Origin of the sequence: Streptomyces sp. NPDC052052 (assembly GCF_040680455.1) — a bacterium.
Classification (GTDB): Bacteria; Actinomycetota; Actinomycetes; order Streptomycetales; family Streptomycetaceae; genus Streptomyces.
This window is the reverse complement of record NZ_JBFAWU010000020.1, coordinates 55,948-112,172: the sequence shown is the minus strand read 5'-3', so window position 1 is coordinate 112,172 and position 56,225 is coordinate 55,948. Positions and strand designations below refer to the sequence as shown.

The 56,225-nt window shown below is 69.1% G+C and carries 52 protein-coding genes, 5 pseudogenes and 1 riboswitch (1 of these 58 running past the window's edge); of the genes and pseudogenes, 28 read left to right on the top strand and 29 right to left on the bottom strand.

Annotated features, from left to right (window positions below):
* Positions 1–440: the 3' portion of a type 1 glutamine amidotransferase domain-containing protein gene (locus AB0L71_RS23645; RefSeq protein WP_365246387.1), read on the top strand. It extends 253 nt beyond the left edge of the window; only the last 440 of its 693 coding nucleotides appear in the window; the start codon falls outside the window, past its left edge; it ends in the stop codon at positions 438–440.
* Positions 441–679: 239 nt separating this feature from the next.
* Here the strand turns inward: AB0L71_RS23645 and AB0L71_RS23640 are convergent, their stop codons facing one another.
* Positions 680–1,531, bottom strand: coding sequence for an SDR family oxidoreductase (locus AB0L71_RS23640; RefSeq protein ID WP_365246482.1), 852 nt, complete (start codon positions 1,529–1,531; stop codon positions 680–682).
* A 355-nt stretch (positions 1,532–1,886) separates the two neighbouring features.
* Here AB0L71_RS23640 and AB0L71_RS23635 point away from each other — a divergent pair, with 355 nt between their 5' ends.
* From AB0L71_RS23635 to AB0L71_RS23620, 4 genes and pseudogenes are all read left to right on the top strand, one after another.
* Positions 1,887–2,036 carry a hypothetical protein gene (locus tag AB0L71_RS23635; protein ID WP_365246491.1) on the top strand — a complete coding sequence of 50 codons (150 nt, stop codon included), beginning with the start codon at positions 1,887–1,889 and terminating at the stop codon, positions 2,034–2,036.
* A pseudogene (locus tag AB0L71_RS23630) lies at positions 1,991–2,176 on the top strand (histidine phosphatase family protein); the annotation flags it as partial. The gene AB0L71_RS23635 and the pseudogene AB0L71_RS23630, both read left to right, overlap by 46 nt.
* 728 nt (positions 2,177–2,904) lie before the next feature.
* A complete protein-coding gene (locus AB0L71_RS23625; RefSeq protein WP_365246384.1) occupies positions 2,905–3,930 on the top strand; it encodes an acetylxylan esterase in 1,026 nt (341 codons plus the stop codon).
* Positions 3,931–4,128: 198 nt separating this feature from the next.
* Positions 4,129–4,917 (top strand): IclR family transcriptional regulator, encoded by a 789-nt coding sequence (locus AB0L71_RS23620; protein ID WP_365246381.1) that lies wholly within the window; start codon positions 4,129–4,131, stop codon positions 4,915–4,917.
* Between the two features lie 63 nt (positions 4,918–4,980).
* On the opposite strand, the gene AB0L71_RS23615 is transcribed toward AB0L71_RS23620, so the two are convergent.
* Positions 4,981–7,269 (bottom strand): FAD-dependent oxidoreductase, encoded by a 2,289-nt coding sequence (locus tag AB0L71_RS23615; RefSeq protein ID WP_365246378.1) that lies wholly within the window; start codon positions 7,267–7,269, stop codon positions 4,981–4,983.
* A gap of 342 nt (positions 7,270–7,611) precedes the next feature.
* Between AB0L71_RS23615 and AB0L71_RS23610 the strand changes: the two genes are divergently transcribed.
* The 4 genes from AB0L71_RS23610 (at position 7,612) to AB0L71_RS23595 (ending at position 12,468) form a co-directional block, all read left to right on the top strand.
* Entirely contained in the window at positions 7,612–8,538 is a 927-nt protein-coding gene (locus AB0L71_RS23610; protein ID WP_365246375.1) for a sugar ABC transporter permease, read from the top strand.
* Positions 8,538–9,458 carry a carbohydrate ABC transporter permease gene (locus AB0L71_RS23605; RefSeq protein ID WP_365246372.1) on the top strand — a complete coding sequence of 307 codons (921 nt, stop codon included), beginning with the start codon at positions 8,538–8,540 and terminating at the stop codon, positions 9,456–9,458. The genes AB0L71_RS23610 and AB0L71_RS23605 overlap by 1 nt, the downstream gene beginning before the upstream one ends.
* Positions 9,459–9,522: 64 nt before the next feature.
* Positions 9,523–10,824, top strand: a complete 1,302-nt coding sequence (locus AB0L71_RS23600) for an ABC transporter substrate-binding protein (RefSeq protein ID WP_365246369.1) — start codon at positions 9,523–9,525, stop codon at positions 10,822–10,824.
* Positions 10,825–11,166: 342 nt separating this feature from the next.
* A complete protein-coding gene (locus AB0L71_RS23595; protein ID WP_365246366.1) occupies positions 11,167–12,468 on the top strand; it encodes a BNR-4 repeat-containing protein in 1,302 nt (433 codons plus the stop codon).
* Here the strand turns inward: AB0L71_RS23595 and AB0L71_RS23590 are convergent.
* Positions 12,453–13,020 (bottom strand): annotated as a pseudogene (locus AB0L71_RS23590) (AfsR/SARP family transcriptional regulator). The gene AB0L71_RS23595 and the pseudogene AB0L71_RS23590 overlap by 16 nt on opposite strands.
* Positions 13,021–13,084: 64 nt before the next feature.
* Here AB0L71_RS23590 and AB0L71_RS23585 point away from each other — a divergent pair.
* Positions 13,085–13,321 carry a hypothetical protein gene (locus tag AB0L71_RS23585; protein ID WP_365246363.1) on the top strand — a complete coding sequence of 79 codons (237 nt, stop codon included), beginning with the start codon at positions 13,085–13,087 and terminating at the stop codon, positions 13,319–13,321.
* Positions 13,322–13,342: 21 nt separating this feature from the next.
* Positions 13,343–14,544: pseudogene (locus AB0L71_RS23580) on the top strand (IS3 family transposase).
* Between the two features lie 20 nt (positions 14,545–14,564).
* Here AB0L71_RS23580 and AB0L71_RS23575 read toward each other — a convergent pair.
* The 15 genes from AB0L71_RS23575 to AB0L71_RS23505 all read right to left on the bottom strand — a co-directional run bounded on the left by AB0L71_RS23575 (position 14,565) and on the right by AB0L71_RS23505 (position 30,963).
* Entirely contained in the window at positions 14,565–14,696 is a 132-nt protein-coding gene (locus AB0L71_RS23575; RefSeq protein ID WP_365246360.1) for a hypothetical protein, read from the bottom strand.
* 168 nt (positions 14,697–14,864) lie between these two features.
* A complete protein-coding gene (locus tag AB0L71_RS23570; protein WP_365246357.1) occupies positions 14,865–16,262 on the bottom strand; it encodes a carboxyl transferase domain-containing protein in 1,398 nt (465 codons plus the stop codon).
* Complete coding sequence (locus tag AB0L71_RS23565) at positions 16,255–17,703, bottom strand: acyl-CoA synthetase (protein WP_365246354.1); 1,449 nt, start codon at positions 17,701–17,703, stop codon at positions 16,255–16,257. The genes AB0L71_RS23570 and AB0L71_RS23565 overlap by 8 nt, the downstream gene beginning before the upstream one ends.
* A 14-nt stretch (positions 17,704–17,717) precedes the next feature.
* Positions 17,718–18,800, bottom strand: coding sequence for a maleylacetate reductase (locus tag AB0L71_RS23560; RefSeq protein WP_365246351.1), 1,083 nt, complete (start codon positions 18,798–18,800; stop codon positions 17,718–17,720).
* Complete coding sequence (locus AB0L71_RS23555) at positions 18,797–19,696, bottom strand: dioxygenase (RefSeq protein WP_365246348.1); 900 nt, start codon at positions 19,694–19,696, stop codon at positions 18,797–18,799. The genes AB0L71_RS23560 and AB0L71_RS23555 overlap by 4 nt, the downstream gene beginning before the upstream one ends.
* A 105-nt stretch (positions 19,697–19,801) precedes the next feature.
* A complete protein-coding gene (locus AB0L71_RS23550; protein WP_365246345.1) occupies positions 19,802–20,743 on the bottom strand; it encodes a VOC family protein in 942 nt (313 codons plus the stop codon).
* A gap of 1 nt (position 20,744) precedes the next feature.
* Complete coding sequence (locus AB0L71_RS23545; protein WP_365246342.1) at positions 20,745–21,869, bottom strand: alpha/beta hydrolase; 1,125 nt, start codon at positions 21,867–21,869, stop codon at positions 20,745–20,747.
* Positions 21,859–23,670: a CocE/NonD family hydrolase gene (locus tag AB0L71_RS23540; protein ID WP_365246339.1), complete on the bottom strand. Its 1,812-nt coding sequence runs from the start codon at positions 23,668–23,670 to the stop codon at positions 21,859–21,861. Before AB0L71_RS23540 ends, AB0L71_RS23545 begins: the two co-directional genes overlap by 11 nt.
* The gene (locus AB0L71_RS23535) at positions 23,667–24,485 is read right to left on the bottom strand and encodes a cyclase family protein (RefSeq protein ID WP_365246336.1); all 819 of its coding nucleotides are present in this window, start codon (positions 24,483–24,485) and stop codon (positions 23,667–23,669) included. The genes AB0L71_RS23540 and AB0L71_RS23535 overlap by 4 nt, the downstream gene beginning before the upstream one ends.
* Positions 24,486–24,521: 36 nt before the next feature.
* The gene (locus tag AB0L71_RS23530; RefSeq protein WP_365246333.1) at positions 24,522–25,652 is read right to left on the bottom strand and encodes an FAD-dependent oxidoreductase; all 1,131 of its coding nucleotides are present in this window, start codon (positions 25,650–25,652) and stop codon (positions 24,522–24,524) included.
* A 251-nt stretch (positions 25,653–25,903) separates the two neighbouring features.
* Positions 25,904–26,929 (bottom strand): AraC family transcriptional regulator, encoded by a 1,026-nt coding sequence (locus AB0L71_RS23525; RefSeq protein WP_365246330.1) that lies wholly within the window; start codon positions 26,927–26,929, stop codon positions 25,904–25,906.
* Positions 26,930–27,233: 304 nt separating this feature from the next.
* Positions 27,234–28,502, bottom strand: coding sequence for an MFS transporter (locus AB0L71_RS23520; RefSeq protein ID WP_365246327.1), 1,269 nt, complete (start codon positions 28,500–28,502; stop codon positions 27,234–27,236).
* Between the two features lie 273 nt (positions 28,503–28,775).
* Positions 28,776–29,651, bottom strand: coding sequence for a hypothetical protein (locus AB0L71_RS23515; protein ID WP_365246324.1), 876 nt, complete (start codon positions 29,649–29,651; stop codon positions 28,776–28,778).
* Positions 29,636–30,055 carry a hypothetical protein gene (locus tag AB0L71_RS23510; protein WP_365246321.1) on the bottom strand — a complete coding sequence of 140 codons (420 nt, stop codon included), beginning with the start codon at positions 30,053–30,055 and terminating at the stop codon, positions 29,636–29,638. The genes AB0L71_RS23515 and AB0L71_RS23510 overlap by 16 nt, the downstream gene beginning before the upstream one ends.
* A 386-nt stretch (positions 30,056–30,441) precedes the next feature.
* Positions 30,442–30,963 (bottom strand): hypothetical protein, encoded by a 522-nt coding sequence (locus AB0L71_RS23505; protein ID WP_365246479.1) that lies wholly within the window; start codon positions 30,961–30,963, stop codon positions 30,442–30,444.
* On the opposite strand from AB0L71_RS23505, the pseudogene AB0L71_RS23500 reads away from it, so the two are divergent.
* Positions 30,865–31,494: pseudogene (locus AB0L71_RS23500) on the top strand (IS5 family transposase); the annotation flags it as partial. The gene AB0L71_RS23505 and the pseudogene AB0L71_RS23500 sit on opposite strands and share 99 nt — an antisense overlap.
* Before the next feature lie 526 nt (positions 31,495–32,020).
* Here AB0L71_RS23500 and AB0L71_RS23495 read toward each other — a convergent pair.
* Positions 32,021–32,986, bottom strand: coding sequence for a pirin family protein (locus AB0L71_RS23495; RefSeq protein ID WP_365246318.1), 966 nt, complete (start codon positions 32,984–32,986; stop codon positions 32,021–32,023).
* 167 nt (positions 32,987–33,153) lie between these two features.
* Between AB0L71_RS23495 and AB0L71_RS23490 the strand changes: the two genes are divergently transcribed.
* Positions 33,154–33,528 carry a tetratricopeptide repeat protein gene (locus tag AB0L71_RS23490; RefSeq protein ID WP_365246315.1) on the top strand — a complete coding sequence of 125 codons (375 nt, stop codon included), beginning with the start codon at positions 33,154–33,156 and terminating at the stop codon, positions 33,526–33,528.
* 272 nt (positions 33,529–33,800) lie between these two features.
* Positions 33,801–34,307 (top strand): GNAT family N-acetyltransferase, encoded by a 507-nt coding sequence (locus tag AB0L71_RS23485; protein ID WP_365246312.1) that lies wholly within the window; start codon positions 33,801–33,803, stop codon positions 34,305–34,307.
* A gap of 137 nt (positions 34,308–34,444) precedes the next feature.
* On the opposite strand, the gene AB0L71_RS23480 is transcribed toward AB0L71_RS23485, so the two are convergent.
* Positions 34,445–35,224: a CbtA family protein gene (locus AB0L71_RS23480; protein ID WP_365246309.1), complete on the bottom strand. Its 780-nt coding sequence runs from the start codon at positions 35,222–35,224 to the stop codon at positions 34,445–34,447.
* 28 nt (positions 35,225–35,252) lie between these two features.
* Positions 35,253–35,468, bottom strand: a complete 216-nt coding sequence (locus AB0L71_RS23475) for a CbtB-domain containing protein (RefSeq protein WP_365246306.1) — start codon at positions 35,466–35,468, stop codon at positions 35,253–35,255.
* A 3-nt stretch (positions 35,469–35,471) separates the two neighbouring features.
* Positions 35,472–35,621, bottom strand: a riboswitch (adenosylcobalamin (AdoCbl) riboswitch).
* A 110-nt stretch (positions 35,622–35,731) separates the two neighbouring features.
* Here AB0L71_RS23475 and AB0L71_RS23470 point away from each other — a divergent pair.
* Entirely contained in the window at positions 35,732–36,325 is a 594-nt protein-coding gene (locus AB0L71_RS23470) for a histidine phosphatase family protein (RefSeq protein ID WP_365246303.1), read from the top strand.
* Between the two features lie 87 nt (positions 36,326–36,412).
* On the opposite strand, the gene AB0L71_RS23465 is transcribed toward AB0L71_RS23470, so the two are convergent.
* A complete protein-coding gene (locus tag AB0L71_RS23465; protein ID WP_365246300.1) occupies positions 36,413–37,852 on the bottom strand; it encodes an NAD(P)/FAD-dependent oxidoreductase in 1,440 nt (479 codons plus the stop codon).
* 115 nt (positions 37,853–37,967) lie between these two features.
* On the opposite strand from AB0L71_RS23465, the gene trxA reads away from it, so the two are divergent.
* A complete protein-coding gene (trxA, locus tag AB0L71_RS23460; protein ID WP_365246297.1) occupies positions 37,968–38,339 on the top strand; it encodes a thioredoxin in 372 nt (123 codons plus the stop codon).
* Between the two features lie 95 nt (positions 38,340–38,434).
* Here the strand turns inward: trxA and AB0L71_RS23455 are convergent, their stop codons facing one another.
* Together AB0L71_RS23455 and AB0L71_RS23450 are read right to left on the bottom strand one after the other, a co-directional pair.
* The gene (locus AB0L71_RS23455) at positions 38,435–38,740 is read right to left on the bottom strand and encodes a hypothetical protein (RefSeq protein ID WP_365246294.1); all 306 of its coding nucleotides are present in this window, start codon (positions 38,738–38,740) and stop codon (positions 38,435–38,437) included.
* A gap of 70 nt (positions 38,741–38,810) precedes the next feature.
* Positions 38,811–39,833: a LacI family DNA-binding transcriptional regulator gene (locus AB0L71_RS23450; protein ID WP_365246291.1), complete on the bottom strand. Its 1,023-nt coding sequence runs from the start codon at positions 39,831–39,833 to the stop codon at positions 38,811–38,813.
* A gap of 182 nt (positions 39,834–40,015) precedes the next feature.
* On the opposite strand from AB0L71_RS23450, the gene AB0L71_RS23445 reads away from it, so the two are divergent.
* Positions 40,016–40,483 carry a type II toxin-antitoxin system PemK/MazF family toxin gene (locus AB0L71_RS23445; protein ID WP_365246288.1) on the top strand — a complete coding sequence of 156 codons (468 nt, stop codon included), beginning with the start codon at positions 40,016–40,018 and terminating at the stop codon, positions 40,481–40,483.
* Here AB0L71_RS23445 and AB0L71_RS23440 read toward each other — a convergent pair.
* Positions 40,468–41,304, bottom strand: coding sequence for a TIGR02452 family protein (locus AB0L71_RS23440; RefSeq protein WP_365246286.1), 837 nt, complete (start codon positions 41,302–41,304; stop codon positions 40,468–40,470). The genes AB0L71_RS23445 and AB0L71_RS23440 overlap by 16 nt on opposite strands.
* Positions 41,305–41,455: 151 nt before the next feature.
* Between AB0L71_RS23440 and egtA the strand changes: the two genes are divergently transcribed.
* Genes egtA through egtD form a run of 4 tightly spaced genes read left to right on the top strand, consistent with a single transcriptional unit; the run spans position 41,456 to position 45,847 of the window.
* Positions 41,456–42,775 (top strand): ergothioneine biosynthesis glutamate--cysteine ligase EgtA, encoded by a 1,320-nt coding sequence (gene egtA, locus AB0L71_RS23435; protein WP_365246284.1) that lies wholly within the window; start codon positions 41,456–41,458, stop codon positions 42,773–42,775.
* Entirely contained in the window at positions 42,772–44,133 is a 1,362-nt protein-coding gene (gene egtB, locus AB0L71_RS23430; RefSeq protein WP_365246281.1) for an ergothioneine biosynthesis protein EgtB, read from the top strand. The genes egtA and egtB overlap by 4 nt, the downstream gene beginning before the upstream one ends.
* A complete protein-coding gene (gene egtC, locus AB0L71_RS23425) occupies positions 44,133–44,888 on the top strand; it encodes an ergothioneine biosynthesis protein EgtC (RefSeq protein ID WP_365246278.1) in 756 nt (251 codons plus the stop codon). Before egtB ends, egtC begins: the two co-directional genes overlap by 1 nt.
* Positions 44,885–45,847 (top strand): L-histidine N(alpha)-methyltransferase, encoded by a 963-nt coding sequence (gene egtD / locus AB0L71_RS23420; RefSeq protein ID WP_365246275.1) that lies wholly within the window; start codon positions 44,885–44,887, stop codon positions 45,845–45,847. The genes egtC and egtD overlap by 4 nt, the downstream gene beginning before the upstream one ends.
* Before the next feature lie 91 nt (positions 45,848–45,938).
* On the opposite strand, the gene AB0L71_RS23415 is transcribed toward egtD, so the two are convergent.
* Complete coding sequence (locus AB0L71_RS23415) at positions 45,939–47,195, bottom strand: extracellular solute-binding protein (protein ID WP_365246272.1); 1,257 nt, start codon at positions 47,193–47,195, stop codon at positions 45,939–45,941.
* A gap of 203 nt (positions 47,196–47,398) precedes the next feature.
* On the opposite strand from AB0L71_RS23415, the gene AB0L71_RS23410 reads away from it, so the two are divergent.
* The 4 genes and pseudogenes from AB0L71_RS23410 to AB0L71_RS23395 all read left to right on the top strand — a co-directional run bounded on the left by AB0L71_RS23410 (position 47,399) and on the right by AB0L71_RS23395 (position 50,913).
* Positions 47,399–47,614, top strand: a complete 216-nt coding sequence (locus tag AB0L71_RS23410) for a dodecin (RefSeq protein WP_365246269.1) — start codon at positions 47,399–47,401, stop codon at positions 47,612–47,614.
* Positions 47,615–48,034: 420 nt separating this feature from the next.
* Complete coding sequence (locus AB0L71_RS23405; protein ID WP_365246266.1) at positions 48,035–49,426, top strand: polysaccharide pyruvyl transferase family protein; 1,392 nt, start codon at positions 48,035–48,037, stop codon at positions 49,424–49,426.
* Positions 49,427–49,463: 37 nt separating this feature from the next.
* Positions 49,464–50,349, top strand: a pseudogene (locus AB0L71_RS23400) (IS5 family transposase).
* 45 nt (positions 50,350–50,394) lie between these two features.
* On the top strand, positions 50,395–50,913 hold the full coding sequence (locus tag AB0L71_RS23395; RefSeq protein WP_365246263.1) for a hypothetical protein: 519 nt from the start codon (positions 50,395–50,397) through the stop codon (positions 50,911–50,913).
* Positions 50,914–51,131: 218 nt separating this feature from the next.
* Here the strand turns inward: AB0L71_RS23395 and AB0L71_RS23390 are convergent, their stop codons facing one another.
* The gene (locus AB0L71_RS23390) at positions 51,132–51,521 is read right to left on the bottom strand and encodes a hypothetical protein (RefSeq protein ID WP_365246260.1); all 390 of its coding nucleotides are present in this window, start codon (positions 51,519–51,521) and stop codon (positions 51,132–51,134) included.
* Between the two features lie 722 nt (positions 51,522–52,243).
* On the opposite strand from AB0L71_RS23390, the gene AB0L71_RS23385 reads away from it, so the two are divergent.
* Together AB0L71_RS23385 and AB0L71_RS23380 are read left to right on the top strand one after the other, a co-directional pair.
* Positions 52,244–52,513, top strand: coding sequence for a hypothetical protein (locus AB0L71_RS23385; protein ID WP_365246257.1), 270 nt, complete (start codon positions 52,244–52,246; stop codon positions 52,511–52,513).
* Positions 52,514–52,535: 22 nt separating this feature from the next.
* Entirely contained in the window at positions 52,536–52,760 is a 225-nt protein-coding gene (locus AB0L71_RS23380; protein ID WP_365246254.1) for a transposase, read from the top strand.
* 49 nt (positions 52,761–52,809) lie between these two features.
* Here the strand turns inward: AB0L71_RS23380 and AB0L71_RS23375 are convergent, their stop codons facing one another.
* Complete coding sequence (locus AB0L71_RS23375; RefSeq protein WP_365246251.1) at positions 52,810–53,010, bottom strand: hypothetical protein; 201 nt, start codon at positions 53,008–53,010, stop codon at positions 52,810–52,812.
* Positions 53,011–53,097: 87 nt separating this feature from the next.
* Entirely contained in the window at positions 53,098–54,012 is a 915-nt protein-coding gene (locus tag AB0L71_RS23370) for a hypothetical protein (RefSeq protein ID WP_365246249.1), read from the bottom strand.
* A 260-nt stretch (positions 54,013–54,272) separates the two neighbouring features.
* On the opposite strand from AB0L71_RS23370, the gene AB0L71_RS23365 reads away from it, so the two are divergent.
* On the top strand, positions 54,273–56,027 hold the full coding sequence (locus tag AB0L71_RS23365) for an NlpC/P60 family protein (protein WP_365246246.1): 1,755 nt from the start codon (positions 54,273–54,275) through the stop codon (positions 56,025–56,027).
* Positions 56,028–56,225: the final 198 nt, after the last annotated feature.

Here is a 56,225-nt window from a genome sequence, read left to right as displayed (position 1 = left end):
AGATCCGGCGGCCGATCCAGCTGTCCCACGCGCGCCTGGAGGACTACGACGCCGTCTACTTCCCGGGCGGCCACGGTCCCATGGAGGACCTGTGGCTCGACGCCGATGCGGGTCGGCTGCTGACCGCGGCGCTCCCCTCGGGCAAGCCGCTCGCGGTGGTTTGCCATGCGCCCGCCGCAATGTTGGCCACCAGGGTGCGCGGAGTCTCCCCATTTGCCGGCTACCAGGTCACAGCCTTCACCAATGACGAGGAGGACGCTGTCGGACTGGCCTCCAGGGCCCGATGGTTGCTGGAGGATGAGCTGAAGGAGCTCGGGGTACAGTTCGAACGCGGAGAGATCTGGAAGCCGTACACGGTAGCCGACCGCAATCTGTACACAGGGCAGAACCCAGCCTCTTCCGGCGTATTGGCGCAGCAACTGCTCAAGATTTTGAAGTAGGCGGCAGACTCCGGAAGTCCCCATGGCTTTGCGCTGGTCCCCCACAGGAACGACCCAGCGCCCAGGGGATCGTCAATGCGACGCCGAAGACGCTGTGGTAGCAGAGCTGCGCGCCGCATGTGACGAAAGCCGAGCGGAGCCACAAACCACACGAATGAAGGTTCCGCAGAGCCCGACAGCAAGCTGACCAGCCGAAAAACAAAGGTTCTCTGACGCAGCGCCATAAGGCGGGTCCGGCGTCAGCTAGCGACGGGAGTCTCAGGCTGCATCTCGAGGGAGTGCTGAATGGCCTGATGCCGGGTCCCGAGGCCATCCGTGACCTTGCGCTCCCAGGGAATCTGCTGGAGGTGCTTGGTCTCTTCGAGCATCGAAGCAGGCTCCAGATTACGGAAACGGTCGACCTCTCCGGCAGCGACGGCGGTCAACGTCGCATAGACCGCTTCAGGATCGAACTGCGCTCGAGGGAAGGCCAGCTTGGAATAGTCAAAGAGCCGCTGCGCGGGGTCGTCCTCCCAGCTCTCCCAGGTCTGGAACATGCGATCGTTGAAGCCGGTCAGGAACGGCCCCGGGTTGACCGTGGCGACCTCGACGTTGTACTCCTGCAGCTCGTAGGCCATGGTTTCGGCGATCGCCTCGATCGCGTGCTTGGAAGCGGAGTAAATACCGGTGAAGGGGTTGACGTTCAGGCCCTCCCTGGATGACACCCATACGATTCGGCCGGCGCCGCGCTTGACCATCTGCTTGGCGATCCCCTGAGTGAGGAGCAGCGGTCCGGTGACGTTGACTTCGAACTGGTGCCGGATGTTCGATGCGGGAATATCGACCGTTGATCCACCTTCGCCGACTCCTGCGTTATTCACCAGGACCTCCACACCCCAGTTCAGAGCCTTGCGACGATCACCGTCGTCGGTGACATCAAGTTTCTCGACCTGCAGGCTCACTCCCCGCTCCGCCGCTTGCCGCTTCAGCGTCTGGACCTGGGCATAGATCTCCACCGCGGCAATCACGTCGAAGCCCTTTTCCGCCAGACGCATAGCAGCCTCGTACCCGAAGCCGGTTGCAGCTCCCGTGACGAGCACCTTCTTCAGCACACGATTCGCCATGTTGGTCCACCCTTCGGCTCTTTCACCACAACGGCCAAACCCGGAGGGTCGAATTCATTTCACGTCCAGTAGGCCAAGGCACGCCGACACGCTGCCTTCACGGAAACACATTCCCTTCCGGCGACGTTGCCACGTCGGCTGAATTGGGCGGGATTATCTCCAGGGTTACTGAGGTTGAACTCAGGATGTCGTGCTGCTGTTCAGGCGGGTGGTTCGGGAGTACTGAAGGCGCCGGCGAGCCGGCCGCGCCGCAAGAGGGACCAGATGCCTTCGGCGGATTTCGGTCGGCGCCGATACAGCGAAGCCTCACTGCAAGCGGTAGAACTGAGGAGAGCCCACCTCCATGCACACTTCGGCCGCCGGGCACGACGGCGAGTCGTTGGTGGCGTTCTGCGCCCGGGCCGCCCGTTGGCTGGACTCCGTGGAGTCCTCGTACGGAGAGGACGGCGGCCGGTCCTGGCGGTGGTCGAACCGGCGGTGGTGCGGGCGGTGATCGTACGGGCGCTCACGCTGCCGGTGCAGGCGTTCTGGCGGCTCGACGTCGCCCCGCTGACGTCGACCGGGCTCAGCGGCCGGTCCGGGCGGTGGAATCTGCGCGGTGGGCAGCCACTGTCCCCCGCTGCGGAGAACTGACGGGCTCCGTGGTCCACGGCACGGCCGACCGACCGCCATCGTCCCGGCCGGTACCGCCGCGCTACGCGCCTCAGGCCGGGACATGCCGAGGCTGACAACCCCTGAGCAACCGGCTGCGAGCAGTCCGTTCACCGCAGACCCGGCGCCACGCGGAAGTAGCCCATGTGGGCCACTCACCGTCGGCGTGCCGGGGACGAAGAAGGGGGTCGCGTCAGGGGACGAAGGAAGTTCGCCCGGAGCACTGAGCCGCGACCTGTTGCAAGGCCCAGGTGAATCACCGTATGGTCTCGCGGGCGATGATGATCGCGACGGGGATTCAGCCGGCGGGCACGCGAGGTCCTCGGGCTGATGGTCTGCGACAGAGCTGGGCGAAACCGTTGTGCACCGAGTTCCTGCGTCGTCTGCGGGCCTGCGGCCCGGACCACGTCCAGCTGGTGGTCCGCTACTCGCGGAACGGCTAGGTGGCCGCCACCATCCGGCCTGGACCGGGAGATGAAACGACAAAGACGTCGTCCTGGTCTTCCCCCACGCCGCCGCCCCTGGACCGGCTCGCCGCCGCCGTCCTTGTCGCAACAGCCGCCGTGACCACACCGCCCAGGGGGACGTGACCGCATCGCCGCAGATCAAGCCCGTACCGGGGACACGGCGCCGGCAGGACAGGGGTGTCGTGTCGAGTGCTGTGCCGGAAGGGCGTGCTGGTCACTTCGCATACCGAACAAGGAGAGATCTTGCCCACCCATCCGCTCACCTCAGACGGCAGTCAACCCGGCTCGCTCCAGCATGATTTCCCCTTCGACCCCACCCACGGCTACGACCTGCCGCGCCTCCGTGCGGTGGAGGCTCCGCAAGGCCCGGACGACTTCGCCGACTTCTGGCAGGAGCGCTACGCGAGTGCGCTGCGCGTCGACCCGGCGCCTCGAATCGAGGGACCCTGGGCCACGGTGGACGGCGTACGGGTCGCCGACGTCTCGTACACATCGGCCGACGGCGTCCGTATCGGCGGGTGGCTGACCGTCCCTGTCGATGGCCGTGTCACGCAGGGCTGTGTGTCGGCACACGGATACGGAGGCCGGGCGGCCCCGGACCCCTGGCAGCCCCCGTCGGGAACTGCGACCATCTGGCCCTGCCTGCGCGGGCTCGGAACGCGGAGTCTGCTGCCCGGCGTTCCCTCGAATTCGGCGGGACACGTTCTGCACGGCATCGACGCCCGGGAGTCGTACCTCATCGGCGGGTGCGTGGCGGATGTCTGGTGTGCGGCCACCGCACTGCAGCGGCTGGTGCCGGAGACCGCCGGGCGACTGACGTACCTGGGCACGAGTTTCGGCGGCGGCATCGGAGCGTTGGCGCTCCCCTGGGACGACCGTTTCCAGGCCGCCGGCCTTACGGTGCCGACCTTCGGAAACCATCCGCTCCGGGTGACGCTGCCGTGCACGGGCAGCGGAGAGTCGGTGCGTACACGGCTCGCCGAGGAGCCCTCGGTGCTGGACGTCCTGGCGTACTTCGACGCCGCGACGGCGGCCCGGCATCTTCACATCCCCGTGCATGTGGGCGCCGCCCTGTTCGATCCGTCGGTACCCCCACCGGGGCAGTTCGCGGTGCACAACGCACTGGCCGGGCCACGCGAACTCTTCGTTCTGCGGGCGGGGCACTTCGACCACCCGGGCGAGCGCGCCGAAACGGCGGCCCTGGAAGAGGCCCAGCGACGCTTCCTGTCCGGGGCGGACCCGGTGGCGGTGTCGCGCCCCACCGCCTGACCGGCTCCCTCGCGGCTGGATCCGCCAGGTCGAGGCGCTCGGGGGTTCCTGCACGGTGCCCTGGTAGTTCCACGACGCCACCGACCGGCCCGCATGGCGTCGCGGAACTGCCACGGTCGCCGATTGCACGTACGGGCGTCGATCACGCGCGATATGCTGATGCAGATTGTGCAAGCGAATTGCAAAACAAGGAGGGTCATGGCTACGCGGGGGACTGATGTCGGGACGAACCAGAGTGTCGAACGAGCGGTCTCGGTGCTGCGCGCACTCGACTCCGGTCGACCCGAACTCCGTGTCTCCGACGTCGCCGAGCTCACCGGACTGGGCTCGTCGACCACGTCCCGCCTGCTGTCCACCCTGGAACGCCTCGACATGGTCGAACGCGATCCGGTCAGCAACCTCTACCGGCTCAGCCTCGGCCTCCTCCCCCTCGCCGCCACCGCCACCAACCGCCACCCCGTGCACCGGGCCGCCCGCATGGTGCTCCAGGGCCTTGCCACCCGCACCGGGCTCGGGGCCAACGTGGCTGTGCGCCGCGGTGGCGAGCTGATGTTCCTCTGCAATTTCGAGGGCACGCGCGCCCCCAAGTCCTACACGCAGGCCGGGCACACGGCCCCGCTGCATGCCACCAGCATCGGCAAGTGTCTGCTCACCGGCCTTGCCCCCAGAGAGCGCCGCAAGCTGCTGGGAGATCCGCTCGAGGCGCACACCGAGTACACGACCACCAGTCACGACCTCCTCGACACCGAGATCGACACCGTCCGGCGCACCGGTTACGCCGTCGAGGCCGAGGAGCGTGCCCTGGGCCGCGCGTCCCTGGCCGCACCCGTCCGCGACGCCTCGGGGGACGTCGTCGCCGCCATCTCCCTGTGGGGACCGACCTCGGTGCTCGGGGACCACTCCGACACCGGGGGGCAGCACCTCGCCCTCGTACGCGAGGTCATCGAGGCCGCCGACGCCATCAGTCAGGCACTCGGCGCTCTCTGACGCACATGGCGAAGGGGTTCTGTGAAGGCCGATCGGCCTTCACAGAACCCCTTCGCCATGCGGTTATGCGCCGTACGCCTTGAAGGCGATCACGTGCGCGTGCCGTGCTCCGTGCGTCGCGTCGACCACGAGCCGCAGCGATTTGGTGCGTACGGGGCTGCCGTCCGAGGCCTTCAGTTCGTGTACACGGTGACGGCGTCGGTTGTCCGTCACCGTCAGGAGTGTGTGCCACGCACCGGTGGCGTCGCGGCTCTGGACGCGGTAGTCGCGTACGAGTTCCGGCATGACCTCGTACGGGGTGCGGTGACGGTGCAGGTTGTTGAGGTATTCGTCGACGTCGTCGTCGAACACCAGCCGTGCTTCGGTGAGTTCCTGCTCGTCGTGCCAGTCGAGACGGAGCCACTCGGCCGTGCCGTCCGGCGCGGAGGACCACATGTTCGGGCCGCCGTAGGGACGCTGGTACCCGCCTACGGCCCGTTCGGGGTGGAACGCCCCGGTGTCGGGGGCCGCCCGAAAGGCGAAGGTCTGGCGGCGCAGGCCGCGGGCCTGCCATTCCAGGACCAGTTGGCCGTCCTCTTCCGGGATGTCGTGGTCGACGGCCGCGTCCCCGTCGGCCTTCCGGCGCAGGGCGAGGACACCGTCGGCGCGTTGAGGGAGAAGGACCAGAGCCGTGTCAGCGCAGGCCCGGACGATGAGGATCGCGTTCCGCGGGGTGTCGGGGTGGTGGTCGAGACGGGCCGTGACCCAGTGGGGGCCGTCGGACGGGACGGTGACCGTGGTCGTGAGGAGATGGTCGGCGGGGACCGCGTTCTCGGGGTTGCCCGTGCTCCACAGTTCCACAGTGAGTTCGCGGCACTCGCCGTTCGGGGCGCCGTGGACGAGCAGATCGACCGTGTCGAGTGCGGGGTCGACCGGCAGCAGGAGGGCGAGGTCGCGGGTGAGGGGGTACGGGGTGCCGGGCGCTTCCCGTGTGGGTTCGGCGGTCAGGCGGGTCAGGTGGGAGGAGGCGGTGACGCGGGCCGTGCGCGCCAGGTTGTCGGGGTCGTCGTCGGCCAGGCCGATGACGGAGGCGTCCTGGCGCATCAGGGTGCGGCGTACCAGTTCCGGCCGTCGGGTGGCGAGTTCGCGCGGGGTGAGGCCCTCGGCGACGCACAGGGCGGCGGCGGTACCCGCGGCCTCGCCGAGAGTCGCACAGGTGGCCATGACGCGGGTGGCCCCGAAGGCGATGTGGGTGGCGGAGATGTTGCGCCCGGCGAAGTGCAGGTTCGTGACGTTCGCCGAGTACAGGGAGCGCAGCGGAATGTGGAAGATGCCGTCCGCGTACCGCTGGCGCGCGCCGGGCTCGTCGGCGTACATGCCCTGTACGGGGTGGAGGTCGACGGACCAGCCGCCGAAGGCGATCCGGTCGGCGAACTGGCGCTGCTGGAGGATGTCCTGCTGAGTGAGGACGTAGTCGCCGAGGAAGCGGCGGTACTCGCGCTTGCCGGGGATGCTGCCGACCCATTCCAGGGTGAGGTTCGCCGCGTCCGGGAACTGGCCGGAGTTCTTGATGTGGTCCCAGACACCCATGATCACGGCCTGGAGCTCGTCGCGGATGCGCTCGTTGTCGTGGACGGTGTCGAGTTCGCCGCCCCATTCGATCCACCAGTAGTCGCAGCCGTTGTCCCCGGTGCGCAGGATGCGGTTGCGCAGGATGGGCGTGGTCGAAAGGTCCTTGGCGTAGGCGGGCGGTACGAACCTCGCCGGCCGGCCCGTGTCCCTGGTGTGGAAGAGGAGTGTCGAGCCGAGCAGCGCCTGGTCCGCCTCGGACGGCGCCCAGGGCTCGTCGAACTCGGTCTGCGCCTCGCGGCCTATGCGGTAGCGGGCGCCGGCGAGGTGGCCGAGGAGGCCGTCTCCGGTGCAGTCGAGGAACTGGCGCGCGTGGAAGGTGATGCGGCGCTCCGAGCCCATCATCCAGCCGGTGCAGGAGTGCACCTCGCGGCTGTCGGCGGGGCCGCTTGCGTCGACCTCGCGCACGTCGGTGTTGAGGTAGAGGTCGATGTTCGGTTCGGCGCGGACGGCGTCGAGGACGACCTGATCCCAGTAGTAGGGGTTGCCCTCGGGGTTGCGGTACTGGTTCTCGGTGTACAGCTCGCCCATGATTCCGGTCTCGCGGGCCCAGCGGTGCACGCCGTGCGCGGTGGCGCCACAGACCCAGACGCGGATCTCGCTGCTGGCGTTGCCGCCCAGGACGGGCCGGTTGTTGACCAGGGCGACGCGTCGGCCGAGCCGGGCCGCAGCGATGGCCGCGCAGGTCCCCGCCAATCCGCCGCCGATCACGGCGATGTCGTAATGGACCTCTTCTTCCCGCACGGTGCGGCCTCCTTGGTGTGAAGCTCGGATACTCCCCGCCGAAGCGGAGCGGCCTTGAACGTACATCACATCCATATTGTGCAACCACTGTTCATTCAGTGGGATCCGTTGTAAGTTCCGTTGCGGCCACCGACCTGACCGTCGTGAGCCGAAGTGCAAGTTCAGAGCGGGCGGGGCGAGTGGGCCGGTCCTGCACGGAACCGGCGATTCGCGAACCAAAAGGGTTGACGCCATCGCGCTATATGGAGAACGATCCCACATGCTGCAACTAGAATTCACCGGAGCAGGGACGACGTTCCCCCAGGGCCCCGGCGCTCCCGCCCCGTTTGAGAGGACAGACCCATGAGTACGGCCGCACCTCCCCAGAAGGCGCCCCCGCCCCACGCGCGGACCAGCGGACGGCTCTCCAACGGTGCGTTCGCCCTGCTGCTGACCGCACCGGGACTCGCCCTGTTCGCGGCGATCATCTTCTACCCGCTGCTGTCGGCGCTGTTCACCGGCTTCTTCAAGCAGGATCTGCGGCTGCCGGGCCGGGAATTCGTCGGCCTGGACAACTTCACCTACTGGCTGGACGGCGACTTCCTCGCCATCCTCAAGCAGACGCTGATCTTCACCGTCGGCGCGACGCTCGTCCCCTTCGTGCTCGGCTTCGCGCTCGCGCTCGCGTTGAACACCGGACTCAAGGGCAGCGGCTTCCTGCGCGGCCTGTTCCTGTTTCCCTGGGTGATCCCGGGGGTGGTGGTCTCCTTCCTCTGGATGTGGATCTTCAACGCGAACTACGGGGTACTCAACGGCGTCCTCATGAAGGCCGGAATCATCGAGGAGTCCGTGGCCTGGCTCGGGCAGCCCGGCACCGCGATGCTCGCCGTCGTCGTCACCAAGGCCTGGGCCAGCTTCCCCTGGATGATGGTGATGCTCCTGGCCGGTCTGCAGACCGTGCCCAAGGAGCTGCACGAAGCGGCCTCGATGGACGGGGCGGGCTCGATCCGGCGCTTCTTCGCCGTCACCTGGCCACAGATCCGCGGTGTCGCCTCGATCGTTCTCCTGCTGGAGTTCATCTGGAACTTCCAGCACTTCGACACCATCTACGTCCTGACCGGCGGCGGACCGGCCGGTACCACCGAGACGTTCGCGACCGCCGTGTACCAGACCGCCTTCAAGGGCTTCGACATCGGCCGGGCCACCGCACTGGGCGGCCTGTGGATGCTCCTCCTGCTCCTGCTCGTCGCCGTCTACCTCAGGACCACCGAGCGGAAGGGCGACGCCTGATGACCTCCACCACCTCCACCCCGCTGTCCGCCGTCGATCGGCCGCAGCCGTCCGCCCCGCGGGTCGGGCGCAGCGCCCGGCCTCGTATGCGCAAGGACCTGCTGCGCTCGCGGATCGCCGCCTGGAGTGCGGTCGTCGTCATCGGCGCCTTCGGTCTGCTGCCGGTCTACTGGCTGCTCGCCACCGCGCTGAGCACCCCCGAGTCGACCTTCCAGTTCCCGCCGAAGCTGATACCCACCGATCTCACCCTCAGCAACTTCACGGCCCTGGCCGAGAACGACCAGTTGATCAAGTACATGATCAACTCGCTCATCGTGGCCTCGATCACCGCGGTGCTGAGCGTGGTCGTCGCCACGTACATGGGCTACTCGTTCTCCAAGTTCCGCTACCGGGGGCGGCGGTCGCTCATGCACCTGGTGCTGGCCTCCCAGATGTTCCCCCAGGCACTGCTGCTGGTGACGCTGTACACCGTCTTCTCCAGCTTCGGCATGCTCAACACGTACGCCGCCCTGGTGCTCTCCTTCACCACGTTCACCATGCCGCTGTGCGTCTGGATGCTGAAGGGCATCTTCGACACCATCCCGGACGCCCTGCTGGAAGCGGCGTCCATCGACGGCGCGTCCCGGTGGCGGACGCTGCACTCCATCGTGGCGCCGCTGGCCGCGCCCGGGATGATCGCCGCAGGACTCTTCGCCTTCGTGCGCGGATGGAATGACTTCATCTTCGCGCTGACCCTGGCCGACAAGGAGAAGCAGACCCTGCCTCCCGGCCTCGTCTCCACCTACATCGGCGAGTTCCAGACCGCCTGGCCCCAGTTGATGGCGGCCTCGCTCGTGGTGTCCATCCCGGTGGTCGTCGCCTTCATGTTCCTGCAGCGCTACCTCGTCGGCGGCATGACCGCCGGTTCGGTCAAGAGCTGAACCCGCGGGATCAGCCCGCACCCGCACGTACCTACCCTCCCGCTCACTCCCCCATGGAGAGATCATGACCACCTCTGGCATCAGCCGGCGCGGCGCGCTGCGCATGTTCGGCATCGGCGCGCTCGGTGTGGCGGGCGCCGGTGTCCTCGGCGCCTGCGCACCGTCCGGCGCCGGCTCCACCACCAACGGCGGCGACCCGAAGTCCAAGAACTTCGACTTCACCTCCTGGTCGCTCAACGAGGAGGCCGCCAAGCCATCGATCGAGAAGATCATCGCGGCATGGGAGAAGGCCGAGAAGTCCAGGATCCGCGCGGTCTCGTACCCGTACAACGAGTACCTGAGCCAGCTCACCCTCAAGCTGGGCGGCGGGGAGACGACGGGTGCGGTGCACCTCGACATCGCCTGGCTCGCCGCGATGGCGCAGATGGGCAAGCTGGCCGACCTCGGAACGGTGGCCGACAAGGGCGGCTACACGGACGTGGCGCTGAACAGCGGTATCTACGACGGCACACAGTACGGTCTGCCGTGGAACACCGGATCGATCGGTGTGATCGCCAACTCCCAGCTCCTGGAGAAGGCCGGGATCAAGAAGCACCCCACCACGGTCGAGGAGTTCGAGGCCGCGCTGCGGGAGCTGAAGGGGCTCGGCGGCGGTGTCGTTCCGTATGCCGCTGCCACCAAGGTCGCGCAGCTCAAGGACATCTTCCCGTGGATGCAGACCTTCGGCTGCAAGCTGCTCGACGGCGGGAAGGTCACGATAGGCGACGACGCCTCGATCGACGCGGTCACCTGGTACAAGAAGCTGCACGACGAGAAGCTGATCGCCGCCGACGTGGACCGCTTCGACGCGCGCGCCCTGTTCGGACAGGGCAAGGCCGCCTTCTACGACGACGCGATCATAGGCAAGGGCGTGACCTCCGCCCAGTCCAAGGACAAGACGCTGGCCGACGCGATGCAGCCGATGGAGCGTCCGGTACTCAAGGCCGGGGACACGCCGCAGGCGCTGCTGTGGGGCGGCGTGATCGCGATCGTGAAGGGCAAGGGGCAGGACGCGGCGACCGAGTTCGCGCTGCACACCACCACCGACCAGGCCACCACCTCGCAGTACTTCGCCGAGCGCGCTCTGCCGCCGTCCACCACCGCGGGTCTGGCCGCTCCCGAAGTCGCCAAGGACACCTTCACCACGGAATGGACCCAGAAGATCACCAAGACGGCGACCGGCAGCCCGTTCTGGCAGTTCGCACAGAATGCCCAGATCGAGGAGGCCGTCGCCAAGCAGGTGCAGGCCGTTCTCGTCGGCAAGTCGAAGCCGAAGGACGCGATGAAGCAGGCCGGCGAGGAGGCCGCCGCGCTCATCAAGCGTTAGGGCCTCTCGTTTGGATCAGGCCGGGCTCGCGTGCCCCGGCACCGCACCTCGCCGCGTTGTCGTCGGTCGGCATGGCTCCTTCCCCAAGCTCTCGGCTGCGCTCGAGCAGGGGAGACCCCATCTGACTCCCTCCTCCGCCTTGCGATGCACGGCACCGGACCCCGCTCCCTGATCCACCCTGATCCAAACGAAAGACCCTAGGTCGTTTTCGGGCCCGGCGAACGCCGCACGGCCCTCGCCGGGCCCCGCTCCGTACCCACCCCGCACGACGACGCGCCGGCCGGCCCTCGGGCCGCCGCCGTCCGCGTCATCTCCACGCACGCACCCGCGAAGGAGCTCATCTTGCGACGTCCCACGGTACGCACGTACACCGCCACGGCCCTGGCCGCCCTGCTCCTGCCCGTCCCGGCCGCCGGGGCAGCCGACACCGCGCAGAGCACGGCAGCCGCGGCGACGGTGATCGAGAAGGTGCCGTACGCGATGGACTCGTCGAACCAGGCCGCCTGGTGGACGCCGGTCGCCACGTACAAGGGCCGCGGCCAGTACACCTACTTCGCCTTCAACGAGCCGGGCTCGACGGCTGCGACGCACCGGCCCGCCATCGCACGGCGCGACCCGGACGGGGTCTGGAGCCGGCTGCCGCTGCTGAACAGCGACGGACAGCAGGCCGAGTTCCCCGACGACAACGGGCACAACCAGCCGTCGATCGCCCGCGACGGCAGCGGCCGTCTGCACGTCTTCACCTCCATGCACGCCAACGCCTGGCGCTACTTCCGCACCGAGGCCCCCGGCGGCGACGTCACCGACCACGCATCCGAACTGCCCGACCAGGGCGTGGGCATCACCTACCCGGTGATCACCACCGCACCCAACGGTGACCTGTATCTGGCCGCCCGCGTCGGTGCGGGCGCCGACCAACGCCCCGGCAAGCTGTACCGCTGGGACAACGCCAACTCCCGCTGGAGCACGGTCGCGACCTTCGCCGGCGCACTGAACCGCTCCGTGTACCCCGACGACATCACCGTGGACGCCTCCGGCCGCGTGCACCTCCTCTACGAGTGGGCGAAGGCGCCGGCGACCGCGTTCCGCCACCAGCTCTCGTACCTGACCTACGACCCGTCGACCGGCTCCTTCGCGGACAGCACCGGCACGACCGTCACCACCCCGGTCACGCCCGCCACCTCCGACGTGATCCAGGACCTCACCGCGGGCGAGGAGTGGAGCATCGACAACGCGTACACCGGTCCCACGGTGCAGGGCGCCAAGCTCACCCTCGACGGCTCCACCCCGAAGGTCGCCTACCGCTACCGCTCGGCCGACAGCAGCGGCAACTTCCGTGTGTACTACGCCTATCCGAGCGGCAGCGACTGGGTCGGCAAGATCGTGTACGCCGGTGGACAGACCGCGGCCGCCCTCGGCATCACCTGGGACGAGACGGACACCAAGCGGATCTACTACGTGACCACCTCGGGCACCGACCGGGTCTATTCCGCGACACAGTCGGCGGACGGGGCCTGGACCGCGCAGTCCGCCGCCCCGGGCGTGAGCGCGGACCGGCTCGCGGTGCGACGTGACTCGGACGGTCACGATGTGCTGTACCTTCCGGACACCACGCACAACTCCCTTTACTACGGCCTCCGCTGAGGGAGATGCGCGGCTCGCGCCTCCGTACGGGGCGAAGCCGCTCCGTTCGGGTGGTGCGAGCGGTCAGGTCGCGGGCCTGCTCGCCAGGTACTCGTCCAGCCTCGCACCGGTGAGCGGGCAGCAGTCGGAGAGCAGGCCACCCTCGTCTTCGTTGAAGGGTCGATACCGAGTTCCTCCACAAAATATTCGCGCAGCTGTTGGTAGACGTCCAACGCTTCGGTGCACCGGCCGCATCGGTAAAGTGCGAGCATGGAATATCTCGTTGGTTGGGTATTCCGATACCAGGACTGCGAGTTCCGCAGGAATTTCGTGGTGGAGGCCAAGCCGGAACTTGACCTCCACGCGTTGCTGCAGGACTGTAAGCCGGCTCTCCTCCAAGTACGTCACGGCCGGTTCGAGCAACGGACCTGCCTGTATGTCCGCCAGTGGCTGCCCTCGCCAAATATCCAGAGACGCGGTCAGCAGCCGTTCGGCCAGCCTGTCGTCCCCCTGGCCCAGCGCCCTGCTGCCCGCGGACGCGAGGCGCTCACATTCATGAACGTCTAGATCCAACGCCGTTCAGTTAGCTGTGGGGATCCTGGGTGGGCGGGTCCTGCGCGCCCGCACCCCCGCCGGGGTGGAGCAGGAGGTTTGGGCCCTGCTGGTGGCCTACCAGGCGCTGCGGACCGCGATGACGGATGCCACCGACAGCCTCCCGGGCACCGACCCGGACCGGGCAGGGGTCTCCGTCGCGCTGTCTACCGCCCGCGACCAGCTCGTCCTGGCCGCGGGCATCATCACCGACACCGTTGTTGACCTGGTCGGAGTCGGGCCTTGCCCCCTGATCTTGGACACACGAGACACTGGATCCTGAGGATCTGAGAACGGACATCTCGTGGTGATGAAGAACTATCCGTCGCAGTTCAAGGAGGACGCGGTCGCGCTGTACCAGTCGCGGCCCGAGGCGACGATCCGGCAGGTTGCTGCCGATCTGGGGATCAATCCCGAGACCTTGCGGAACTGGGTCCGGGAAGCCGGCGCGAGCCGGCCGCGGGGACGCCTGGCCGACGTGCCGACCGAGCCGCCGACACCCTTGGAGGCGGAGAACGCCGCTTTGCGCAAGAAGGTCCGCGAGCTGGAAGAGGAACGCGAGATCCTGCGCAAGGCGGCGAAGTATTTCGCCGGGGAGACGCGCTGGTGAACCGCTTCCAGTTCGTTGCCGACCACCACCGCCGCTACAGCGTGAAGCGGCTGTGCACCAACCTGGGCATCGCCCGTTCCAGCTTCTATTACTGGCGTGCGACGGCCGCGGACCGGGCTGCCCGGCAGGCCGCCGATGCCCGGCTCGCCGCCCGGATACGCACCGTGCACCACGAGTCGGACGGCACCTACGGCGTCCCCAGGATCACCGCCGATCTTCACGAGACGGGCGAGCGGGTCAACCACAAGCGGATCGCGCGCGTGATGCGGAGCAACAATCTGGCGGGCGTGCGGCTGCGTCGCAGGCACCGCACCACGATTGCGGACCCGGCCGCGGCGAAGGCTCCGGACCTGATCGACCGCGACTTCACCGCAAGCGAGCCGACCACGAAGTACGTCGGTGACATCACCTATCTCCCCTTGGAGGGCGGGAAGTTCCTCTATCTGGCCACCGTCATCGACCTCGCCTCCCGCCGCCTGGTCGGGTGGGCGATCGCGGACCACATGCGCACCGATCTTGTCACCGACGCCCTTGCCTGAGCCCAGCACACCCGCGGCAGCCTCGCCGGAGCGGTCATGCACACCGACCACGGCGCCCAGTACACCAGCACCGCCTTCGCCGACGCCTGCCGTCAGGCCGGCGTCCGCCAGTCCATGAGCGCGGTCGGCTCCAGCGCGGACAACGCCCTCGCCGAGTCCTTCAACGCGACGTTCAAACGCGAGCCGCTCCAGGGCCGCAAGCACTGGTCCAGCGAGCACGAGGCCCGCCTCGATGCGTTCCGCTGGCTGCATCGCTACAACACCCGACGCCGTCACTCCCGCCTCGGAAACCGCAGCCCGATCTCCTACGAAAAGGCGTCCAGGACAACATCAACTACGCTGGCACCAGCCGCATAACCCGTGTCCAGGAAACGGGGTCAAGGCCCCATCAGGGCCGCGGACACCTGTTCGACCGAGGTGGTACGGCCTTCGGCCAGCTCGCGTGCACTGTCGGCCAGCCCGGTCGGGCCGGCCGGTTCCGTGGTTTCGACGGCTTCCGTTGAGGACATCGGCTACCCGCCTTCCTCGAATCGGCAGGTGCGCGCCCGCACCTGTACGCACGCACGAAAATACCGGAGGGTAACGAGCCATGAGCAGTCCGCTCAACCGTTCGGTGGACAGCGGCCGGGGAGTGTCAGGGTCGCTTGTTGCGTTCACGGACGGAGTGGACGGCCAGACTACTCCTGGGGGCGCGTGGAAGCGGAGTTCAAGGGCGAGTTCGAGGGTTTTGCTTCCGCTACCGAAGCGATTCCCTTCACGGCTCCGAGTCGCACGAGGTCCTGGGGGCGCAGCCCGATGCCGTCCGCGATACGGGGGGCGTCCTCGGGAGGGCGCTTGAGGATCGCGGCGGCCGACTCGGGCGCGATGACGGAGAAGTAGCTGTCCGATACAGCCCAGGTGTTGTCGGGGGCGGCCAGGGCCAGCGCGCCGCCCGAGCCGCCCTCCCCGATGACCAGCGTGGTGACGGGCACAGGAGAGGTGGCCACCGCTTCGAAGAGCTCTGCGAGCGCGCCGCCGACGGCATCGCGTTCGGCCTGTGGATCGTTTGCGGCGCCCGGCGTGTCCACCAGCGTGAGGACGGGAAGGGACAGCCGTCCGGCCAAGTGGATGAGACGCGTGGCGGTCCGGTATCCCGCCGGCCGTGTCGCCGTGCCTTGCTGGGCGGCGAAGGCAATCGCACGGCCTCCGTGTTCACCCACACCACAGAGCATGCCCTCGTCGCGACCACCGACCCGGTCGCCGTTCAGCAGCAGATGGCAGGAGAAGTAGGCGTCCAGGTAGTCCTGGGCCCGCGGTCGGCCGGGATGCCGGGCCCGCTCCACGGCTTCCCAGCCACGATCCGGCAGATCGCTGCGCCCCAGCGCGGGCGGAACGGGCGCCGGCCGCGTCGACGTCCGGGTCAGCAGGGACAGCCACAGGCCGAGCACGCCGCGCAGTTCCGAGGGAGGGACCACACCGTCGATCGCACCGTTCGACCACTGGGCCTCGGCCGTGTAGGACAGCGCAGGTGCGCCGGCCGGCCGCACCCGCGCTCCGGCGAAGCCGACCTGGGCCCCGGGGAGGGCGAGGATGATGTCGGCTCCCGCTCCGACGGTCGCCCAGCCTCCCCCGGTCGAGGGGTCCGCGAGGACGGCGATCTGCGCCAGCCCCTCGGCGCGAGTGAGTGCCGACTGCCTTGCCACCCGCTGGAGTTGGAGGAGAGCGCGGATGCCCTCCTGCATTCTGCTGCCGCCCGTGGCAACCAGGGACACCACGGGCAGCCGGTGCCGACGTGCGAAGACATGCGCGGCTTCGAGGAGGTCCCCGGCGCGTTCACCGAGGGATCCGCCGAGGAAGCCGAACTCGAAGGAGATCAGCACCACCTGTGTGCTGCCGACCAGGGCGGTGCCGCAGACGACGGATTCCTGTTCGGCGGTGCGCTGAGCGGCTTGCACCCGCATGCGGTCGTATCCGGGCCAGGCAACGGGTCCGTCCGGAACGCCGCGCCGCGCGGGAGGCGGTGGAAGCGCCCTGAAGTCGTCGGTGACCAGGGCGATGGTCTCCCGGGACGACATGCGCGGCGATCGCTCACTCATGCAGGGCCCGCTTCATGATCTTGCCCATGTCGTTGCGGGGCATCACCGTAACGAAGCGCACGACGCGGGGGCGTTTGTGCGGCGCCAGCCGTCGCGCGACATGGTCCGTCAGATCCTTCGCGGAGGGCGGAGAACGGCGGTCGGCGGGCACCACCCAGGCGACGATGCGCTCGCCGAGGTCGTCGTCGGGTTCGCCGGTGACCGCGGCTTCCTGGACGGCAGGGTGTTCGAGCAGGGCGTTCTCGATCTCGCCCGCTCCGATCTTGTAGCCGCCGCTCTTGATCAGATCGGTCGCCCGTCGGCCGACGATGCGGATCGATCCGTCGGGGTCGCGGACCGCCATGTCGCCGGTACGGAACCAACCGTCGGCGGTGAATGCGACGGCCGTGGCATCCGGCCGGCCGAGGTACTCGGTGAAGAGGTTCGGGCCGCGCACCTGGATCTCGCCGACGGAATCCGTTCCGTCGTCGGCCAGTTCGGTGTCCGTGTCGTCGACCAGTCGCAGTTCGACGCCGGGCAGGGGGTGGCCGACGGTGCCGGTCGTGGGCGTGCCGTCGATGCGTACGCTGGTGTTCATCAGCGTCTCCGACATGCCGTATCGCTCGATGACGGTTCGGCCGGTGGCCGCGGTGATGCGCTCGTGGTCGTGGACGGGGAGAGCCGCGGAACCGGAGACGAGGAGGCGGGCCGCCGACAGGGCTTTCGCCAACGAGGGATCGCCCGGCAGTTCCTCCGCGATGCGGTGGTACATCGTCGGTACGCCGAAGAGCATGGTGGCGCCGGAGGACAGTGCACGGGTGACGCCGTCGGTGCTGAAACGTCCCAGATGACGGACCGTGCCCCCGCGCCGCAGTGGTCCGAGTACCCCCAGGACGAGGCCGTGCACATGGAAGAGGGGCAGACCGTGGGCCACGGTGTCGTCGGCGGTCCACTGCCAGACATCGGCCAGGCCGTCCAGGGTCGCCGTCAGGGCACGGCGTGGCAGGACAACTCCCTTCGGCGGTCCGGTGGTTCCGGAGGTGTACACGATCAGGGCCGCCGTGTTGTCGTCGGCCGGTTCGGTGACGGGCGTGGCAGGAACGGCACCGGGGCGGGTGACGACGTCGGTGCGGGGCACCCCTGCCAGGGCCGGTGGCAGTTCGGCGGAGGACGCGGCCAGGACGCAGGTGGGTGTGCTGTCGTTCAGGATGTGGCCGAGTTCCTTCTCGCCGGACTTGGGGTTGAGAGGGACGGCCGGTACCCCGGCCAGCAGTGCGGCCACCACGGCGACCACGGTCTCCGGCGAGGAGGTGGCCCAGATCGCGACGCGTTGGGCGGCTCCGATGCGGTGTGCCAGGGCGGTGGCTGCCGCGCTGAGCTCGCCGTACGTCATGGTGTGGTCGTCGAACCGGACCGCTGTTCGTGTCGAGGCGGGGGTCAGGGCCGGGAAGAGAGGGGCCATGCGGGGATGCTCCTTCATGCGGTGGCCGGGGCGCCGCCGTGCAGTGCCGGGGTGAGGATGGCGTCGAGAGCGTCGCGGTCCACGGGGCGGGGATTGGCATAGGGAACGGCAAGGGTTTGTTCGACGACGGCGGTCAGGCCCGCCTCGTCGGCGCCCAACTCCCGCAAGGATGCGGGCACTCCGAGTCGTTGGTTGAGTTCCCACAGCCCGGTCGGCGGGTCCTCGTGCCGCAGGGCCTGGGTCAGGCGGCTGCGGGCCATGGGTGCGGCGGCCAGGTTGAAGGCCAGGGTGTGGGGCAGGAGGACCGCGTGCGTGGGGGCGTGCGGGAGGTCCAGACTGCCGCCCAGCGCGTGGCACAGCTTGTGGTGCAGCGACATGGTCGTCAGGCCCAGGCACATGCCGCACAGCCACGCGGCGTACAGGGCGCTCGCCCGGGAGTTCGCGTCGGTGGGGTCTGCCGCGATACCGAGGAGTGCCTCGGCCATCACTCCCACCGCCTCCCCCGCCATCAGATCGGTCAACGGCGAGCGGTCAGGGGCGTAGAGAGCCTCGGCCGCATGCGCGATGGCGTTCAAGCCGCTGGTCACGGACACCTCGACCGGCAGGGAGACCGTCAGGCCGGGGTCGTAGACCACGGCGACGGGGCGTACGCGTTCGGACCGGCCGGTGGTCTTGGTGCCGTCCTCGGTGACGCCCCACACCGCCGTCATCTCCGAACCGGAGTAGGTGGTGGGGACCGCCACGTACGGCAGGTCCGCCTCAAGGGCCAGCGCCTTGGCGAGGCCGATGGCCGAGCCTCCCCCGACTGCGATGCATGCCTCGGCCCCGAGGGCGGTGGCTGTGGTCCGGGCCGCCTCCACGGTCTGCCGCGGCACGTGCATGCGTGCCTGGTCGAAGACGCCCACCGTCGCACCCGGCAGATCGGCTGCCAGCCGGTGGGCGAGGTCCCGGCCGCTGTCCGTGCAGAGCAACAGGGCCGGCCCGAGTCCCGTATCCCGCAGTTCTGCGCCCAGGGAGGCGAGGCGCCCGTGGCCGAACAGCACGCGTGTCGCCAGAGCGGGAACCGTGAAGTCCGATGGCGCGAAAGGCCCCCTCACGCGAGCTCCTCACGTCGGGCGGGTTCGAGTACCAGGTCGATGTCGGCATGCACGAAGGGATGCGGCAGGCCGTGCCGGGCAGCGGTGTCCGGGTCGTCGACGCGGCCGAAGTCCCGGACCAGGCTGCGCTTGACGGCGAACACGGCATCAGAGTCGAGGTACGGACTGTCGGCCACGAAAATGTGCGTGGTGACGGGGGTGTGGCCGTTCGCGGTGGCGATGAAGTGGATATGGGCCGGCCGGTAGGGGTGGCGGGCGGTGGCGGTCAGGAGTCCGCCCACCGGGCCGTCGGTGGGGATCGGGTAGTGGGACGGGACCACCGTGGTGAACCAGAAGCGGCCCTCGTCGTCGGTGGTGAACAGACCGCGCCCGTTCCCTGGCGGCACCACGTCGGGGCGCTGCACGTCGTAGTAGCCGTCCGGGTCGGCCTGCCAGACATCGACACTCGCACCGGCCAGCGGCGTGCCGTCGACGGAGACGACACGTCCGGTGACCAGACAGGGCTCGTACCTGCCCATGTCATCGATGCTGTCGCCGAGTTCCCTGTGCGGTGACCCGGTCATGTGGAAGGGGCCCAGGACGGTGGCCTCGGTGGCGCCGGGTGACATGCGGTGATTGATGTTCTCCACCAGCGAGGAGATTCCCAGCACGTCCGACAGCAGCACGAACTCCTGGCGGGTGTCGTCGCACTTCTGCCCGGTGGCGGTGAGGAAGTCCACGGCCTCTTCCCATTCCGTCAGGGTGAGTTCCATCTCGCGGACCGCCGCGTGAAGGTGTTCGACGAGGATGGACAGGCAGGCGCGGAGCCGTGGGTCGGGGGTGTCCTGGAAGCTGGCGACGGCCGCGTCCGTGACGGTCGTGTCGTCGAGGTCGGCGGGCAGTGCGGACCCGGTCATGGTGTTTCTCCTCTGGGCGGGGGCGGTGCGGGCCGGTCCCGCACCGCCTTCTGGGCCATGGAGCGGGCCGGTCCCGCCTCGTGGGCGGTGCGGGACCGGCGGCCGTCACATCGGCGGAGCGACGAACAGGCCGGGGTCGACGTCGTTGAAGGAACGGGCGGCGACGAACTCGTTCATCTGGTTCGCGGTGCCCCACTGGTCGATGATCTCGGGGTTGGTGAGGTCGTGGATGGACGGATGCCAGGTGTCCTCGTCGACGAGTTCGAGCTCCGTCGTGTACTCCACGGTGTTGCCGACCGGGTCGAGGAAGTAGCTGAAGGTGTTGTCCCCGGCGTGGTGACGCCCGGGGCCCCAGACCTTCTCGACTCCGCCGCGCAGCATGCGGCCGGTGCCGCGCATGAACTCGTCCAACCCCCGCATCTCGAACGACGCGTGGTGCAGGGCGACATGCGGCCCGCGGGCGATGGCGAAGCTGTGGTGGAGCGGGTTGCAGCGGAGGAACCACATGAACTCGCCCTTGGAACCGATCCGCAGCGTGTCGGAGAGCCGGAACTCCAGGTGCTCGACGTACCAGGCGACGGTCTGCTCGGGGTGCGGCGAGTTCATCACCACGTGCGACAGCCGCACCGGGATCGATTCGCGTTCCTCGATCCTGCGGTGCGACCGGGTGGCGACGTCGGCGGAGACCTCGACGACGCGTCCGTCACCGTCGAAGAACCTCACGCCGTACCCACCGCCGGGGGTGGTGAGGGCCCGGGGCTCGTGGACCAGTCGGACGCGCCGGGCGATCAGCCGCTCGGCGAGGGTGTCCACGTCGGCGGGCCTGGCGGCCCCGAAGGACACGAGATCCATACGCTTCTGGCTGTCCCGGCGCAGCCGTACCACGTACTGCTCGGGCGAGCCCTCCGCGGCGAGGAAGGCGACGCCGCTGTCGGAGTGGGTCTCGGTCAGGCCCCACGAGCCGGTGTAGAAGGCGTGCTGGGCCTCGAAGTCGGGCATGGCGATGTCGATGTGCCGCAGATGCGTGATCAGGTGGGTGGCGCTCATATCAGGATGCTCCCTGGGTCAGACGGGTGGTGAGCCAGTCGGCGACCGTCGGCATGACCGGTCCGGTGCCCATGTGGCCACCGGGGAACAGCCGTGCGGTCTTGGGGTCGCCGTGGCGCAGGCTGAGGTGGATGTCCTCGGCGCTGTTCTGCCGGTCGTCGATGCCGTTGACGAGCAGCAGGGGTGCGCTGGGCCGGTCGAGGACGCCCTGGTCGAGCAGGGACAGCCCGGGACATGCGGCGACGTAGTCCTCGAAGGTGCGGCCGCCGAAGATCCGGGCGCGGGCCGCCATGAGGTCCATCAGGTACGAGGAGGCGTTGCGGGACTTCTCCTGCCACTCCGGTTGGAAGGTGAGATGCACCCCGCCGCCCCAGTTGACGGCGGCGATCAGCCTCTCCCGGTGGGTGTGGGCGAGTTTCATCGCCCAGTAGCCGCCGAACGAGAGGCCCAGCGCGGCACACCGGGAGGCGTCCAGGTCGCTGCTCTCCAGCCAGCTGAAGACCGGGTCCCACTGGCGTTCGGCATCGGGGCCGGCCAGGACGGGTGACTGGCCGACGCCGGGCATGTCCAGGTGGAGTGTGGCGAAGCCGCGTTCGCGCAGGATCCGGCCCCGCGCGTACGTCTCCTCCTTCCACACGTCGATACCGCCCCACATCATCACCACGGGTGGCCGCCGCACCCCGCGCGGCCGGGCCACGTGGAAGGTGATGCTGTCCCCCTCGCCCTCCCGGCCCCGGAAGGGGACGGTGACGTGCTCCACCGCGGGGTCGTCCAGCGCCGTGGCGTGCGCGAAGCAGGTGCGGGCCAGCCCGTAGGCGTCGAGCTTGGCCGGGTGGACCGGAGAGGGGTACCGGCCCAGGAAGGCGAACTGGTAGGCCTGCCACCAGGCTTCCCGGGCCGCCTCCCGTTCCCCCGCCTGCTGCAGGGTGGTCGCGCGGTCCGCGTAGTCCGTCGCGATGCCGCTCCAGTGGCCGGCCCAGCTGACCGGGTCGGTGCCCGGCAGGGTCTCGATGGCGTGCCGGGCCGCGGTCTCGTCGATGGCGTTGAACGGGTTGCGGCGCTCCGCCAGGTGGGTGCGCAGCCACTCCTTGGCGTCGGGCAGCGTACGGGTCAGGTCAGCGCTCACGAGGGATCACCGGCAGCAGCAGTCGGGACGGGTGAAGGGTGTTGTGATGAATGTGGTGCAGTGTGGTGCGGGAGCTGCACACGTGGTACGGCACGTACTCGGCGTTGGTCGCGCCGGCCACACCGGTGGGGGCGTCCATGCTGGAGATCTCCAGGCAGATGCGGTGCCCGCGGCGGAACTCGTTGGCCGTGGCGAGGATCTCGATCTCGTACTCGACGATCTCGCCCGGCACCACCGGCCGACGTGCCGCACGGGTCAGCTTGTGGAAGGGCTTCCATGCGGTGGACCGCTCGGGGTCCAGGGCGCGGTGGGACGCCTTGAGCCAGCCACGGGTCAACTCCCTTGCGGGAAGGCCCTCGTCGAGGTCGCGCTCACCCTCGCGCACCGTGCGCACCGAGGGGTCGGGGCCGACGTCGGAGAGTGTGACGATCCAGTTGGTGTCGTCCTGGTCGATGGAGGCGAACAGCCTGAGCACGGCCGGTCCGGCGATGGTCAGGTCCTCGCTCAACGGCTCGGACAGATAACGCAGTTTGGCCACCTGACGGGTGTGGGTCAGCGGCATCTGCACGAACGAGTCGGGCGGGATGGTGTCATCGGCGGAGGAGGGAGTGAAGGGCGTGGGACGCAGCCGCTCCCAACTGTTGAGATAGAACGGCGTCCACCGGGTCTCGGGCAGCGGCCAGTCCTCCCCGGTGCGCCACTCGTTGGCGCCGGCCACCCAGTAGCGGACCGGTGGTTCGTCCAGGACGCCGGTGTCAATGCCCTTGAGCCAGTGGTCGTACCAGCGCAGGATCTCGCCGTGCAGACCATGGAAGGGGCGCTCCAGATGGGCGGGCCCGACGAAGAGCATCTTCTTGGGAGCCTTGTCGAGGTGCCGCCAGTAGGTCTGCGCGCCCTGGAGGTGGGTCTTGTAGGTGTAGCCGTACCAGCCCGAGCCCGTGTAGACGGGGATGTCGATCCGTGCGATCTCCTGCTCGCTCCGCTCGGCGGTGCCTTCGGCTTCGTAGGGGTCGACCAGAACGTCGAAGTACGCCGGCAGGTGCTGGCCCTTCATCGTCAGCACGTTGTAGAGGTGCGGGTGGAGCTTGTAGTCGTCGTTGTTCATCGCCTCCTTCCACCGGGCTTCCTTCGCGGCACTCAACTCGCCGGGCGCGCCCTTGTCCTGGTGGAAGACGCCGAAGTGGGAGACGAGATAGCGGAAGAGGTGCACCACGCCGCCGGGGTACTCCTCGCGGAAGCCGCCCAGCGTGCCGTAGGCGCCGCGCGGGTCGAAGGGGAAAATCGCCTTCAGATGCGGGGGCCGCTGCCGGGCCACGTACACCTGCTCGGCGCCGAAGCCGGAGATCCCGACCATGCCGATCTGTCCGTCGCACCAGGGTTGCGCGGCGATCCATTCGATCAGGTCGTAACTGTCCCACTCCCGTGAACCGCCCCCTTGGGACTTGCCGACGCCCCGGGGCGAGCCGATCACATGGATGTAGCCGCGGGAGGTGAGGAAGCGGGTGTCGCCGGCCTCCTGCGGGCCGCACCACAGCGGCGACCAGGACGGCTGCGGAGGGATCGTCCCGGCGATCTCGGGGCCCTGCAGGTCCTTGTTGTAGATGGCGAAGGCGAGCAGGGCGGGCAGCGGCTCGTCCGTACGCGGGCGGTAGATGTCGACGCACAGTTCCACACCGTCACGCATCGGGACCCGCACATCCCGTTCGGCGATGAAGTCGTCGTAGTCGGCGGGGCGGTCGTAGACCGTGGGCAGCGTCTCGGAGTTCAACGGCAGCGCCACCGGCCGGGCGGGGGCGGTCATATGAGGTTCTCCTCGGGGATCCAGGCCACCACACGGGTCCAGGCGCCACTGGCCCGGTCCACCTTGACGGGGAACGCGGTCACATGGAATCCGTGACTGATGGGCAGCGCGGCGAGGTTGTCGAGCTTCTCGATGTGGCAGTAGGGCTTCTCCCGGCCGAGCAGATGGGACTCCCAGAGCTGGTCCACGTCACCGGCCTGGTATTCCTGGGACATCACGTCGAAGGGGCGGTCGAAGCCCCAGGCGTCGATGCCCATCAGCCTGACCCCGTGGTCGATCAGCCACTCGGTGGCGCTGCGCCGCATGCCGGGGTGCGCGTTGTGATAGCCCCGTTCACCGAAGCGGAGCGAGGTGTCGGTGCGGATCAGGGCGATGTCGCCGTCCTTCACCTGGTAGCCGATGCGGTCCAGTCCGGCGACGATGTCGTCGTCGGTGATGCCCTCACCGGTGCGCTTGTGGGTCATGTCCAGCACGAAGCCGTCGCCGGCGAACCAGCCGAGGTCGACGTTGTCGATGGTCGTCGCCTCGCTGCCGTCGGCGCTCTGCGGCCAGTAGTGGTACGGGGCGTCGATGTGGGTGCCGCAGTGCGTGCCGAGTTCCACGACCTCGGTGGCGGCGGCGCACTCGTGCGGCCAGTGCACCCCCTCGCCGAGCATGTAGCTCATGTTCTTGGCCTTGGTGCGGTGATCGGTGTACGCGATGTGATGCGGCATCGGCTCGATCGACGAGGTGTCGTTCGAGATGCGCTGGCTGAGGTCGACCAGCCCGTAGGTACGGCCCGCGAAAGTGACGCGGTGGGCGTCGCGGTGCGACATGGCGGCTCCTGGAAGTGTCGGAAGGGGTGTGGGTGGTCAGATGGGCTGAGCCAGCACCTGATGGCAGTGGTCCTGAAGCCGGTGCGCCTCGTCCTGGCAACCGTCCCGTTCCAGCTCGCCCGCCTTGACGGAGGTCTCCACCACAAGTCGGCAGCGCTCCTGACGGCGGCGCCCGAAGGCCTCCAGGGCGGCCTCGATGTCGTCGTGCAGGCCCAGTTCCTCGGCGAGCACCAGGCTGTCCTCGATCGCCAGCGCGGCCCCGCTGACCAGCTGCGGCGAGGGTGCGTGCGCCGCGTCGCCGATGAGCAGGACCCGGCCCCGGTGCCAGGGGCCGTCGACGATGCCCGCCTGTACCGGCCTGCGCACCACCAGGTCCGGGTCGGTGATGGTGGCAGCGACCTCGGCGACCCGCCCGGAGAACGCGCTCAGCAGGTCCCGCATACGGTCGGCCAGCTCCTCCTGCGGAAGGACTCCGGGATCGGCGTAGTTCTCCGTGAGGAAGACGTACGCCTGGTCCTGGGCGATCGGGATCAGCCCTGCGTTGTGGACAGGGCCGGAGAAGGTATGCAGCGTGGTGGCCCACTCCGGACGGCGCACGATGGCGCGCCACACCATCTGACCGGTGTACTCGGGCTTGGCGGAGATGCCGAGCAGTTCACGGGTCACGGACCTGATGCCGTCCGCCCCCACGACCAGGTCGACGTGGCGTACGGTGCCGTCGGTCATGCGCACGGTCACGCCGTCGGCGGTGTGCTGAAGCGCTTCCACACTCATCCCGTTGCGCAGTACCGCGCCTTTCCCGACTGCGGCTTCGCGGAGGATGTCGTGCAGGGTGCCCCGGCTCAGCCCGGCGAAAGCGGGCCGGTCCGTGCCCAGCAGCAGCGGCAGATCGGTGAGGCCGCGCACCTGCCCGGCGGAGTCGCAGTGGGATATCTGGGTGATGCCGAAGCCGCGCTCGACACAGGCATCGGAGAGCCGGAGGCTGTGCAGAGCCCGCAGCGACGGCCCGGTGAGGCTCAGACCCCAACCGGTCACCGACCAGTCGGGATTGCGCTCGGCCACTTCGACGGTATGGCCCCGGTCGGCCAGGGCGATGGCCGTCGCCATACCGGCGATTCCTCCACCCACGACGAGGACGTGGCGAGGTGCCGTGTCGCGCGCGTTCATGCGGCCTCCAGCGAGAGATGAGTTCACGCCGCGAACGCTAGAAGGACCGCCCGAACGGGGCTATCCGGATCCTGAGGTGCCTGTCCGGTTCCTGCGTCCGATGTCCATGGGCGCTACTCGTCTCTGTGTCGTCGCAGGTCAGCGGCTCCTCCTCGTTGTGGTCATGGGAGGAACCGCTGATTTTTTCGCGCTGCCTGACTCCCCCGCACAACAGGTGCCGGCGAGGCGCCGTCGAGGCCCGCTCCCTGCGGTCAGAGCCCGCGCGCCGTGTCCGACGGCAGCGCGCCGAAGCGCTTGCGATAGCTCGCCGAGAACCGGCCGAGGTGGGTGAAGCCCCACGCACATGCGACATCGGTGACGGAACGCCCGGTGATGCGGAGCTCGTCATGCACCCGCTGGAGGCGCTGTTCCCGCACGTACCCCATGGGCGTGTCGCCCACACCGTCCTGGAAGTGCTCATGGAGCGTGCGTACGCTGCAGCCCGCCGCCTCCGCGATGTCGGTGACGGTGAGCGGCTCGGCCAGGTGCCCCTCGACATACTCCAGCGCCAGACGCAAGGCCCTGGAACGCCGGGGTGAACGCTCGGGTGCGGACACCAGCGCATCGGAGTAGGTATGGCGGTGCATGGTGAGCAGTGCGGCCACCAGGGTGCGGATGTGGTGCAGTTGGACGGCCGGCTGATCGAACAGGCCCCCGGGCAGTCCGTTCGCCTCGGCGAGCATGAACCGGACGAGTGCCGCGATACCGCTGCCCGCGACACCCGTCAGATCGAGCACGGGGGCGAACTGAACAGGAGACTGCGGTGTTCTGCCCAGCAGTGCGGCGAGTTCGGCATTCACCAGGGCGCGCTCGATCTTGATGCCGATGGACTCGGTGGCGTCCGCGCTCGGTGTGAGCCTCTGCGGCACACCGGCCGGCATGATCACGGCTGTGGTCGAGTCGTTGACGGTCCGGGCCTCACCTGCCTCCGCCAGGACGGCACCGCTGGGGGCCAGGTTGAGGTAGTACGGCCCGGTCTCGCGCTGCGGGGTGATGTGCACCGGCAGCCCCGACCGCAGGTATCCGACGGTGAAACCCTGGCCCACCAGGGCCCTCAGCTCGTACTCCTGCTCTCCCCTGGGAGGCTCGGTCAGCGCGACGGACGGTGCACCGTAGGCCTGGTTGATGGCGGCGACGAACTGCTCCGGGTCCGTCGACCGCATCAGCGAAAAGCGCTCCAGGGGCCCGGCACCCACCGGAGAATGAGCTACCGGCGGGTCCATGAAGGTGCTCGTCATGAGGGCTCCTGTGGTGCGTGCATCATTCAGGCCTACGACCGGGTGGATCGGCCCAGGATGCCGCCCCGGTGGAACACATTTCGTGCAAGTTAAGCCGCGGGGAAGCGCAAGTCAACGCGTGGAATTCAACGGCCCCCGGGGCGAGGGGCAGTACCGTTCCCCTGCCACTGCCGACTGCGGGCCCGCTCGTCGTGGTGCGCCGCCCGCGTACTCGGCCTCGTCTCCGGAGGCGGAGCGGCAGGGCACCCGACCGGCAAAGACGGCCAGGTGCCCCGGGGCGCAGGACGCCCCGACGCGCTGCCGGTCAGCCTTGTCCCACGGCTTCGGCAGCTTCCGAGGTGCCCGCGTCGTGCGCTTCGTCCTGCGCGCTGACGGCAAGCGGACGACGACGCACGAGAAGGAAGGCTGCGACACCTGCGCCCAGGCCAACTGCCGCACAGAGCTGAATGGCATGGTCGCGCCCGGAAGCCGCGGCGCTGAGCCCCGCCACAATCACGGGCGAGAGGAACTGACCGAAGAAGAAGGCCGAGGTCCACGCCGCGGTTCCTCTCCCCCGCTGGTCGAAGGGGAGCCGGGAGGTGGTGCCGATCAACAGGGACGGCAGCATCAGGCCGCAGCCGACACCGGCAATGAGCGCCCCGCCCGTCACAGCGGTCCAGTCCCGGCCCACGCTCATCAGCACCACGCCGAGCGGCCCGGCGACGAAGGCCGCGACCAGCAACTGCCCGGCCCACCGACGGGCCCAGCGGGCGAAGCACAGCGACCCGGCCACCACACCGGCATTGGCGATCGCCGCCGACGCGCCTATGCCGGCGCTGCCCACGTCGAGGTCGTCGAGGACGAAGCTGAGCTGGACCTGCAGTACAAAGAACACAACGGCCGCGCCGACCGACGTGAGGACCAGGAGCGGGGCCAGGGAACGCCAGGGCAGAGGTCTCATCTCACGCTCGGTCAGTCCCGCCGCGGCCCGGTCGAAGCTCGGTTCGCGCAGCGACAGGACCATGGCCAGGAGCAGCGGGAGAGCCGCCGCGTAGACCCAGAACGGCGTGCGCCAGCTGTGCGCACCGAGCCCACCGCCCACGGCAAGGATTCCGACGGCGGCGACGGCGGTGATCACCGAGTGCCACGACATGTACCGATCCCGCCTGGCCCCGGTGAAGTAGTCACCGAGAAGCGTCAGAGACGCGGTCATCACCACGGCTTCGACGACCCCGAGCAGCGTACGGCTGACCAGGATGAGCGGCAGGGAGTCGAGCAACACGGGCGCCGTTCCGACGAACGCGTAGGCGAGCATGGCGCCGAAAAGCAGACGGGTCCGACCATAGCGGTCCACGGCGGATCCGGCGAGAGGGCCCAGCACAGCGATTCCCAGGGCCGGCAGCGTCATGGCCATCGGCGCCAGGGTGCTGATCCCCGGAGTGTCGGAAAAGGCGCGTTCGAGCTCGGGCAGAACCGGTGCAATCAGCAGTGACCCCAGGACGGATGCGCAGGCAGCGGTCAGCAGCAGAGCGGCCTGACGCGCTCCCGGCTGCCAGGACGGTGTATCTGCGGAGGGTACTTCGGGTGCGGTCATGAGCTGCGGCTCCTCGGAGGAAGGTGCTGTCCACGTGAGGGAGCGACAGTAGGAAGGCCTTCGTACGAGCACTATCCGTCGTGTGCGCGCGCTGGCCGATTCCTGCGGCCGGCCCTGGGAGACGGGCACTTACCGTACGGAGCAGCGGATCTTCCGCCGCTTCCGCCCTCTCACCGGTCGGGGCCGGACGGCCGGCCCGACCACGGCTTTCGTCCGGTGCGGCGAGAGGGCGTGCCGGGCGTCGCGACGGGGCAAATGTTGCCTGTTGCGGCGCTAGCTGGCCTCCCCCAGGTAGCTCAGGGCCTGGCGGAAGTCATCGAGGGCGGACTCGAGCCGGCCGGCGGCAGTGTGGAAGGTCGATCGGTCGATCAGGCTCCTGGCCAGTGTTCGCGTCCCCTCTACCGGGTCATGCTGAGACAGTCGGCGGGCCAGGCTCACTCCCTCGTCGAACAGGGAGTGAACTTTCTCCGCGAACAGATGGGTGCGGTTCTTCCAGTAGACAGCGGAACGGATGGTGAGGACGCGATGCAGGCGGACCAGTTCGGCCAAGTACTGGTCCGGATCTTCGGTGGCTCGTGGAGCGAGGGTGTCCACCTCTTCGCGGAGGGCATGACGACTGTCGAAGTAGCGCTGCCTGACATCGGGCGACCACTGAGTGAGCGCCGCGCCCGAAGGTGGACGCGGTTCATTGGACGCAGGCCGATCGTTTTCGGCGCCGGAGAAGTACAGCAGCACCGCCCAAAACGACCTCTGATAGCCACTCCAGGACTTCCGCTCACCGGTATCGGCCAACTCCCCCAGCAAGGCGAGTGCTTCTTGCCGCGTGAGGGCCGCCTGCTCGCCTCGGCCATGGGTGTCGAGCATCTGTGCGTATCCGATGAGCGAGTAGAGATGGCAGGCCATCGGCCCACGGTCGTTCGCGGCTTCGGCCGCTTCCATGCTGACGAGTGTTTCGAATGCGGCAAGTGCTTCGTCGGACCGGCCGGCGTCATGGAGAGCGGCGATCCACTCCAGGAGTGACCAGGCGAGATCCCCGCTGGGCCCGTCGGGCAGGATCGCTGCGACCAACTCGGTCATGGTATCGGCGGCCTCGGCATACCGGCCTTCCTCGGAGAGTCCGGTAGCCCACTGATTCAGCCCTTTGACCACGGGGCCTCGGACTGTTCGGCCTGTGCACGGCCGATGGCGAGCATCTCGGCACGCATGGCGAGTCCTTCGGCGCGTCGGCCCACGCTGTACAGCTCTCTCCGGCACGTGTTGAGGGCCTCGTACAGAACATCCGCACGGGCAGGTTCGGCCGGATCGATGGACCGCGCAGCGGCCACCGCCTCCTCACGCAACGAGAGACAGGCCGGATGCTTCTTGCCGAAGCTGGTGTCATAGCTCAGACGTTGGAGCGCCTTGGCCAGGAGCGGCAGGTACGAGGCGGGGCTGACCTGAGAGAGCACCCGGTAGGCATCGACTTCCTCGCGCGCCGTGCGGCGCCCTGACGCAAGCAGCACATTCCGCGCTCGCATGATGTCGTCCTGATCGACTTTCCCCGTGTGATTCATGACGGGGATTCTGGGTGCCCGGGAGGGGGCCGAACAAGGCTGGTCACCTGTGTCGTTACTCCTACGAAACCCCCCACTGACCTGTCATGATGGGTGTGGCATCACTTTCCGGAGCTGTACTGGTAACCCGGCCCATCCGTTCTTGCCGAGCTTCCCTCCGTGGCCGATGTGGATGCCGAGAAGGTCGCTCAGGACGACAGCCGGGAGTTCGCCGGCGAGCTCCAGGAGTGCGATGTTGCGTCCGGCTCGGGCCTTGAACCCGATGCGGTTCAAGAAGGGCCGTCCGAGGAGGGGACAACCCTCGCGAGAGCGCTCCCGGAAGGCTGATCCCCACGGATCACCAGCCCGAGGTGCGCGCCCCTACCGCCGGTCGGACCGGGTCGGGTTCAGACCGCCCGCAGGGCGCCGGGGCGGCGACCGGTGAGGCGGTCGAGTGCGGCGGCGCTCGCGTCGTCGACCGGCAGGTGGACGACGAGCTGCTGGTCGTCGTCGGCGGGCAGGCCGAGCGTTTCGTGCGCCAGCCGCACCTCCCCCACCTGCGGGTGGACCATGCGCACCACCCCGTTCGCCCGCGGCAGCCCTGGCAGCGTCCGTATCCGGGCGGCGAACGGTTCCCCGGAGGACACCGTCAACTCGCCCATCAGCGCCCCGATATGGACGTCGGTCTGCCCTGGCCCCTGTTTGAGGGCCGCGACCTGCTCGTCGGCGACCGCGTCCCAGTCCGGGTAGACCGCGCGCGCCCGCGGGTCGGTGAAGACGAAGCGGGCGAGGCTGGGCCGGACGCCGTCCAGCAGGCCGAGCGGTTCAGCCAGACCGTCTACGGCTACTTCGCCAAATGGGAAACCGACCGCATCTTCGACCAACTCACCGGCCTCCTGCGCCGACTCGTCCGCGAAAACGAAGGGCACAACGCACAACACCCACCCCAGCGCCTGCCTCCTCGACTCACAGTCGATCAAGACATCCACCAACGTCCACCTCACCGACCAGGGCTACGACGCCGCCAAGAAGATCGCCGGACGCAAACGGCACGTCGTCACCAACACCCTCGGCCTCCTCCTCGCCGTCCTGGTCACCTCCGCAGCCGTCCACGACTCCACCGCCGGCACCCACCTCCTGGACCACATCGCCACCCACCACCCCCACGTCTCCATAGCCTGGGCCGACTCCGGCTACAAGAACACCGCCGTCGAGCACGCCGCCACCCGCGGCATCGACCTCGAAGTCGTCCACCGCACCCCAGGCAGCCGCACCTTCACCGTCCAGCCCCGCCGCTGGGTCATCGAACGCACTCTCGGCTGGCTCATGCACCACCGCCGCCTCGCCCGCGACTACGAAACCCACCCACACCAATCAGCCGCGTGATCCGCATCGCCGCCATCAACCTCATGAGCCGCCGACTCACCCACGAAACCACCCCCAACTGGCGCGACACCTAACCCCGAACCAAACGGACACCAACAAACCAAACGCTCACTAAGCGTTCAGCAGCTTCCTCGCCCTCGCCTCCGCGTCAGCGGCCGCCGCCCGCGCACGGACAGCCGCGGCCCGACCATATCCACGCCAGGCACGGCCAGCAGAAAGGAGCCTCGGCGTACTCGAATCTTGTTGACTTCCCACAACGTCTCGCCAGGCGCCCCGCTTCCCCACACCGTCGCGCAGCCCGCCTCCTCCAAGGACAGCAACAGTCCGGTCGGCACCGATCCAGCAAAGCACCGCTGTGAGCGGTAGAACTGCGGAGAGCCCGCCTCAATGCAACCTGACGAGAAGTCAGGAAAGTCAGCATTGGGTCAGCATGAGGACTCCTACAGCTACCCACAGACGGCGATATTTTGGATCGGCGGTCATCTCGGTCAGCCCCTCCGACTGGTCGACTGCCGCTTCGTCGAGCACCCTCGGAACAGAGGCAGGACCTGGCGAGCAGCCTACCCATCCGGCGACCGAACCTGCGAGCATTCTCGCAGGTCAGCGCCGGTTCCCCCGGGGTTTCAGCGGCACCGCCGGCAGCTCGGGAGCCCGCAGCGGAGCACCGTCGTACCCCTTCACCTCGCCGAATCGGCGGCCTTCCATCCAGTCCTGCCGAGCCTGTACGATCTCCTCGCTGTCCCGGCCGATGAAGTTCCACCACATGATGATCTCCTCCTCGAAGGGCTCCCCGCCGAGGAGCATGAGGCCGGCGTCGGTGTCGGCGCGCAGGGGGAGTTCATTGCGGCCGCAGCCCAGGTAGAGCATCGAGCCGGGCAGCACGGGTACGCCGTCGACCTCGGCCTGGCCGGACATCGAGAGGACCGCGTACTCGAAGTCCGGGTCGAGCGGGAGGCGGGCCTCGGTCCCGCCGGACAGGGCGAGGTCGGCGCCGACGATCGGCGTGTACGTGGTGCCGGGTGAGGTGGCGCCGTCGAGTGCGCCCAGGATGAGGGTGGCGGTGAAGCCGGGGGCGGTGACCGTCGGCAGTTCGGCATGGTGCTGGAAGTGCGGCTCGACGTGGCGGTGGGCCTCGGGCAGGGCGACCCAGAGCTGGGCGCCGTGCAGGAACCTCGCGTGCGGCCTGGGGCTCTCCTCGGAGTGGCTGATGGCCCGTCCGGAGGTCATCAGTCCGAGCTCGCGCGGGCGGATCGTGCGGAGACTGCCGAGGCTGTCCCGGTGCAGGACCTCGCCTTCGTGCAGCCAGCTGACCGTCTGCAGGCCCATGTGAGGGTGGGGCGGTACCTGCATCCCGGGTTCGTCCGCGATGTCGTCGGGGCCGTAGTGATCGACGAAGGCCCACGCGCCGACCATGCGGCGGCCCAGATTGGGCAGCAGCCTGCGGACCTCGGTGGACTCGCCCAGCTGGACGTGGCGCGGGGTGAGAAGTTCGCGCACGGGCTCGGCGACGACGAAGCCTCGCCCTCCGCAGACGGAGAGAGCGGCCTGGCGATCGAGATTGCTCATGCTGTTCAACCTAGGGCCGTGCGGGCCCGGGGCACCGAAACCCACGCCGAAACTTTAGTGGAATATTCAACCAAGTCGACGCGTTCGCGTGACCGAAGGAAGACTGGGCGTACAACCGGCCCAGCAACAGGGCGGGACCAGGGACGGCCCGTGAACGAGGAGGTCAAGTGAGCGACAGCTATTTCGAGTTCGGTACGGCCGCCGACCGCTGGGACCGTGCGCAGATGTTCTTCGAGGCGAAGGAGTACATGACTGCGGCCCGGATTCTGGAGGGGCTGGTCGAGGAGGAGCCGGAGCAGGTCTCCCTGCGGCTGCTGCTGGCCCGGACCTACTACCACTCGGCTCGCCTCGGCAGGGCCGAGACGGAGCTGCGGGCGGTTCTGGAGCGTGACCCGGTGGAGCCCTACGCGCGGCTGATGCTCGGCCGCACGCTGGAGCGCCAGGGGCGGAGTGCGGAGGCGACCGGTCACCTGCGGATGGCCGCCGTGTTCTCCGGGAACTTCGACGAGGACCCGGCACGATCCCAGGAACGCCTCTCCTAGTGTCGCGGCAGGCAACGTGTGACCGTCAAGGAGCGGCGTCCGGTGCGGCGAGAGGGCGTGCCGGGCGTCGCGACGGGTGAACGTTGCCTGTTGCGGCACGAGCGTGCGCGAGGGCGTTCGACCGACGGTTCATCCCCTCCGTCGGGAGAGCGCCCTCGGCCGCACTCGGGGTCGGATCTCCGGGCGACTTGCGCAGCAGGGTGTTCGGCTGTCCCCGCCCGCCACACCATCCTGATGCCGCCCACTCGTCCCACGTGATACATCACTCGGTCATGACCGACCTCGAGACGCCGCGCCTCCTCCTCCACCTGATGAACGCATCCGATGCGCTGAGGGTGAGGGCGGGCAAGCCGCCGGAGGGCGCGCGCTGGGCACCTGGATACCCCTCCCCCGGTGAGATGGCGGCGGCCGAGCGCTTCCTCGACACCTGCGCGACCACGGGTGATCCCAGCCCCTTCGGTTCGTACGAGATACGACGCCGTGAGGACGGATTCGTGATCGGCGGGCTCGGGTTCCACGGCGCACCGGACAACCATGGGCAGGTCACGATCGGATACGGCCTCGTCCCCTCGGCCCAGGGCCTGGGCTACGCCTCCGAGGCGCTGCGCGCGCTGCTCCTCTTCGCCCGCGCTCAGGGCGTGAGCTGTGTGCACGGCGACACCGATCTGGACAACCTGGCCTCGCAGCGCGTCATGACGGCTGTCGGCATGCGCCTGGTGGAGGAGGACGCGCGGCTGAAGCACTACCGGATCGACTGGGATCAGCCGTCCGGGCCGTAGTCGACGAACAGCCGGCCCTCGGCCGGGCCGTGCGGGACCGCGAACCCCGGTGGGGCCGTGCGGGGGCAGGACAGCGGAAACCCGCCGCGCAGTGCGCGGCGGGTTCCACGATGAGCCGGCGATCTGCGGCGTTCCGGTCAACGGGCCGCCGCGGCAGCCCCGTTCGTCGCAGCGTTGCCGGTCCGGAGGGCCTTGGCGCTCGGGACGAGGAGCCGTTCCGCCAGCCATCCGAGGATGAGGCCGAAGGTGATCCAGAACGTGGCCTGCACAGCGAGGGTGGCCAGGCGGAACTCCCACAGCAGGCTTGCCGGGAAGTCCTTCCCGACCTCGTTGAACGAGGGCAGGAACGCGTACGCGAGTCCGATCACGAGTACGTAGCCGGCGGATGCGGTGATGCTCGCGTTCCAGTTGCCCAGGCGAGGAGCCAGCCGCCTGCCGAGGATGACCGCGGCGACGGCCAACAGCACGCTGAGGGCGATCATCAGGAAGAACAGGGTGGTGCGTCGGCCAATGGTGTCGGGGTTGCCGACCGCCGGCGGATTGGCCGGATACTTCAGGAACGGAACGACGTACACGGTCAGCAGCGCCGCACCCGCGATCAGGGCGGCCGCGGCCCGGGGGCCGAACCTGCCGATCCGGCCGAGTGCGTAACAGAGGACGAGGGCGGCGATGCCGCCCATCGCCACGCCGAAGACGAGGACACCGGTGCCCAGTCCGGCGGTGGACTGCAGGGTGCGGCTGACGAGTTCCTCGCCGCCGCCGTGGTCATGGGTGTGGGCGTGTGCCTCTTCGAGAGCGATGGCCGCGTCCACCCGGGACTCACCGAGGAAGTAGGCGACGACGAGAGCGAGCGCGCCCGCGGCGAGGCCGGACAGCATGCCGCGGACGAGTACGGCTCTGACGGATATGGAGTTCATGAGGGCTTTCCCTGGATCGGACGGTACGTCAGTGGCAGGGGAAACCGAGGAGGTGGCGGCCGTCGTGGACCCACTCGTGGACACCTTCACCGGAGATGACCGCGGTGGCGCCCTGCTCGGCGCCGACGAAGTAGAGCAGGACAAGCATGAGGACCCCGAAAAAGACCGCCCAGGGAGCGATGGCCTTCAGGGAGATGGGGGTGATCGCCGGTACGGCGGTGGCGGGGGCAGCACTCTGTGCCATGGCAGAACCTCCTGAGGGAACACGCGTCCCGATCGTGGTGCCTGAGACGAAGGTGCCGGGTCTGACTTCCCGTACGGAGTACGGGTACACAGTGGCGCGACCGTGCCGGATTTCCACCGGACTTCCATCACACCTTCGTCGTACTTGTCGTGACCATACCGCCTGGCAGCGACCACGGCCATGCCCCCTCCGGGAGGAACACGGACCGGATGCCATGGTGAGGTCTTCAGGAGAGCCACACGGTCAAGGGAGTTCATCCGGTCATGACGATGCAGGTGATGTTGATCTCACCGGCGGTCAACGCCGCGTTGCGCGAAGCCCGCTTCGACGGCGACGCTCCGCTCGACGCCGCCGGAGTCCGCCAGGCCCGTGCGGCCGCCGCGGCGGTGCCCGTGGCCGACCGCCATGGGTGCGGGCCGTCCCTGCGGTGCGTCCAAACCGCCGATGCCCTGGGGTTGCGGGCCGAGCCCGATCTCGGGCTCCGTGGCTGGGACTTGGGCCGGTGGAGCGGGCAGCGGCTGGCGGAGGTGAGCGCGCGTGAGCCGGAGGAGGTCTCGGCCTGGATGACCGATCCTTCGGCCGCCGGCCACGGCGGCGAGTCGTTGGTGGCGTTCTGCGCCCGGGCCGCCCGTTGGCTGGACTCCGTGGAGTCCACGTACGGCGAGGACGGCGGCCGGGTCCTGGCGGTGGTCGAACCGGCGGTGGTGCGGGCGGTGATCGTACGGGCGCTCGCCCTGCCGGTGCAGGCGTTCTGGCGGCTCGACGTCGCCCCGCTGACGTCGACCGGGCTCAGCGGCCGGTCCGGGCGGTGGAATCTGCGCTGTGGGCAGCCGCTGTCCCCCGCTGCGGAGAACTGACGGGCTCCGCGGTCCACGACCGGGCCGACCGACCGTCATCGTCCCGGCCGGTTCCGCCGCGCACGCCTCCCCGACGCCGTCGGAGCGCTACGCGTCCCGGTACGCCTCCAGCAGGCGCAGCCAGCCCTCACTGATCGTCGGATACGACGGAACGGCGTGCCACAGCCGGTCGAGGGGGACCTCGCCCACGACCGCGACCGTCGCCGAGTGCAGCAGTTCGCCGATGCCGGGTCCGACGAAGGTGACGCCGAGCACGATCTCCCGGTCGAGGTCCACGACCATGCGGGCACGGCCGCGGTAACCGTCCGCGTACAGGCCGGCCCCCGCCACCGCGGCGAGGTCCAGGTCCACGGCACGTACCCGGTGCCCGGCCTGCTCGGCCTCGGCGAGGGTGAGGCCGACCGATGCGGCCTCGGGGTCGGTGAAGACGACCTGGGGTACCGCCGCATGGTCGGCGGTGGCCGTGTGGGCGCTCCAGCGGTCGGTCTCCAGCGGCGTGCCCGCGGCGCGGGCGGCGATCGCCGCACCGGCGATACGGGCCTGGTACTTGCCCTGATGGGTGAGGAGGGCCCGGTGGTTGACATCACCCACCGCGTAGAGCCAGGTGGTGTCGTCGACGCGGCAGCTGTCGTCGACGGTCAGCCAGGAACCGGGTTTCAGGCCCACGGTCTCCAGGCCGAGGTCGTCCGTCCGGGGGGCGCGGCCGGTGGCGAAGAGGATCTCGTCGGCCTCGACCTGCTCGCCGTTGTCCAGCTCCACGGTGACCGGGCCGTCCGGGAGCGCGCGGTGTACGGAGGTCGCCGAGGTGCCGGTACGGATGTCGACGCCCGCTTCCGTGAGCGCCCGGGCGACCAGTTCGCCCGCGAACGGTTCCATCTTGGGCAGGAGTCCCTTTCCGCGGACCAGCAGGGTCACCTGGGCCCCGAGGGCCTGCCAGACGGTGGCCATCTCCGTCCCGACGACGCCGCCGCCGATGATCACGAGGCGGTCCGGGACCTCCTTGGCGCTGGTCGCCTCCCGGCTGGTCCAGGGGTGGGCCCCGTCGACGCCGGGCAGGGCGGGAACGACCGCGCGACTGCCGGTGCAGACCGCGACGGCGTGACGGGCGGTGAGGTGGTGTTCCGTGCCGTCCGGGGCGGTGACGGAGACCCTGCGCTCGCCGGTGAGCCGGCCCTGGCCCCGGTAGATGTCCGCGCCGATGCCCTCCAGCCAGGCGACCTGGCCGTCGTCCTTCCAGTGCGAGGCGTAGACGTCACGGCGGGCGAGGACCGCGCCGGTGTCCAGGGGGCCCTGCACGGCTTTGTCGAGGCCCGGGAGGTGCCGGGCATCGGCACGGGCGACAACCGGGCGCAGCAGGGCCTTGCTGGGCATGCAGGCCCAGTACGAGCACTCGCCACCGATGAGTTCCGCCTCGACCACCGCCGTGCTCAGCCCGGCGGCCCGGGTCCGGTCGGCGACGTTCTCGCCCACCGGGCCGGCTCCGATCACCACGACGTCGTACTCGGTGTCCAGGGCAGCAGATGTCATGGGGACAGTTTCCTCGCGGGTGTGCGCGACGGCCACATGGGCAGGCGGAATAGCGCAAGCACAGGCACAGTTGTCCGGGACACGTCCGAGTGGGCGCAGGAAGAGGTAACAGAGCATGAGCACCGTTGAGCTCACCAAGGAAAACTTCGATCAGGTCGTCAGTGAGAACGACTTCGTCCTGATCGACTTCTGGGCATCCTGGTGCGGCCCGTGCCGGCAGTTCGCGCCGGTCTACGACGCGGCGTCGGAGCGTCATGACGATCTGGTCTTCGCCAAGGTCGACACGGAGGCACAGCAGGAACTGGCGGCGGCCTTCGACATCCGTTCCATTCCCACGTTGATGATCGTCCGGGAGAACGTGGCGGTGTTCGCCCAGCCGGGGGCGCTGCCGGAAGCGGCGCTGGAGGACCTCATCGGCCAGGCCAGGAAGCTGGACATGGACGAGGTCCGCAAGTCCATCGAGGACCAGAAGAGCGAACAGCAGTAGCTCCTCGGGCACATGCGCAGGGCGAGGGGCCCGTCCGCCGGAGACCGTCCGGCGGACGGGCCCCTCGGCGGTGCCGCATGGCTGCGGCCTCTGGGTCAGTGCTCGGAGGTGCTGTCGGCAGGGCTGTCGGCACTGCCTTCCACGGCCTTCTCCCGGACCCGGACCGACAGGCCGTAGTCCAGTTCGGCACCGTCGACCAGGAGGGCCTCGACCGTGCGCGTGACCGGGTCGATGTCCGCGACGACGCCCTCACCCGAGTACCGGGGGTAGCCCGACGCCCCGGTCTCGCCGGTCGCCTCCACGACCGCCGAACGGATGGCGCCGCGGGGCTCGGCGGCATCCGTGGTGCCCTCGGCGAATCCGGGTACCAGCAGAATCTCGTACCTCTGCGGATGGCTCATGGTGACGACGCTAGGCAAGCGGCGCACGGTTCGCACGTCGCGGCGCCGCTGCTCGTGCGGAGTGGACGGGTCAGCTGGATTCGCGGTCAACCATCCCGGCCCGCAGCAGGTCGTGGTGCTCGGGGCTGCCGGCGGAGTGCTGCACCAGCCGGTCTACGAGGTCCGCCAGTGGCTGTGCGGTGGCGAGCTCCATCCGTACGGTGCTGAGCCGGGGCCGCAGCAGTCTGCCGAGCAGCAGGTCGTCGGCACCGACCACGGCCGTGTCGCGGGGCACCTGGACGCCGGTGTCCTGAAGGGCCCGCATCAGGAGCATCGCGTATGCGTCGTTGTACGCGAACACGGCGTCGAGGCCCAGGGTGCGCCAGCGGGCGGCCAGCCGGGCGGCCGACTCCTCCTCGTAGCGCAGCGGCAGCGGTTCGATCCGGGCACCGTGTTCGAGCGCGGCCTCCCGGGCTCCGGCCAGCCGGGGTTCGGCGAACAGGCCGAGGCCGCTCTCCTCGGGCATGACGACACCGATGCTGCGTCGGCCGCGCTCCAGCAGGTGCGCGATCGCGCAACTGCCCACCTGTCTCTGGTCCATGACCAGTGCGTGGGCTCCGGCCACGGGCCGGGGCCCGAGCGTGATCACGGCCTTGGCTCCGGATCGCCTGAGTACGGATATGCCCTGCGGGGTGAGGGAGATCGTGCCGGGTGCGATGACGGCGACGGGACGGAGTTCCGCCCAGGCGCGGGGCGCGTCGTCGGCGTTCAGTCCGGTGCTCCCGTACTGGACCACGGTGTAGTCGAGGCGGCGCAGCCCGGATTCCAACTGGTGGAGGAAATGGCGGTGGAGGGGGTCGGCGGGGAGGTCCACCGTGGGCAGCAGCACCATCCGGGTGTGTCCGGCACGCAGACTGCGGGCCGCCGCATGCGGTACGTAGCCCAGTTCGGTGGCCGCTTCCCGGACCCGGTGGCGGGTCGCTTCGCTGATCCGGACGGTCGCGCTGTCGTTCAGTACGTACGACACGGTGGCCCGGGAGACTCCAGCGCGTCGTGCCACATCGGCACTGGTGGGGACGGGGCCCTCGGTGGGCTGCTTCGGTAACTGGCTCATGGCTTCGGGCAGTCTTCCAGACCGGTGCGGCGTGGATGCGCGCCGGGGGCATCCGCGACCCCTCGCCGGCGGTACCGGCCGGCCGGGTGACCGGGGCGGTGCGCCGGATCCGGTCGGTACCGGCCCCCTGTCCCGCCCCTGCGGCCTCGGCGAAGGGAGGCGTCGGGCTCTACGGTGTGGGGATGAACATCCAGCACCGTGACGACACCACCGACAACCCGGCGGACTTCCCCGGCCGTACCGGCCCGCACGCCACGTCCGAGGCCGAGCCTCGTGACGTGGGCCCCGTTCGCACCTCGTACGCCCCCGACCGGGACGGTGACCCCGACCCCGGAGAGATCGTCTGGACCTGGGTGCCGTTCGAGGAGAACGACGGACGTGGCAAGGACCGTCCGGTGCTGATCGTCGCCCGCGAGGGGGCGGGGACACTGCTCGCCGTGCAGCTGTCCAGCAAGCAGCACGACCGGGACCGTGAGTGGGTGGCGCTGGGGGCCGGCCCCTGGGACAGCTCGGGCCGTCCGTCGTGGGTCGACCTGGATCGGGTGCTGCGCGTCCACGAGGACGGGATGCGGCGTGAGGCGTGTGCGCTGGACCGAGAGCGGTTCGATCAGGTCACCGGTCGGCTGCGGGAGCGTTACGGCTGGAACTGACCGTCGAACGCGCGGGCGAAGGCCGCCCTGGTGGTGGATTCGGGGCTGCGGTCCAGGATGCCGAAGACGATCTGCTCGAAGTGTCCGGCGAACCTGCCGCCGTCCAACAGCAGTGCCCAAAACGCGTCGGCCACCTGCGCCGGATCGTTGCGGAACACGCCGCAGCCCCAGGCACCCAGCACCAGCCTGCGGTACCCGTGCACGGCCGCCACTTCCAGCACTCGCTCGGCCCGGGACGCGAGCACGGCGGGGATGCGGTGCGCGTCGTCGGGCGTACGGGTGCGGATCACCCCGGCGTTGGGCGCCGGGGAGGTGAGGAAGCCCGCCGTGTACGGGACGTCGAGCAGCCGCCCCCGGTCGTCCCGGAACACCGGCACGCCCGGTGAGTGGATCACCCGGTCGGTGTAGAAGGCGCCGCGTTCCGCGCGGTGGTGGGCGTAGTACTCGGGTGCGCGCAGCAGTGTGGCGTACAGGGCGGATCCCCGGCAGAGCGCTTCCTCCTGGGCCTGTGCGCCATTGAGGTACCCGCCACCGGGGTTGCGGGCGGAGGCGTAGTTCAGCACGGCGACCTTGCCGGGCCCTTCGCCGGTCATCCGGCGGGCGGCCCGGAGGCTGCTCTCGTCGGTGACCTCCATGGTCGTCGTCCGGTCGGAGTCGAGCGCCGCGACCGGTACCGGCTCGGGGCCGTACAGCCGGGTGCCCGTCAGTGCGGTGTTCAGCGCACGCTCGATACTCACCATGCGCCCGTCGTGCGTGCGATAGCGGCCCACCTCGACCATGGCCTCGGTCTCCCGCGCGATACCGCGCAGCCGTGCGCTCATCAGTACTCCCCCGTATGGTGCATACGGGGCATGCTCAGCCCTCCAGCGGCACGGACGCAAGCGAATTCCCGGCACACAGGGGCACTCTTGTGCGATCCCCCCGACAGAGTTTGGGTGGTAGGGACGAACCGAGACGAAGGAGGCCACCGGTATGTCATCCGACGCATCCGGCGACCACTGTCCGCCCGGCCAGGCCCCACCCCTCGGCGAGGGTGAGGCGGAGGAGTTACTGCACGGCATCTCCTTCAAGACCGGTCCGCCCCGCACGGTCGGCGTCGAACTCGAATGGCTCATCCACCACCGGGACCGCCCCCGCGTCCCCGTCCCCCCGGACCGTCTCGAAGCGGCCGTCGCCGCTCTGCGGGCCCTTCCGCTGAATGCGTCCCTCACCTTCGAACCCGGCGGCCAGCTGGAGCTCAGCTCGCGCCCCGCCGGCTCTCTGATGGCGTGCATCGAAGCCACCGCCGCCGATCTCGACTCGGTCCGCGACGCGCTGGACCGGATGGACCTGGCTGCGGTGGGTCTCGGCCTCGACCCGTGGCACCCTCCGCGGCGTCTGTTGCACGAGCCCCGCTACGACGCCATGGAGATCTCGTTGGACCGGTCGGGCCCGGCCGGCCGGGGCATGATGTGCTCCACCGCGTCCGTCCAGGTGTGTCTGGACGCGGGCGAGGAGGAACCCGGTCCGCTCGGTCACGGGCGGCGCTGGCAACTGTCCCATCTGCTGGGGGCCGTGCTGGTGGGGGCGTTCGCGAACTCTCCGTACCAGTTCGGCCGCCCTACGCCGTGGCGGTCCACCCGGCAGTCGCTCTGGACCGATCTCGATCCGTGGCGGCCCCTGGCACCCTCCGCCCACCTGCCGCCGCGCGACGCCTGGGCCGCACATGTCCTGAACTCCCCGGTGATGTGCATCCGGGAGGACGAGGGGCCATGGGCCGTGCCGCACGGCCTGAGCTTCCGCGACTGGATCCGTACCGGCGCGCCGAGACCCCCCGTGCGCGCCGACCTCGACTACCACATCAGCACCCTCTTCCCGCCCGTTCGCCCACGCGGGCACCTCGAACTGCGCATGATCGACGCGCAACTCGGGCCGGACGGGTGGCTGGTGCCGCTCGCCGTGACCACCGCACTGTTCGACGACCCGGAGGCCGCCGAGACCGTGTACCGCACCGTCAAACCCCTGGCCGAGACGGCCGGGCCACAGCCCGCGCCGCGCAATCCGCTCTGGGTGACCGCCGCCCGGGACGGACTGGCTGATCCGGAGCTGCGGGCGGCAGCCGCCCTCTGCTTCGGCATCGCGTTGGAGGCACTGCCCCGGATGGGGGCGACCACGGCGGTGCAGGAGGCGGTGGCGGAATTCAACGACCGGTTCGTCGCCCGGGGCCGATGCCCCGCCGACGACTTTCCTGAACTGCTCGCGCCCGGTGCGGCGCGCGATGCCTGCGATCACTTCGAGGTGCCCCGCTCATGACGGACTCCCCCACGCCCGACGCAACCGGCCCGCGCGGTCCGCACGAGACCGACACCGCAGACACCGAGGCACTCCGCCGACGCGCCCTCGCCGCGCTGCTCACCGCCCGGGAACGCACCACGCTGCTCACCGAGAGTGTGGACGACCACGAACTCAGCGCGCAGCACTCGCCGTTGATGTCACCGCTGGTCTGGGACCTCGCGCACATCGGCAATCAGGAGGAGCTGTGGCTGCTGCGCGGCGTCGCTGGCCGGCCGGCGATGCGTCCTGAGATCGACGGACTGTACGACGCCTTCGAGCATCCCCGGGCGACCCGTCCCTCCTTGCCGCTACTGGCGCCCACGGAGGCCCGTGCGTACACCGCGGAGGTACGGGGCCGGGCGCTGGACGTCCTCGACGCCACGGCCCTGCACGACGACCGGCCACTGGTGCGGTCAGGATTCGTCTTCGGGATGATCGCCCAGCATGAACAGCAGCATGACGAAACGATGCTGATCACCCATCAGCTCCGCGCGGGCGGCGCCGTACTCACCGCTCCTGTGCCGCCCCCGGCCGCGGACGCGGCGGCCCTGCCGTCCGAGGTCCTGGTCCCGGGCGGCCCATTCACCATGGGTACTTCCACCGAGCCCTGGGCCCTGGACAACGAACGCCCCGCCCATGTCCGCGACGTAACCGATTTCTTCATCGACACGACTCCGGTCACCTGCGGCGCCTACCAGGCCTTCATCGAGGACGGCGGTTACACCGAGAGACGCTGGTGGGCCCCCGAGGGATGGGCGATGGTCCGCGAGCACGAGCTGGCCGCCCCGCTCTTCTGGCACCGGGATGCAGGTCAGTGGCTGCGCCGCCGCTTCGGAGTGACCGAGGCCGTCCCGGCGAACGAACCGGTGCTCCATGTCAGCTGGTACGAGGCGGACGCGTACGCCCGCTGGGCCGGGCGCCGGCTGCCGACGGAGGCGGAGTGGGAGAAGGCGGCACGCCACGACCCGGCCTCCGGACGTTCGCAGCGCTATCCGTGGGGCGACGACGACCCTGCACCCGACCGGGCCAACCTGGGGCAGCGCCATCTGCGGCCGGCACCCGCGGGGGCTTATGCGGCAGGCCAGTCCCCGCTCGGTGTACGGCAGTTGATCGGTGACGTGTGGGAGTGGACATCGAGCGACTTCCTGCCCTACCCCGGCTTCGCGGCGTTCCCGTACCGCGAGTACTCCGAGGTGTTCTTCGGCCCGGCTCACAAGGTCCTGCGCGGCGGTTCGTTCGCCGTGGACCCGGTGGCGTGCCGGGGTACGTTCCGCAACTGGGACCTGCCGGTGCGGCGCCAGATCTTCTCCGGGTTCCGTACCGCCAGGGATTTGTGATGTGCCGTCATATCGCCTATGTGGGAACCCCGGTGGCCCTCGGGGAGTTGCTGACCCGGCCTTCGCACAGCCTGGTGCACCAGTCCTGGGCACCGAGGCACCAGCAGCACGGAACCGTCAACGCCGATGGCTTCGGCGTCGGCTGGTACGCGGACGGCGATCCCGTGCCCGGACGCTACCGGCGGCCGGGTCCGGTCTGGGGTGATGGGACGTTCTTCGATCTGGCCCGAGTGGTGCGCAGTGCGGCGCTGCTCGCCGCGGTGCGTGACGCCACCGAGGCGGACGCCGACGGCGAGGCGGCGTCCGCGCCGTTCGCCGCCGGGCGACTGCTGTTCAGCCACAACGGCGCGGTGACCGGGTGGCCGCATTCCCTGGCGCCGCTCGCGGCCGCACTGCCCCCGGCCGAACTGCTGTCTCTCGACGCCCGCTGCGACTCGGCCCTGGTCTGGGCCCTGGTACGGCACCGCCTCGCCGACGGCGACGAACTGCCGCAGGCCGTCGCCGACACGGTGCTCGACGTGGCGGCCGCGGCACCGGGCTCGCGGCTCAACCTTATCGTCCTCGACGGCACCACGATCGTGGCGACGGCCTGGGGCGACACCCTGTGGTATCTCGCCGAGCCCGGTCTGCGCGCGGTCGTGGCATCGGAGCCCTACGACGACGATCCGCACTGGCGCACGGTCCCCGACCGGACGTTGCTGACGGCGACTCGCGCCGACGTCCTGCTGACCCCGCTCAAGGAGCCCACCGAGTGAGTCCCTTTCTGCTGACCCGCACCCTGCCGGTGGACGCGACAGACGCGGCGCTGCGCGCCGATGTGCTGCACGGCCTGACCCGGCGCCCGAAGACACTGCCGCCGAAGTGGTTCTACGACGCGCACGGCAGTGACCTCTTCGAGGAGATCACCCGGCTTCCCGAGTACTACCCGACCCGCGCCGAGCGCGAGATCCTGATCGACCGCGCCGAGGAGATCGCCCGGGCGTCCGGGGCACTGACCCTGGTCGAACTGGGTTCGGGATCGTCGGAGAAGACCCGGCATCTGCTGGACGCACTGCCCGCGCTGCACAGTTACGTACCGGTCGATGTGAGCGAGAGCGCGCTGCGCGGCGCGGCAGAAGCCCTGCTCGCGCAGCGGCCCGGACTCTCGGTGCACGCTCTGATCGCCGATTTCACGGGGAGCCTCCAGCTGCCGGACACCCCGGGGCCGCGGCTGGTCGCGTTCCTGGGCGGCACGATCGGCAATCTGCTGCCCGAGGAGCGGTCCACGTTCCTGAGGTCGGTCCGCTCACTGCTCTCCCCCGGCGACGCCCTGCTGCTCGGCACGGATCTGGTCAAGGAAGAGAAGGTGCTGGTCGATGCCTACGACGATGCGGCCGGGGTGACGGCGGAGTTCGACAAGAACGTGTTGAGCGTCGTCAACCGCGAGCTGGGAGCGGACTTCGACCCGGCCGACTTCGATCACGTGGCACGCTGGGACCCGGAACAGGAGTGGGTCGAGATGCGTCTGCGGGCCCGGGAGCCGCTCACGGTGAAGATCCCGGCACTGGACCTGGTGGTGAGCTTCGGGGCCGGAGAGGAGCTCCGTACGGAGGTGTCGGCCAAGTTCCGCAAGGAAGGAGTCAAGGCCGAACTCGCCGCGTCCGGCCTGAGAATGGATCACTGGTGGACGGATTCCGCCGGCCGGTTCGCCCTGTCGTTGTCGACCGCGGCCTGACCGGGGCGAGCCGGATCCCGGCGGCCGTGATCTGCGGCAGGACGCAGCCCTGCATCCCTGGACCGTCACCGCGGTGCGGAGAGCGAGGAGGTCAGCCGTCCGCGAGCTGTTCGGTGATTTCGGCGGAGGCCTCCTTCGCCGCCTGCTCCGGGTCGCCGCCCCCGAGTACCGCCGTCATGTACGGCTTGATCGGGTTGTCGGCCTCGACGCTCGCCCACTGGGGCGAGTTGGGCGTCGCACGCCCCTTCGTCGCGCCCCGGGCCATCGCGGCGGTGCCTTCCTGTCCCTTGATGACGTACGCGAGGCCGGGCTTGTTGGGGACGTAGCTCATGGTCCTGGCAAGCTCTTCCTGCCACGCACGGCCCGCCAGTGCCTTGACCACCTCGACGCCCGCGGAGGGCCGGCCCGCCTTGTCCGGAACGATCAGGTCGGACCCGCCGGTGAAGACGGAACCGGGCGCCTTGGCGGTCTTGCCCGGGATCGGGAAGAAGCCCAGTTTTCCCTTGAGTTCGGGATTCAGCTGCTCGATCTGGGCTGCGGCTCCGGGCACCGCGATGATCTGCGCGACATCGCCGTCGGCGAAGACCTCGGTCTGCGGGGGCTTCTCCTCGTCCGCATCCTTCGGGCCGTTGCCGAGCGCCTGGAGCTCCTTGTAGAAACCCATGCCCCGGATCGCCTCGGGGCTGTCCAGGGCGCCTTCCCAGGAGCCGCCCTGCTCCTGGGCCAGTTCGCCGCCCTCGTCCCAGATGAAACCGGCGAGGACGTACCAGTTCTGGCCTGCCAGATAGATGCCCTGATCGCCGTTGCTGTTCAGCTTCTCGCTGTCGGCGATCCACTCGTCCCGGGTCCTCGGCGGCGTCTTGATACCGGCCTGCTCGAAAAGGTCCTTGCGGTAGATCACGACGCGGTTGGCCGCGTACCAGGGAATGCCGTACTGGACACCGTCGACACTGCCCGGGTCGGCGAGACCGGGCAGCCACTCCTCGCCGCCGAGGTCGCGCATGGACTCCAGCGTGAGGTTGCGCAGCCCGCCGCTCTCCGCGTACTGGGCGACCTGGGTGTTTCCGACTTCGATGACCTCCGGGGTTTCCTTGCCGTTGAGTGCATCGATCACCTTCGGGCCGATACCGGTCCAGCTCTGAATCTTGAACTCAAGCTCGACGGAAGGGTGTTCATGCTCATAATCCTGCGTGAAGCGGCTGAGGAAGTCGGCCGAGACACTGTCCTTCATCAGCCAGATCGTGACCTTCTGGCTGCCGGACGGGCCCGAGTCCGGCAGCGACCCGCATCCGCCCAGCGCACAGGCGGAGACAAGCGCAACGGCTCCGACGAACATGCGGTTCTTCACCAGGTCCACCTTCTGCGCACGGCACGACGACATCGAGACCCGGTGTGGGGGAACTGCGGGCGGCGCTCGCATTCGGGTGCGGCTGGATTTTGGTATGGACCAATGCAATCGGTCAAGACCCACCCTGACGCCTCCCCCGCACGCATTCCCTCGCGCACGGCCCCGAGGTAGGGCACCGTGGTAAGGGACGAGAGGGGCAGATGATGTCGAAACATACCTATCGGGTCACGGAGATCGTGGGCACCTCCCATGAAGGTGTCGACGACGCCATCCGCAGCGGCATCGCCAGGGCTTCGGAAACGTTGCACAATCTCGATTGGTTTGAGGTCACTCAAGTCCGTGGAGAGATCACAGAGGGTCGAATCGAGCACTTTCAGGTCGGTCTGAAAGTGGGCTTCCGGCTCGACGACACGCAGTGATCCGCGACCACCGAAACGGAATCGCGTCCGACCGGGACCACCACACCCCGGAACCGCACCCCCGCCTGGCGCACCCCCGACACCCCCGCGCCCCCTTGGGCGCTGACGACACCTTCACCCGGCGGGCGCGTACCACGGCAAAGCCCGCCAGCTCCGCCGGATCGCGGACAAGTTCGTCATCGTCGACCTGCGCCCGGATCTCGGGCCACCGACCGAGCCGCTCCAGGTCCGACCATTCGGCACACCGGGCAGGTCCGCGCCCTTTTGCCCGGACACATCCACAACTACCTCCGGGTAGCCCGGAAGGCACAGCCCGTCCCCACGGATGTGCGATCATGTACACACGTTCTGCTCGATTCACAGAAAACTGGGCAGGGTCTGCATGGAATCGAAAGTGTTCGTAAAGCTATATTCAGCTTCGTGACATCCAACGTTACCCGTGCACAGCGAATACTCCTGCGTTCGGGGAAGAGCCCCGACGACGTCGTTCCGATCGAACGCGCTCTCCATGAGGACGTGTTCGCCACCAACTCGGGCAACCTGATCTTCAGTGACGCGTCTCACAAGATCCTGCAGACACCGCGTACGGAAGTGGTGTCGAACGGCATCGCCACCAGGATCGCCGACGCAGGCCGCATCAACAGCGAGTACGACGCCTTCGTCATCCCGCTTGCCAACGCCTTCCGGCCATCCTTCGAACGCTCGCTCGAACGCCTGACACAGCTCATCTCGAAGCTGAAGATCCCGGTCGTCATCCTGGGCGTGGGCGCCCAGACCGGTGTCGACTACTCCGCGGAGCGGCTGAAGCCGATGCAGCCGACGGTCCACGCGTTCGTCTCCGCCGTGCTCGACCGCAGCGCCTCCATCGGCGTGCGCGGGGAGTTCACCGAGCGGTATCTGCGGGACATGGGTTTCCGTGACGTGGAGGTCATAGGCTGCCCCTCGATGTTCCTCCACGGCAGCAGGCTCGACATCCGGGAGACCGGCCGGGGCCTGGGCCCCGAATCGCGGATAGCCATCAACGGTTCGCACGAGGCCGTGCGGAAGCTCGGGCTCGGGAAGATCATCAACCGCACCCACGCGCACTATCCCCACCTCCGGTTCATCGGCCAGAACATCTCCGAAGCCCGTCAGCTGCACTGGCGCGACATGTCCCACAAGAACGCCGCGCTGACCGACATCCCCACCCACCCCGATCACCCCATGTACGGGGAGGACAAGGTGCGGGTCTACATCGACCCGGCCACCTGGATGGACGACCTCCGGGGCTTCGACTTCTCCTTCGGCTCCCGGATCCACGGCAACATCGCCGCGCTGCTGGCCGGCACCCCTGCCACGGTGCTCTGCAGCGACTCCCGGACGCTGGAGCTGTGCCGCTACTTCGAGATCCCTCACCGGATGCTCGCGAAGGTCCCCTCCGACCTCGACCCCGCCGACCTCTACGCCGAGGCGGACTTCGGACCGCTGATGCGCGGCCACCGGGAGCGGTTCGACCGGTTCGTGAACTTCCTCGACAAGAACGGCCTGGAGAACACCTTCACGCACGGGGACGGCGGCACGGAGTTCGACCGCCGCATGAGCACGCTTGCCCTTCCTCCTGGCGTCCGCCCGTGGATCGGGGCCGACGCCCCCGCGATGAGCGGGCGGCTCAGCTGGCTCCAGACACAACTGACGGAGCTCACCGCCCAGCACATCCAGCTCAAGCGGAAAACAGCGAAGAACAATGCCCTGCCCGTCCAGCGCTCCGCCTACCAGCGGGCCCGCAGTGCCGTGGGACGGCCCATCAAGCGCGCCCTGCGCCCGTCCCGCTAGAGCGTGTCTCCTTGATCTGCTTGTCTGTTGATCGGATGTGTCTGTCCGATTGGTGATCACTGATGCGATGTGGGATCGGATCGAGCCGTTGAAGCCGGCCGATCCGGTCCGTGGGCGGCGTTGGGCCGACCATCGTCGAACTCTGGAAAGGCCATCGCCTGGAAGTACCGCACCGGCTCGCCTTGGCGGGACCTGCCGGACGAGCTGGGGGCATTCCAGACCGCTCATAAACGGCTGCTCAGGTGGGCCATGGATGGCACTTGGGAGCAGATCCTCGCCACGCTCCTCACAGCAGCCGACGACACTGATGACATCGGCTGGACGGTCTCGGTGGACTCCACCGTCTGCCGAGCCCACCAGCACGCCGCCGGAGCCAGGAAAAAGGGGCTCCGGAGCAGGCTGAGCCCGACGGCCATGCGCTCGGTCGTTCCCGCGGTGGCCTGAGTACGAAAGTCCATCTCGCCAGCGACAGCCACGCACGGCCCTTGGTCCTCCGTGTCACCGCCGGACAGGCGGGTGATGCGCCGGCCTTCGAAGCCGCCATGGCCGGCATCCGAGTTCCGCGAAGCGGGCCGGGACGACCGAGGACCCGGCCGGATGCCGTGCTGGCGGATCGGGCGTATTCATCCCGCGCGATCCGGAGCCACCTTCGCCGACGCGGGATCCGTCCAGTCATCCCTCAGCCTTCCGACCGAGTCCGCCACCGCCTGCGGCGAGGCCGTATTGGTGGTCGGCCACCAGGTTTCGACGCCGAGATATACAAGCAGCGCAACACGGTCGAACGATGCATCAACCGGCTCAAGCAATGGCGCGGCCTGGCCATGCGAACCGACGAACTTGCCATCGCCTGCCAAGCCGCACTCCACCTCCCCGCCATCATCACCTGGGCGCGAGGTCCAGGAACCGCGCAACGGCGGACCTGAGAGAATCCCGGGCGTATGCGTCCGGGTTGTCAGGAGGAGTCGTTCATGTGGCTGGAGCGCACGGTGGTCCCGGACGAAGACCGAGAGCAATGGACCTGGAATCCCCTTAAAGGCGTAGGGCCCTTGCGGTTCGGGCAGACGGTGGAGGAGGTCGCTGCCGCATTGCAGGAGCCGATCAGCGGTCGGGACCCGAGTGAGCAGTGGGTGCCTTTCTCCAGCTTGGGCGTCGACACCTACTACCGCCCGGAAGACTGGACACTGGCCGCAGTCGCCATCGACGCCTGCCACGGACCTCAGATCTCCTTTGGAGAGGTCCGGCTGGTAGGCCGACTGCCGTCGGAGCTCACGCCGTGGCTGGAAGCAGGCGCTGATACCCACGAAGGCAGGCTGCGCTTCGGCCTGAACGGAGAGGCTGGCCTTCCCGGCCTCGGCCTGGTCATGCGTTGCCAGCAGAACGGCGACTTCACCCGCACCCGCCCCGTCATGGTGGCGCCCGAGTGGGCTGACACGAGCGTGGACAGCTGGGGAGGCCCCCTCCCCAGCAGGGAATGGCTCGTTTACTGACATCACTGCCCAAAGCCCGGGCGCGGCCCGTTCCCCAGCGACATCAGTACCGACCAAAGAGACACCCCCTAGCTAGGACTGTCGTCGAAGTGATCTTGACTAGATGATCAATTCCAAGGGATGCCTGCGGAGGGTGTGGGGTGGGCGGCAGCCGAAGCCACCGCGAGACGGTCAGGCGGCGGGCTGCCGGCCCTGGTTGTCGAGGTGGCAGCGGGCGGTCAGGCGTCAGGGTCGACTTCGGGGTGCGTGAACCGCACGGGCTTGCCCAGCGACCGGGCGTAGGCGATCTCGGCTCGGGTGCTGTCTCCGATGTAGTCGCCGACTACGAGCGCCTCGTCAGCGAGCCGGATCTTCGCCCGGTGCAGATCGTCGAGTCGAACCTTCAGCGCCTCGGCCTCGACAAAATCGGACCAGAGTTCGTGCGGCGACTTCATGTCACAGCCCGGTTTGACGACAATCTTTCCGGCTTTGGTCTCCCGCAGATCGGCCTCGTTCATCTCGGGCATGAAGCGGGTGGAGCCGCAGATCACGACGATACGCGGGAGGCTCAACAGCTTCTTCGCGTCGGCGAGCTTCTCCTCGGGGGTGAGCAGTGGCGGGTATGACACTGGTTCCTCCTGGTGGTGTGGTCCAAGGGGTGCCTGCGGAGACGAGAACGAGGGTGTCCAAGATCGTTTTGTGACGAACGACGTGGACACCCTCGCGACAGCACTCTATGCGCCGACCGACGACATGCTGAAGGAGCATTCCGACCTGGCGCCGCGGCGCCCGCCGGTCGGCATTACGCCCCGCCTGACGATGCCGAACTGGTCACCCTCGCCACGATGCAGGCCATAATCGGCTACACCTCCGAGGCCACATGGCTCCGCCATGCCCGTGCCCACCTGCGCCACCTTTTCTCCCCTACCTGCCCCAGCAGCCCGGCTACAACACGCGGCTGCGCAAGGCCGCCGGTCTGATGCGAAGCGTCAACCCGGATCTTGGCCACCACCACCTCGGTGTGGAGCGACGATGTACGGGTCGTGGACTCCACCCCGGTGGAATGCGGCCGCTCCCGCGAGACCGTCCAACGCTCCGACCTGGCAGGTTGGGCCGAATACGGCTACTGCGACAGCCACAGCCGCTTCTTCTGGGGCCTGCGCCTGCACCTGGTCTGCACCCTTCAGGGCCTGCCCATCGCCTTCGCTCCGACCGGGCCAAGGCCGACGAACGCGAGACCCTCCTTGACCTCCTGGCAGCCGAATGCGAGCTTCTGCGAGCGCGCCCCGACAGACTCTCATCGGCGACAAGAACTACCTCGGCCGTGGTCTCGAACGCGAACTGTCCGAGCATGGAGTCCAGTTGCTGCGGCCTGCCCGTAAAGGTCAAGCGGGAGAAGAAGCACAAGGGCGAGCCTCTCCTCAAGTCGGTGCGGCAGCTGATCGAGTCTGTGAACGACACCCTCAAAGGGCAGCTAAACCTCGAACAGCACGGCGGACGCACCTTTGAGGGCGCCGCCGTCCGCGTCGCTCAGCGAGTCCTCTCGATGGCCGCCGCGATCTGGCGAAACCACAAGACCGGCGCCCCGGCCATGCGGTCGCTGGTCGCATTCGGTCACTGAACACATCGGACTTATTCGTCTAGTGGATCACGGTCGGGTGATACGTCGCCATGAGCTGTCGGATGCAGAGTGGGATCTGCTGCGGCCCTTGTTGCCGACGTCCTCGACGGGCCGTCCGCGGTTGGACGAGCGCACGGTCCTGCACGGCATCGTGTGGAAGTTCCGGACTGGTGTGGCCTGGCGGGCCGTGCCGAGCGATACGGGGCGTGGACCACCCTGCTCGACGCGATCCGGGTACCCCGGCTGAGCCCGGCACGTCCCCGGACCCGGCCGGCGCACGTCATCGGCAACAAGGGCTACAGCTCGAAGGCGATCCGCACCTGGCTGCGGCAGCACAAATCGCCCACACCATCCCCGAGCGCGCGGACCAGATCGCCAACCGACTCCGGCGCGGCCGTTCCGGCGGCCGCCCGCCGGTTTTCGACAGGCAGCTCTACAGGCGCCGTAAAGTCGTCGAACACTGCTTCAACCGGCTGAAGCAGTGGCGTGGCATGCACCGCGATACGGCAAAACGGCCGAGTGCTACCAGGCAGCCGTCACTCTCGCCCCACTCCTCATGTGGATGTGATCTTTGCCGCCGGTCCCTAGCCCACCAGGCGACGGCGCCAGTCCAGGGGGGTGATGGTGATGGCCCGGGCAGGGTCATGGTCCCACTCGGCGTGGAGGCCGACTGCTTCGAGGGCAGCCACGACCTCGTGGCCGATGACTGCAGTGGTCTCGGACGAGCCGTCGAAGCCGCCGTAGAGGAGCATCAATCCGTGACCGGCAGCGGCGGAGTCCGTGCACTGGGTATGAAAGTAGACGAAGCCGCGGGCGTCATGCCCACCCTCGCCGCCGATCTCGGACTGGCCGCAGCTACGGCAACAGGTGAAGTTCTCGCGAGCGGTGATTCCGGCATCCTGCAGGGCGGTGAACGCACGGGTGAGCCGCTCAGGGTCGGTCTTGCCCTTCCATGTGGCCTGCTCCGCGACCCGCTCCAGCCACAACCGGTCAGCCAGCGCCTGTGCCTGCTCGCGCGAGACGGGCCGGCGGTCCTTGGTGACCAGGTACTCCTCAGCGATCTCAGCCAGTTCGGCGCGGGAGGCATATCCGCCGACCAGCACCTCGCGGACGCGCTTCTCCAACTCCGTGCGCTCGTCTTCGTCGAGGTCGAGCGGCGGCACCTGGACGGGGCCCATGTCCAGCAACGACCAAGCCAGACCGCCGTCCCATCCGGCCTCCTCGCGGGCCCAGCCGGTAATCGCCGCAATCACGACCTCGGGCCCGTCGACCAACGTCTGGAAGTGCCGGTCAGCGGCGCCGTCGCGGTACTCCAGCGTGTAGTCACCACCGGCCTTGTGCCAGACCTGGGCGAAGACGTCAGGCAGGTCGGGTATGCGCTGGACCACCAGGAACCGGTCACCGTCACCACCGATCCGCCGGACCAGCCCGGCCAGCTCCTCGGCAGACACACGGACGTGCCGCTCCCAGTTCTCCGTCTTCACCACGATCTCGAGCATGCGCAGACTCTGACACACCCCTCTGGCTGCAGACCTCCCGGGACCCGGGACGCAACTGCTGCTGCGACAGCTCGACCAGCCCTGATCTGGGTGGTCGTTGGCCGAGGTTCGACGAACCCGGGCCGGGACGGTGTGCCGGACTGCGCCCCAACGCCCGTGTGCCGTCTTAGAGTTGCGGGGCATCCGGAACCGCTCCGGTGGTGGCAGGTTCTGACAGACCGTCTTCCCGCCCCGCCTGGCGATACTGGATCATGACCGCCATGATGAATACTTCTCGGCGCGGCCTGCTGGCCGCCTTCGCCGCGACCGCCGCCACCGCCTCGATCGGTGGCTTGGCCGCTGCCCCGGCCCGCGCCGACTCCGCCCCGGCGTCCGTGGACCCCCTGCCGGCGCCGGCCGGTCTGTCCTCGGCCCGCTCCTCGGTGACCCTCCCCCCGCTGGATGCCTCCTACTTCGCTCCGGTGACGCTGACCGCTCCGCTCACCGTGACCGTGCTGTCCGGGACTCCAGCGCGTACCGAGGTCACCTCCGGCGGCAGACGGGTGGCGCTGCTCACCCACGGCGCCCGGACCGTTCTGCTTCCCGGCCCGCAAAGAACGTTCGCCGAGAACAAGCGGCCCTTCGTGGACGACTTCGGGCGAACCCTGCCGGACACCTCGCTGCCGGCCGCCGAACAGAAGTACTGGGGAACGTCCCCGGGCGGCGGCAGCTGGTCCACGCTCGGCCCGGACGACACCGACTACTCGGTGGTGCCGGGCGCCGGCGTCATCACGCTCAGCACCGACTACGCCAGCCGTCACGCGAGCCTGCGCGACGACGCGGTCACGGACGTCGACGCGCGGTCCGTGGCTCGTTTCGACAAGGTGCCCACCGGCCAGGCCTGTTCGTACGCGCTGTCCTTCGGTTACCAGGACACCCACAACAACTACCGGGCCCGGCTGTCCTTCCTGACCACCGGCGCCGTCGAACTGCGCGTCGAGAAGGAGGTCGACGACACGGTCACCCAGCTCGTCTCGGCGATCACGCTCGCCACGAGCAACCCGGTGGGCGCCGACTGGACGATACGGGTACGTCGCGAGGGCTCCCGGATCCGCGCGAAGGCCTGGCGCTCGGACTCGACGGAGCCGTCGACGTGGGCGGTGGACACGAGCGACTCGACCTTCGGCAAGGGCCGGGTGGGGCTGCGCGCCCTGGCCAACCAGGGCTGCACGAACCTGCCGGTCAAACTGATGGTGAGCCGCTTCGAGGTGGACGCCGCCAACTGGGAGACCCCGCCGAGCGTCACCCACGGCGACTGGGTGCGCGTACTGCCCGAGCCCTTCGACGGCACCTGGACGGCCGGGCTGGAGCAGACGATCCGCGGCTGGGCCGGTTCCACCGTTCCCGACGTGCTCGCCTACGCGGCCATGTTCCTCGCCGGCGCCCCCGCGGTCACCGCCGGGGCCGGACCGGCACAGGGCAAGCAGGTCCTCGGCGAGGCCGGCTACGGCTACCTGAACCCGCACGGCTACCGCTACGAGGGCGCCGACTTCCACGAGTACATGAACGTCGGCTGGACCTTCGACGACGGCTCCTACACCGGCCCGTCCAGCAAGCAGGTCGGCAACCTCGACTGCTCGGGCTACACCCGCATGATCTACGGCTACCACATGGGTGTGCCGACGGCGGCGGGCGCGGACACCAGCGGGGAGCGGATACCGCGCAAGTCACGGGACATGGCCGACTACGCGCCCGGTGTACTGATCGACCGCACCGACGGCGTCAATCCGCCGACCGCGGCGCTGCTGCAGCCCGGGGACCTGGTGCTGTTCAACGCCGACTCGGGGGACGACACCGAGACCGTCACGGTCGACCACGTCGGGATCTACCTGGGCCCGGACGCGGCCGGCAAGCGGCGCTTCCTGTCCAGCCGCAAGACGGTCAACGGACCCACCATGTCCGACCTGGGCGGCGCATCCCTCCTCGACGGCACGGGCGTCTACGCCACGTCGCTGCACACCGTTCACCGCGTCTGAGGCGCAGTTCCATGCCCCGCCCGCCGCGGAGCCCGCGGCAGGCCGGGCTGCCCCACCGCGGCCGCGTGGCCCCGGGCTAGGCCGCACCGGGCCCCGATGCCGGCCGACCTTCGCGTGACCGGTGTCAGGAGGCCCAGTGTGCGGTGGCTGACGTCCGCTCCTCCCGCTGGCGCGGTGACGGGCCCGGGGCGGGCAGCC

What these genes read in the sequence shown, in the direction of transcription:
- AB0L71_RS23575 (WP_365246360.1), bottom strand. Translation starts at nt 14,696, where the DNA reads ATGTCCTCAACGGAAGCCGTCGAAACCACGGAACCGGCCGGCCCGACC.
- AB0L71_RS23605 (WP_365246372.1), top strand. Translation starts at nt 8,538, where the DNA reads ATGACCTCCACCACCTCCACCCCGCTGTCCGCCGTCGATCGGCCGCAG.
- AB0L71_RS23365 (WP_365246246.1), top strand. Translation starts at nt 54,273, where the DNA reads ATGATGAATACTTCTCGGCGCGGCCTGCTGGCCGCCTTCGCCGCGACC.
- AB0L71_RS23485 (WP_365246312.1), top strand. Translation starts at nt 33,801, where the DNA reads ATGACCGACCTCGAGACGCCGCGCCTCCTCCTCCACCTGATGAACGCA.
- AB0L71_RS23555 (WP_365246348.1), bottom strand. Translation starts at nt 19,696, where the DNA reads ATGACCGGGTCCGCACTGCCCGCCGACCTCGACGACACGACCGTCACG.
- AB0L71_RS23410 (WP_365246269.1), top strand. Translation starts at nt 47,399, where the DNA reads ATGTCGAAACATACCTATCGGGTCACGGAGATCGTGGGCACCTCCCAT.
- AB0L71_RS23600 (WP_365246369.1), top strand. Translation starts at nt 9,523, where the DNA reads ATGACCACCTCTGGCATCAGCCGGCGCGGCGCGCTGCGCATGTTCGGC.
- egtC (WP_365246278.1), top strand. Translation starts at nt 44,133, where the DNA reads ATGTGCCGTCATATCGCCTATGTGGGAACCCCGGTGGCCCTCGGGGAG.
- AB0L71_RS23610 (WP_365246375.1), top strand. Translation starts at nt 7,612, where the DNA reads ATGAGTACGGCCGCACCTCCCCAGAAGGCGCCCCCGCCCCACGCGCGG.
- AB0L71_RS23455 (WP_365246294.1), bottom strand. Translation starts at nt 38,740, where the DNA reads ATGAGCCATCCGCAGAGGTACGAGATTCTGCTGGTACCCGGATTCGCC.
- AB0L71_RS23495 (WP_365246318.1), bottom strand. Translation starts at nt 32,986, where the DNA reads ATGAGCAATCTCGATCGCCAGGCCGCTCTCTCCGTCTGCGGAGGGCGA.
- AB0L71_RS23475 (WP_365246306.1), bottom strand. Translation starts at nt 35,468, where the DNA reads ATGGCACAGAGTGCTGCCCCCGCCACCGCCGTACCGGCGATCACCCCC.
- AB0L71_RS23620 (WP_365246381.1), top strand. Translation starts at nt 4,129, where the DNA reads ATGGCTACGCGGGGGACTGATGTCGGGACGAACCAGAGTGTCGAACGA.
- AB0L71_RS23570 (WP_365246357.1), bottom strand. Translation starts at nt 16,262, where the DNA reads ATGAGTGAGCGATCGCCGCGCATGTCGTCCCGGGAGACCATCGCCCTG.
- AB0L71_RS23440 (WP_365246286.1), bottom strand. Translation starts at nt 41,304, where the DNA reads ATGAGCGCACGGCTGCGCGGTATCGCGCGGGAGACCGAGGCCATGGTC.
- AB0L71_RS23635 (WP_365246491.1), top strand. Translation starts at nt 1,887, where the DNA reads ATGCACACTTCGGCCGCCGGGCACGACGGCGAGTCGTTGGTGGCGTTC.
- AB0L71_RS23535 (WP_365246336.1), bottom strand. Translation starts at nt 24,485, where the DNA reads ATGTCGCACCGCGACGCCCACCGCGTCACTTTCGCGGGCCGTACCTAC.
- egtB (WP_365246281.1), top strand. Translation starts at nt 42,772, where the DNA reads ATGACGGACTCCCCCACGCCCGACGCAACCGGCCCGCGCGGTCCGCAC.
- AB0L71_RS23445 (WP_365246288.1), top strand. Translation starts at nt 40,016, where the DNA reads ATGAACATCCAGCACCGTGACGACACCACCGACAACCCGGCGGACTTC.
- AB0L71_RS23450 (WP_365246291.1), bottom strand. Translation starts at nt 39,833, where the DNA reads ATGAGCCAGTTACCGAAGCAGCCCACCGAGGGCCCCGTCCCCACCAGT.
- AB0L71_RS23480 (WP_365246309.1), bottom strand. Translation starts at nt 35,224, where the DNA reads ATGAACTCCATATCCGTCAGAGCCGTACTCGTCCGCGGCATGCTGTCC.
- AB0L71_RS23385 (WP_365246257.1), top strand. Translation starts at nt 52,244, where the DNA reads ATGGAGTCCAGTTGCTGCGGCCTGCCCGTAAAGGTCAAGCGGGAGAAG.
- AB0L71_RS23465 (WP_365246300.1), bottom strand. Translation starts at nt 37,852, where the DNA reads ATGACATCTGCTGCCCTGGACACCGAGTACGACGTCGTGGTGATCGGA.
- AB0L71_RS23565 (WP_365246354.1), bottom strand. Translation starts at nt 17,703, where the DNA reads ATGGCCCCTCTCTTCCCGGCCCTGACCCCCGCCTCGACACGAACAGCG.
- AB0L71_RS23530 (WP_365246333.1), bottom strand. Translation starts at nt 25,652, where the DNA reads ATGAACGCGCGCGACACGGCACCTCGCCACGTCCTCGTCGTGGGTGGA.
- AB0L71_RS23395 (WP_365246263.1), top strand. Translation starts at nt 50,395, where the DNA reads ATGTGGCTGGAGCGCACGGTGGTCCCGGACGAAGACCGAGAGCAATGG.
- AB0L71_RS23510 (WP_365246321.1), bottom strand. Translation starts at nt 30,055, where the DNA reads ATGAATCACACGGGGAAAGTCGATCAGGACGACATCATGCGAGCGCGG.
- AB0L71_RS23540 (WP_365246339.1), bottom strand. Translation starts at nt 23,670, where the DNA reads ATGACCGCCCCCGCCCGGCCGGTGGCGCTGCCGTTGAACTCCGAGACG.
- AB0L71_RS23520 (WP_365246327.1), bottom strand. Translation starts at nt 28,502, where the DNA reads ATGACCGCACCCGAAGTACCCTCCGCAGATACACCGTCCTGGCAGCCG.
- AB0L71_RS23470 (WP_365246303.1), top strand. Translation starts at nt 35,732, where the DNA reads ATGACGATGCAGGTGATGTTGATCTCACCGGCGGTCAACGCCGCGTTG.
- AB0L71_RS23550 (WP_365246345.1), bottom strand. Translation starts at nt 20,743, where the DNA reads ATGAGCGCCACCCACCTGATCACGCATCTGCGGCACATCGACATCGCC.
- egtA (WP_365246284.1), top strand. Translation starts at nt 41,456, where the DNA reads ATGTCATCCGACGCATCCGGCGACCACTGTCCGCCCGGCCAGGCCCCA.
- AB0L71_RS23370 (WP_365246249.1), bottom strand. Translation starts at nt 54,012, where the DNA reads ATGCTCGAGATCGTGGTGAAGACGGAGAACTGGGAGCGGCACGTCCGT.
- trxA (WP_365246297.1), top strand. Translation starts at nt 37,968, where the DNA reads ATGAGCACCGTTGAGCTCACCAAGGAAAACTTCGATCAGGTCGTCAGT.
- AB0L71_RS23525 (WP_365246330.1), bottom strand. Translation starts at nt 26,929, where the DNA reads ATGACGAGCACCTTCATGGACCCGCCGGTAGCTCATTCTCCGGTGGGT.